The organism is Rhodovulum visakhapatnamense, assembly GCF_004365965.1.
Classification (GTDB): domain Bacteria; phylum Pseudomonadota; class Alphaproteobacteria; order Rhodobacterales; family Rhodobacteraceae; genus Rhodovulum; species Rhodovulum visakhapatnamense.
This window is the reverse complement of the sequence record NZ_SOEB01000019.1, coordinates 1-56,449: the sequence shown is the minus strand read 5'-3', so window position 1 is coordinate 56,449 and position 56,449 is coordinate 1. Positions and strand designations below refer to the sequence as shown.

53 protein-coding genes (1 of these 53 cut by a window edge) are annotated in these 56,449 nt (G+C 67.8%); 27 read left to right on the top strand and 26 right to left on the bottom strand.

Annotated features, from left to right (window positions below):
* The 5 genes from EV657_RS15610 to EV657_RS22550 form a co-directional block, all read left to right on the top strand.
* Positions 1–744, top strand: partial view of an ABC transporter permease gene (locus tag EV657_RS15610; RefSeq protein WP_113670702.1) — the 3' portion only. Its footprint begins 60 nt before the window's first position; 744 of the gene's 804 nt are visible here — the last part of the coding sequence; the start codon falls outside the window, past its left edge; it ends in the stop codon at positions 742–744.
* The gene (locus tag EV657_RS15605; RefSeq protein ID WP_134078767.1) at positions 741–1,658 is read left to right on the top strand and encodes a PHP domain-containing protein; all 918 of its coding nucleotides are present in this window, start codon (positions 741–743) and stop codon (positions 1,656–1,658) included. Before EV657_RS15610 ends, EV657_RS15605 begins: the two co-directional genes overlap by 4 nt.
* An 81-nt stretch (positions 1,659–1,739) precedes the next feature.
* Complete coding sequence (locus EV657_RS21645) at positions 1,740–1,916, top strand: hypothetical protein (protein ID WP_158272341.1); 177 nt, start codon at positions 1,740–1,742, stop codon at positions 1,914–1,916.
* Between the two features lie 73 nt (positions 1,917–1,989).
* Positions 1,990–3,132 carry an exonuclease SbcCD subunit D gene (locus tag EV657_RS15600; RefSeq protein WP_134078765.1) on the top strand — a complete coding sequence of 381 codons (1,143 nt, stop codon included), beginning with the start codon at positions 1,990–1,992 and terminating at the stop codon, positions 3,130–3,132.
* Entirely contained in the window at positions 3,129–6,206 is a 3,078-nt protein-coding gene (locus EV657_RS22550) for an AAA family ATPase (RefSeq protein ID WP_134078764.1), read from the top strand. The genes EV657_RS15600 and EV657_RS22550 overlap by 4 nt, the downstream gene beginning before the upstream one ends.
* A 25-nt stretch (positions 6,207–6,231) precedes the next feature.
* On the opposite strand, the gene EV657_RS15590 is transcribed toward EV657_RS22550, so the two are convergent.
* The 5 genes from EV657_RS15590 to mdh form a co-directional block, all read right to left on the bottom strand.
* On the bottom strand, positions 6,232–7,824 hold the full coding sequence (locus EV657_RS15590; protein ID WP_134078762.1) for a chemotaxis protein CheW: 1,593 nt from the start codon (positions 7,822–7,824) through the stop codon (positions 6,232–6,234).
* Positions 7,821–10,628: a methyl-accepting chemotaxis protein gene (locus EV657_RS15585; protein ID WP_134078760.1), complete on the bottom strand. Its 2,808-nt coding sequence runs from the start codon at positions 10,626–10,628 to the stop codon at positions 7,821–7,823. Before EV657_RS15585 ends, EV657_RS15590 begins: the two co-directional genes overlap by 4 nt.
* A gap of 149 nt (positions 10,629–10,777) precedes the next feature.
* Positions 10,778–11,485 carry a pirin family protein gene (locus EV657_RS15580; RefSeq protein WP_166673718.1) on the bottom strand — a complete coding sequence of 236 codons (708 nt, stop codon included), beginning with the start codon at positions 11,483–11,485 and terminating at the stop codon, positions 10,778–10,780.
* A gap of 308 nt (positions 11,486–11,793) precedes the next feature.
* The gene (locus EV657_RS15575) at positions 11,794–12,663 is read right to left on the bottom strand and encodes a putative nucleotide-diphospho-sugar transferase (protein ID WP_134078757.1); all 870 of its coding nucleotides are present in this window, start codon (positions 12,661–12,663) and stop codon (positions 11,794–11,796) included.
* Complete coding sequence (mdh, locus tag EV657_RS15570; protein WP_134078755.1) at positions 12,647–13,609, bottom strand: malate dehydrogenase; 963 nt, start codon at positions 13,607–13,609, stop codon at positions 12,647–12,649. The genes EV657_RS15575 and mdh overlap by 17 nt, the downstream gene beginning before the upstream one ends.
* A 189-nt stretch (positions 13,610–13,798) precedes the next feature.
* Here mdh and EV657_RS15565 point away from each other — a divergent pair, with 189 nt between their 5' ends.
* Positions 13,799–14,554, top strand: coding sequence for a sulfite exporter TauE/SafE family protein (locus tag EV657_RS15565; protein ID WP_243837662.1), 756 nt, complete (start codon positions 13,799–13,801; stop codon positions 14,552–14,554).
* A gap of 10 nt (positions 14,555–14,564) precedes the next feature.
* Here EV657_RS15565 and EV657_RS15560 read toward each other — a convergent pair whose 3' ends face one another.
* On the bottom strand, positions 14,565–14,930 hold the full coding sequence (locus EV657_RS15560; RefSeq protein ID WP_075786690.1) for a hypothetical protein: 366 nt from the start codon (positions 14,928–14,930) through the stop codon (positions 14,565–14,567).
* Positions 14,931–15,123: 193 nt separating this feature from the next.
* Here EV657_RS15560 and EV657_RS15555 point away from each other — a divergent pair, with 193 nt between their 5' ends.
* The 11 genes from EV657_RS15555 (at position 15,124) to EV657_RS15505 (ending at position 24,182) form a co-directional block, all read left to right on the top strand.
* Positions 15,124–15,981 (top strand): HpcH/HpaI aldolase/citrate lyase family protein, encoded by an 858-nt coding sequence (locus EV657_RS15555; RefSeq protein WP_075786689.1) that lies wholly within the window; start codon positions 15,124–15,126, stop codon positions 15,979–15,981.
* Positions 15,981–16,547, top strand: a complete 567-nt coding sequence (locus EV657_RS15550) for an NnrU family protein (RefSeq protein ID WP_113670420.1) — start codon at positions 15,981–15,983, stop codon at positions 16,545–16,547. Before EV657_RS15555 ends, EV657_RS15550 begins: the two co-directional genes overlap by 1 nt.
* A complete protein-coding gene (locus EV657_RS15545; protein WP_075786687.1) occupies positions 16,547–16,750 on the top strand; it encodes a DUF1737 domain-containing protein in 204 nt (67 codons plus the stop codon). Before EV657_RS15550 ends, EV657_RS15545 begins: the two co-directional genes overlap by 1 nt.
* A 3-nt stretch (positions 16,751–16,753) precedes the next feature.
* Positions 16,754–17,788, top strand: a complete 1,035-nt coding sequence (locus EV657_RS15540; RefSeq protein WP_134078752.1) for a MaoC family dehydratase — start codon at positions 16,754–16,756, stop codon at positions 17,786–17,788.
* 128 nt (positions 17,789–17,916) lie between these two features.
* Positions 17,917–18,390, top strand: a complete 474-nt coding sequence (locus EV657_RS15535; protein ID WP_134078750.1) for a hypothetical protein — start codon at positions 17,917–17,919, stop codon at positions 18,388–18,390.
* Between the two features lie 149 nt (positions 18,391–18,539).
* Entirely contained in the window at positions 18,540–18,932 is a 393-nt protein-coding gene (gene sdhC, locus EV657_RS15530; RefSeq protein ID WP_075786685.1) for a succinate dehydrogenase, cytochrome b556 subunit, read from the top strand.
* A gap of 14 nt (positions 18,933–18,946) precedes the next feature.
* A complete protein-coding gene (gene sdhD, locus EV657_RS15525) occupies positions 18,947–19,318 on the top strand; it encodes a succinate dehydrogenase, hydrophobic membrane anchor protein (protein ID WP_134078748.1) in 372 nt (123 codons plus the stop codon).
* A gap of 21 nt (positions 19,319–19,339) precedes the next feature.
* Positions 19,340–21,145, top strand: coding sequence for a succinate dehydrogenase flavoprotein subunit (gene sdhA / locus EV657_RS15520; protein WP_113670417.1), 1,806 nt, complete (start codon positions 19,340–19,342; stop codon positions 21,143–21,145).
* Between the two features lie 173 nt (positions 21,146–21,318).
* Positions 21,319–22,098: a succinate dehydrogenase iron-sulfur subunit gene (locus EV657_RS15515; protein WP_075786682.1), complete on the top strand. Its 780-nt coding sequence runs from the start codon at positions 21,319–21,321 to the stop codon at positions 22,096–22,098.
* Between the two features lie 10 nt (positions 22,099–22,108).
* A complete protein-coding gene (locus EV657_RS15510) occupies positions 22,109–23,302 on the top strand; it encodes a hypothetical protein (RefSeq protein ID WP_134078747.1) in 1,194 nt (397 codons plus the stop codon).
* A gap of 10 nt (positions 23,303–23,312) precedes the next feature.
* A complete protein-coding gene (locus EV657_RS15505; RefSeq protein ID WP_134078745.1) occupies positions 23,313–24,182 on the top strand; it encodes an urea carboxylase-associated family protein in 870 nt (289 codons plus the stop codon).
* Positions 24,183–24,240: 58 nt separating this feature from the next.
* Here the strand turns inward: EV657_RS15505 and deoD are convergent, their stop codons facing one another.
* Complete coding sequence (gene deoD / locus EV657_RS15500) at positions 24,241–24,945, bottom strand: purine-nucleoside phosphorylase (RefSeq protein WP_134078743.1); 705 nt, start codon at positions 24,943–24,945, stop codon at positions 24,241–24,243.
* 42 nt (positions 24,946–24,987) lie between these two features.
* Positions 24,988–26,967: a protein meaA gene (locus EV657_RS15495; RefSeq protein WP_113670413.1), complete on the bottom strand. Its 1,980-nt coding sequence runs from the start codon at positions 26,965–26,967 to the stop codon at positions 24,988–24,990.
* Between the two features lie 226 nt (positions 26,968–27,193).
* Between EV657_RS15495 and EV657_RS15490 the strand changes: the two genes are divergently transcribed.
* From EV657_RS15490 to EV657_RS15465, 6 genes are all read left to right on the top strand, one after another.
* Positions 27,194–27,526 (top strand): hypothetical protein, encoded by a 333-nt coding sequence (locus tag EV657_RS15490; RefSeq protein ID WP_075786677.1) that lies wholly within the window; start codon positions 27,194–27,196, stop codon positions 27,524–27,526.
* A 131-nt stretch (positions 27,527–27,657) separates the two neighbouring features.
* Positions 27,658–28,950 (top strand): crotonyl-CoA carboxylase/reductase, encoded by a 1,293-nt coding sequence (gene ccrA / locus EV657_RS15485; RefSeq protein WP_075786676.1) that lies wholly within the window; start codon positions 27,658–27,660, stop codon positions 28,948–28,950.
* 430 nt (positions 28,951–29,380) lie between these two features.
* On the top strand, positions 29,381–30,094 hold the full coding sequence (locus EV657_RS15480) for a helix-turn-helix transcriptional regulator (protein ID WP_075787644.1): 714 nt from the start codon (positions 29,381–29,383) through the stop codon (positions 30,092–30,094).
* Between the two features lie 127 nt (positions 30,095–30,221).
* Positions 30,222–30,863, top strand: coding sequence for an acyl-homoserine-lactone synthase (locus EV657_RS15475; RefSeq protein ID WP_113670412.1), 642 nt, complete (start codon positions 30,222–30,224; stop codon positions 30,861–30,863).
* Positions 30,864–30,904: 41 nt separating this feature from the next.
* Positions 30,905–32,437: an ATP-dependent DNA helicase gene (locus EV657_RS15470; protein WP_165828161.1), complete on the top strand. Its 1,533-nt coding sequence runs from the start codon at positions 30,905–30,907 to the stop codon at positions 32,435–32,437.
* Complete coding sequence (locus EV657_RS15465) at positions 32,434–33,168, top strand: SDR family oxidoreductase (protein ID WP_113670411.1); 735 nt, start codon at positions 32,434–32,436, stop codon at positions 33,166–33,168. Before EV657_RS15470 ends, EV657_RS15465 begins: the two co-directional genes overlap by 4 nt.
* Here the strand turns inward: EV657_RS15465 and EV657_RS15460 are convergent, their stop codons facing one another.
* The 12 genes from EV657_RS15460 to trpS form a co-directional block, all read right to left on the bottom strand.
* The gene (locus EV657_RS15460; RefSeq protein ID WP_075786672.1) at positions 33,169–33,927 is read right to left on the bottom strand and encodes a TIGR02186 family protein; all 759 of its coding nucleotides are present in this window, start codon (positions 33,925–33,927) and stop codon (positions 33,169–33,171) included.
* Positions 33,927–34,838: a sulfite exporter TauE/SafE family protein gene (locus EV657_RS15455; RefSeq protein WP_075786671.1), complete on the bottom strand. Its 912-nt coding sequence runs from the start codon at positions 34,836–34,838 to the stop codon at positions 33,927–33,929. Before EV657_RS15455 ends, EV657_RS15460 begins: the two co-directional genes overlap by 1 nt.
* A gap of 63 nt (positions 34,839–34,901) precedes the next feature.
* Positions 34,902–35,867 carry an ABC transporter permease gene (locus EV657_RS15450; protein WP_134078741.1) on the bottom strand — a complete coding sequence of 322 codons (966 nt, stop codon included), beginning with the start codon at positions 35,865–35,867 and terminating at the stop codon, positions 34,902–34,904.
* Positions 35,867–36,961 (bottom strand): ABC transporter permease, encoded by a 1,095-nt coding sequence (locus EV657_RS15445; RefSeq protein WP_134078739.1) that lies wholly within the window; start codon positions 36,959–36,961, stop codon positions 35,867–35,869. Before EV657_RS15445 ends, EV657_RS15450 begins: the two co-directional genes overlap by 1 nt.
* A gap of 1 nt (position 36,962) precedes the next feature.
* A complete protein-coding gene (locus EV657_RS15440) occupies positions 36,963–38,522 on the bottom strand; it encodes an ABC transporter ATP-binding protein (RefSeq protein ID WP_134078738.1) in 1,560 nt (519 codons plus the stop codon).
* 5 nt (positions 38,523–38,527) lie between these two features.
* Positions 38,528–39,517: a BMP family lipoprotein gene (locus tag EV657_RS15435; RefSeq protein WP_134078736.1), complete on the bottom strand. Its 990-nt coding sequence runs from the start codon at positions 39,515–39,517 to the stop codon at positions 38,528–38,530.
* 111 nt (positions 39,518–39,628) lie between these two features.
* Complete coding sequence (locus EV657_RS15430; protein WP_134078734.1) at positions 39,629–40,072, bottom strand: GNAT family N-acetyltransferase; 444 nt, start codon at positions 40,070–40,072, stop codon at positions 39,629–39,631.
* Positions 40,072–40,755: a tRNA (adenosine(37)-N6)-threonylcarbamoyltransferase complex dimerization subunit type 1 TsaB gene (gene tsaB, locus EV657_RS15425; protein ID WP_134078732.1), complete on the bottom strand. Its 684-nt coding sequence runs from the start codon at positions 40,753–40,755 to the stop codon at positions 40,072–40,074. Before tsaB ends, EV657_RS15430 begins: the two co-directional genes overlap by 1 nt.
* Entirely contained in the window at positions 40,755–41,321 is a 567-nt protein-coding gene (locus tag EV657_RS15420; RefSeq protein WP_075786664.1) for a NifU family protein, read from the bottom strand. Before EV657_RS15420 ends, tsaB begins: the two co-directional genes overlap by 1 nt.
* 111 nt (positions 41,322–41,432) lie before the next feature.
* A complete protein-coding gene (locus EV657_RS15415; RefSeq protein WP_075786663.1) occupies positions 41,433–41,888 on the bottom strand; it encodes a universal stress protein in 456 nt (151 codons plus the stop codon).
* A gap of 172 nt (positions 41,889–42,060) precedes the next feature.
* On the bottom strand, positions 42,061–42,924 hold the full coding sequence (locus tag EV657_RS15410; protein WP_134078730.1) for a branched-chain amino acid aminotransferase: 864 nt from the start codon (positions 42,922–42,924) through the stop codon (positions 42,061–42,063).
* Positions 42,925–43,670: 746 nt separating this feature from the next.
* Positions 43,671–44,693, bottom strand: coding sequence for a tryptophan--tRNA ligase (trpS, locus tag EV657_RS15405; protein ID WP_113670403.1), 1,023 nt, complete (start codon positions 44,691–44,693; stop codon positions 43,671–43,673).
* Between the two features lie 79 nt (positions 44,694–44,772).
* Between trpS and EV657_RS15400 the strand changes: the two genes are divergently transcribed.
* Positions 44,773–45,459 carry a rhomboid family intramembrane serine protease gene (locus EV657_RS15400; protein ID WP_134078728.1) on the top strand — a complete coding sequence of 229 codons (687 nt, stop codon included), beginning with the start codon at positions 44,773–44,775 and terminating at the stop codon, positions 45,457–45,459.
* Here EV657_RS15400 and murJ read toward each other — a convergent pair.
* From murJ to EV657_RS15385, 3 genes are read right to left on the bottom strand one after another with little or no spacing between them, the layout of a single operon-like run.
* The gene (gene murJ / locus EV657_RS15395; protein WP_113670401.1) at positions 45,450–46,994 is read right to left on the bottom strand and encodes a murein biosynthesis integral membrane protein MurJ; all 1,545 of its coding nucleotides are present in this window, start codon (positions 46,992–46,994) and stop codon (positions 45,450–45,452) included. The genes EV657_RS15400 and murJ overlap by 10 nt on opposite strands.
* Positions 46,994–49,810: a [protein-PII] uridylyltransferase gene (locus EV657_RS15390; protein WP_134078726.1), complete on the bottom strand. Its 2,817-nt coding sequence runs from the start codon at positions 49,808–49,810 to the stop codon at positions 46,994–46,996. Before EV657_RS15390 ends, murJ begins: the two co-directional genes overlap by 1 nt.
* The gene (locus EV657_RS15385) at positions 49,770–50,966 is read right to left on the bottom strand and encodes a penicillin-binding protein activator (protein ID WP_113670399.1); all 1,197 of its coding nucleotides are present in this window, start codon (positions 50,964–50,966) and stop codon (positions 49,770–49,772) included. The genes EV657_RS15390 and EV657_RS15385 overlap by 41 nt, the downstream gene beginning before the upstream one ends.
* A gap of 85 nt (positions 50,967–51,051) precedes the next feature.
* Between EV657_RS15385 and rsmI the strand changes: the two genes are divergently transcribed.
* The 3 genes from rsmI (at position 51,052) to gshB (ending at position 53,323) form a co-directional block, all read left to right on the top strand.
* Positions 51,052–51,912, top strand: a complete 861-nt coding sequence (gene rsmI / locus EV657_RS15380; RefSeq protein WP_243837657.1) for a 16S rRNA (cytidine(1402)-2'-O)-methyltransferase — start codon at positions 51,052–51,054, stop codon at positions 51,910–51,912.
* 16 nt (positions 51,913–51,928) lie between these two features.
* The gene (locus tag EV657_RS15375; RefSeq protein WP_075786654.1) at positions 51,929–52,282 is read left to right on the top strand and encodes a YraN family protein; all 354 of its coding nucleotides are present in this window, start codon (positions 51,929–51,931) and stop codon (positions 52,280–52,282) included.
* Positions 52,283–52,381: 99 nt separating this feature from the next.
* Positions 52,382–53,323, top strand: coding sequence for a glutathione synthase (gene gshB, locus EV657_RS15370; protein ID WP_075786653.1), 942 nt, complete (start codon positions 52,382–52,384; stop codon positions 53,321–53,323).
* 18 nt (positions 53,324–53,341) lie between these two features.
* On the opposite strand, the gene EV657_RS15365 is transcribed toward gshB, so the two are convergent.
* From EV657_RS15365 to EV657_RS15355, 3 genes are all read right to left on the bottom strand, one after another.
* Positions 53,342–53,794, bottom strand: coding sequence for a hypothetical protein (locus EV657_RS15365; RefSeq protein WP_134078723.1), 453 nt, complete (start codon positions 53,792–53,794; stop codon positions 53,342–53,344).
* 120 nt (positions 53,795–53,914) lie between these two features.
* Complete coding sequence (locus tag EV657_RS15360) at positions 53,915–55,426, bottom strand: YifB family Mg chelatase-like AAA ATPase (RefSeq protein ID WP_134078721.1); 1,512 nt, start codon at positions 55,424–55,426, stop codon at positions 53,915–53,917.
* 31 nt (positions 55,427–55,457) lie between these two features.
* Positions 55,458–56,345 (bottom strand): glutathione S-transferase, encoded by an 888-nt coding sequence (locus EV657_RS15355; protein ID WP_134078719.1) that lies wholly within the window; start codon positions 56,343–56,345, stop codon positions 55,458–55,460.
* Positions 56,346–56,449 lie beyond the last annotated feature (104 nt).

Below are 56,449 nucleotides of genomic sequence, written 5' to 3'. Positions count from 1 at the left end.
ATGTTCCTGCCGCTCGCGATCATGGTGGCGGCGGGCTTCAACGACTATTCGCCGCCCTCGGTCACGGTCTGGAAGGGCTTTACCCTGCACTGGTTCACCGAGCTCTGGCAGGACCGACGGATGTGGTCGGGTCTGGCCAATTCGGTGCTGATCGCCGGCGCGGTGATCGCGCTGGCTTTGCCGATGGGGCTGGCCGGGGCGCTGCTGCTGGGGCGGCTCGGCAGCCGGGCGGCGGGGGTGCTTTACACCGCTATGGTCTCGCCGCTCCTGACGCCCGGCATCATCCTGGGGATCTCGACCGTGATCTTCTGGCGCGGGCTCGACGTCTCGGCCGGGCTGTTCACCGCGATCCTTGCCCAGACCACCTTCATCGCCTCCTATACCATGCTGATGTTCATGGCCCGGCTGCAACGTCAGGACGGGGCGCTGGAAGAGGCGGCGCTTGATCTTGGGGCGACGCCCTTCCAGGCGTTTCGCCGGATCACCCTGCCGTTCCTGCGCCCGACGATCCTGACCGCCGCCGTCATCGCCTTCCTGCAGAGCTTCGAGAACTACAACACCACCATGTTCGCCATCGGCGGCGAACACACCCTGGTGACCGAGATCGGCTCGCGCATGCGCTTCGGGCTCTCGCCCGCGATCAATGCGCTGGGGATCCTGTTCATTCTGGCCACCGTCGCCTTCGCGCTGGCCTGGGCGGCGCTGAAGGCGCACGAGCGGCGCGCGGCGGAGCAAGCGACATGACCGATGCCTTCACCGCGCCCGGGCGGTTCTTTCGCGGCAACCTGCACACCCATTCCACGCTTTCGGACGGGGTGCTGCCGCCCGCCGAGGTCTGTCGCCGCTATGCCGCGCAAGGCTACGATTTCATTGCGCTGACCGATCATTTCATCGGGCTCTACGGATATCCGGTGGCCGACACCCGTCCGTTCCGGGGCGCAGGCTTCACCACCCTTCTGGGGGCCGAACTGCATTCGGGTGCGATGGCCAATGGCGAGCTCTGGCATATCCTGGCCGTGGGGCTGCCCGCCGATTTCGCGCCGGGCCACGCGCCCGATTTCGCCCCTGCCGAGGGTCAGGAAACCGGCGCCGCCATCGCCGCCCGGGCCGCCGCGGCCGGGGCATTCGTGGCCATCGCCCACCCGCAATGGTCGGGGCTGACGCTGGCCGATGCACGCGGGATCGAGGCCGCCCATGCGGTCGAGGTCTACAATCACGGCTGCGCCGTCGGCAGCGACCGGGCCGACGGCTTCGGCATCGCCGATCTGCTGCTGACCGAGGGCCGGCGGCTGAGCCTGATCGCCACCGACGACGCGCATTTCACCGAGCCCGACCATTTCGGCGGCTGGGTCATGGTCAAGGCCGAAGAGAACGCGCCCGAGCCGCTTCTGGCCGCGCTGAAGGCCGGGCGGTTCTATGCGACCCAGGGGCCCGAGCTGCGCGGGGTCGCGCTGGATGGCGCGGCGGTCGAGGTGGCATGCTCGGCGGTCTCGACGGTGATCGTCCAGGGCCGGGGCTCGGCTGCGGTGGCCTGCCACGGGGCCGCGATGACCCGGGCGCGGGTGCCGCTTGGGCGGTGCGCCGGTTCGCCCTGGCTGCGGGTGACGGCGATCGACGCGGCGGGGCGGCGGGCCTGGTCGAACCCGATCTGGCGCTGAACCCTTGCCTCCGGCCTTGCCTCGGACCGGGGTTCCGGTCCATCTCTGCCCTTCGGGACCGGAGACAAGACAGGAGCGGGCATGAAACCTGTGGCCAGCCGCGAGGCGATCGACGGGGTGCAACAGATGCACCGGGCGTTGCATATGGCGCTGGACGCGCTGGAAAACCGCAACGAGCCCGACCGCGCCGCCGAGATCCTGCGCCAGATCGACATGGCCATGGTCGACTGGATCGAGGCCGCGCGCTTCATGCGCTGAGCTGGCGCCCGCTTGACCGGCCTTCGCTTCTACACCTAGACTTCTGTCCCGATTGGCGGAACGGATTGCCGGCATGCGACTTCTCCACACCGCCGACCTGCATCTTGGACGCCAGTTCAACGGCATTTCGCTGGAGCCCGACCATGACGCCGTGCTGGACCAGATCGCGGCGGCGGTGGCGGCCCATGAGGTAGACGCGCTGGTGATCGCGGGCGATGTCTTCGACCGCGCGGCCCCGTCCGCCAGCGCGGTGCGCCAGTTCAACGCCTTCCTGGCCCGGATCCGGGCCGAAACCGGCGCGGCGGTGGTGATGATCGCGGGAAATCACGATTCCGGCGACCGGATCGAGGCGATGTCAGTGATGACCGACACCGCGCGCGCGCTGATCCGGGGCACGGTCGCGGCCGAGGAACCGCCGCTGATCCTCGAGGATGCGCATGGCGCTGTGGCGATCTCGGCGCTGCCCTTCGCCTGGGAATATGCCGCGCGCGAGGCTTTCGGCGACGAAAGCCTCGCCTCGCCCGAGGATGTGATGCGCGCCCAGATCGCCGCCGCCCGGGCTGCGCTGCCCGAGGGCGCGCGCTGGGTCATCGTCGCGCATGGCACCGTCGCCGGGGCTGCGGTCAGCGATGCGGAACGGCCGCTGGCACGGATCGGCGGTGTCGAGACGGTCGGGGCCGAGCTTTTCGATGGCGCCCAGTACGTGGCGCTGGGCCATCTTCACCGCCCGCAATCGGCGGGCCGCGCCGGGATCCGCTATGCCGGGGCGCCGCTGGCCTTCGGGTTCGACGAGGCGGGCGAAGAGAAATCCATGAGCCTGGTCGAGATCGGCGGCGCCGGAGAGGTCCGGATTGCGCCAATCCCGTTCCGGCCGATCCGGGGCGTCCGGGTGATCGAGGGGCGCCATGCCGATCTTTTGCACCTGCCGCCCACGGAGGATTTCCTGCGCGTCGTCCTGACCGACGAGGCGCCGGTGATCGACGCGATGCGGCGGCTGCGCGCGGTCTTTCCCAATGCCTGCGATCTGGCCTATGCCCGCGAGATGCAGGCGCCCGAGGTCAAGGCGCTGGGCGGGGCGCCCGTGGCGCTTGACGATCCGCTGGCGGTGATCGGCGATTTCCTGACCCAGCTGCGCGGCGAGGGGCCGGACGCGGCCGAACTGGCGGCCATCGTCGCGACGCTCGACGGGCTGCGTGGCCGCGAGGAGGGGGCATGAGGCCGGTTCGCCTGACCCTGCAGGCCTTCGGTCCGTTTCCCGGCCGCGAGGTGGTCGATTTCCGGGCCGCCGTGGCGGCGGGGCTGTTCGGGATCTACGGCCAGACCGGGTCGGGCAAGTCGACGATCTTCAGCGCGATGACCTTCGCGCTGTTCGGCGAGGCGGCGCGGGCCGAACAGGACGCGCCCTCGCTGAGGGCCGATCATGCCGATCCCGACATGCCGACCGAGGTCGAATTCGTCTTCGATCTGGGCGAGCGGCGCTATGTGCTCCTGCGCCGTCCCGACCAGGCGCGCCCCAAGACCCGCGGCAGCGGCGAAACCCGCGACCCGCACGAGGCCTATCTTTTCGACGCGACGGGGCTCGCGCTCGACCGGATCGGACCCGAGGGGCGCGGCAAGGTGCTGGCCGAAAAGAAGGTGGGCGCGGTCGCGGCGGCGGTGACCGGGCTTCTGGGCTATGGGCCCGGGCAGTTCCGCCAGATCGTGCTGCTGCCCCAGGGCCGGTTCGAGACCTTCCTTGCCGCGCGCACCCGCGAGCGGCTGGAGATCCTGCGCGAGCTTTTCGATGTGTCGCTCTACCGGCGGCTGGCGCAGGCGATGAAGGCCGAGGCCGAAATGCTGGAGCGCACCCTTCGCGAGGCGCGCGCGGTCTGCGAGGGACGGCTTGCGGCCGAGGGTTTCGACGGGATGCAGGCGCTCGAGACCGGTCTTGCCGCGGCCGAGGCGCGGCTGGCCGAGGCCCGGACCGCCGAGGCGGCGGCAGCGCGCGAGGCGGTGGCGGCACGTGCGGGGCTGAGCACGGCAGAACAGACCGAGGCGCGGTTTCTGGCGGCGGCGGCGGCAGACCAGGCTCTGGCCGGGATACGCGAGGCCGGGCCCGCGATGGCCGAGCTGGCCGCGCAGGTCCGCCGCGCCGACCGCGCGCGGCTGCTGGTCGATATCGAGGCGCGGGTGGCCGAGGCTGCGCGAGAGACGCAGGCGGCGGCCGCGCGGATGGATGCCGCAGAAGCGCGGCTTGAGGTTGCCGAAGCCGCCGCGAAGCGCGCCGCCGTTCGGGCCGAGGCCGAAGCCGCCCGGGCGCCCGAGACCGAGACGCTCCGCCGCGAGGTAGAAACGCTGGCCCGCCATGCCGAGACGCAGGCCGCTGCGGCCGGTCTGCAGCGCCGGGCGCAGGAGGCGCGCGCACTGGCCGAGGCGGCGCGGGGCGAGCTTGTCGCCGCGCAGGGCGCCCTGACCCAGCGCATGGCGCAACGCGGCAAGGCGGCCGAGGCGGTGCAGGCGGCGCGGCAGACATCGGCCAATCGCGAGCTTCTGACCGCCCGGTTGCAGGCGCTCGAGGCCGAGATGAAAGCCGCGCGTGCGGTCGAGGCGGCGCAGCGCGACGTGGCCGACTCGACCGAGGCCGTGGCCCGGCTGGCGGCGGCGCAGGAGGCGGCGGCGCGCCGGGCCCGGGCCGCGCGCGACGACCTGACCGGTGCCGAGCGCCGTCTGGCACAGGCTCAGGCGGTGCAGCTTGCGGCCGGCTTGCGGCCCGGCGCGCCCTGTCCGGTTTGCGGCGCGATCGACCATCCGGCGCCCGCTGCGGCCGGCGCGGGCGATCCGTCCGGACCCGAGGCGGTGCTGAAGGCCGTGCGCGCCGCCTGGGACGAGGCCGACCGGGTGCTGCGCGAGGCCGAGCGCACGCTGGCCTCGGAACGCGGTGTGCTGGCCGACCGGCAGGAACGGCTGGCGGGGCTCGACCGGCCCCGGACCGATGCGGCCACCCTGAAGGATCGGATCAGGGCGACCCATGAGGGACTTGCCGCGCTTGGGGCCGAGACCGAAATCGCCGTGGCCGAGGGCCTTCTGGCGCGGCTCGATGCGGCGGTGGCGGCGGCCGAAACCGCGCGCGACCGGTGCCGCGACGCCATCGCCGAGCGCGAGGCGGTGGCGCTGCGCGAATCCGCGCGGATCGAGGCGATGCTGGCGCCGGTCCCCCAGGCGCTTCGCAGCGAACCGGCGCTGAGCGCGGCGCTCGGGGCCCGGAAAGCGGCACTGGCGGCGCGCGAGGCGGCCCGCGCCTCGGCGGTTCAGGCGGCAGCCGACAGCCGCGAGGCGGTGTTGGCGGCGCGGGCTGCGCATGAAGCGGCGGTGCGCGCGATGGCCGAGGCGCGGGCCCGGCACGAGGCCGCGCGGCAGGCCTTTGCCGGGCGGCTGGCCGAAACCGGGTTGTCGGCGGCGGATCTGGCGGAGCTGAAGCCCGCCATCGCCCGGCTCGATGAAGACCGAGCGGCGGTCGAGGCCCATGGCCGCGCACTGGCGGTCGCAGAAGAACGGGCCCGCGCCACGGCAGAGGCGATCGCGGGCCGCGACCGGCCGGATCTGGAAGCGTTGCGCGCGGCGCTGGAGGCGGGCGAGGCGCGGCTGTCGGCGGCGACCGAGCGGCGGTCCGGGGCAGGACATGCCCGCGATCATCTGGCCGCGCTTCGGGGCGATCTGGCTGAAACGCTGCGACGGCTCGAGGCGGAAGAGACCGCTTCCGGGCCGCTTCGGTCGCTGGCCGCGCTGTTCGACGGGCGCAATCCGCAGGGGCTCGACCTCGAGACCCATGCCATCGGTGCGATGTTCGACCGTGTGCTGGCCGCGGCCAACCGGCGGCTGGTGCCGATGAGCGCCGGGCGCTACCGGCTGGAACGCGAGACCGAAGGCGGCGGGCGCGGGCGACGCGGTCTGGGGTTGCAGATCTTCGATCTCTTTACCGGCAAGGCGCGGCCGACCGCGACGCTCTCGGGCGGCGAGACCTTCATCGCTGCGCTGGCGCTGGCGCTGGGGCTGGCCGATGTGGTGGAAACCGCCAGCGGAAAAGTCCGGCTTGACACGATCTTCATCGACGAGGGCTTCGGCAGTCTCGATACCGAAAATGGTGCCGGAACGCTCGACCGGGTGCTGCAGGCCTTGGGCGCGCTGGTCGGGCGCACCCGCGCGGTCGGCCTGATCTCGCATGTGCCGCTGGTCCAGGAGGCGATCCCGAACGGGTTCTATGTGCGCAAGGACCCTGCCGGCAGCCGGATCGAGACGCGCGGACCGGTATGAACCCCGCCAGGCGGCCCCGTCCGCGTCAGGCGTAGACGTTGTGGTCGTGAAACCGTTCGGCGATGTCGACGGCCAGTCGGCAGATGTCGAGGCAGGGCAGGACCCGAAGATCGGCGCCCCGCCCGAGGCTGACCATCTGTTCGCGGAACGGGGCAGCGGCGGTGTTGAGCGCGCGCCAGGTCGCAGCCTCGATCCCCTCGACCGAGGGCACCAGAAAGCCGATGCGGCGGTCGCCCGATCCGACCAGCAGCACCCTTTGATGCTGTCCCTTGCGCGGTGCTCCTGCACCCAGAAAACGCGACAGGCAGACGAGGGTGGTGGTCGCCCCGTCGACCGGGAAGAAGCCGAGAACACCGGGGAACGGATGGGCGATCGGCGTGATCGTGGCTGGCGGCTCGATGATGCGTGCAATCGATTCGATCGGGGCGGCATGGGCGGTTCCGGCCTGGAAGATCAGATAGCGGCGCCGGTCGCGGAACAGGGCGTCGGGCGAGGGGAGCACGTCGGTTTCTGGCGCCGTTTCAGCCGCTATCCCGGTCTCGTCCAAGGGGCCGGTATCCGGCGCGGGTTCGAGGGTGTCATGTTGGTCCGACGGCGCCGTGTCGGCCGCGGACCCAGAGGCCGGCGGACCTGGCCGGGTGGCCTGCGGTGCCACCGGCGCCGACATCTCGGCGATGGCCTGCAGCCCCTTCATCTCGCGCAGGCGCTCGACCCTTATCACGTAGGTCTGCGCGCCGTCCGAGGCGACGGCAACGGCGCCGATACTGCCGGCACCGCCGCCCAGAAGCGCAGGTGCCGCGTGCAGATCCTTCTGGCGCAAGGTTGCGATGTTGCTGATGACATCGACCGCGAGGCCGATCAGCCGGTCGCCCGAAAAGCTGAAGACGACGATTTCGGGGTTGGGCCGCTCGCGCGCGGCGCCGAGCCCGAGGATGCCGGGGGCGTCCAGCACCGGGATGCGCAGCCCGTTCACGGTGACCGATCCAAGGCAGTCGCCGCCTGTCAGGGCGTTGCGTTCGATGTCCTGGCGCGGAAGCGTGCGATGCACCTCGACCGCCGGGGCGGCGAAGGTGGCGCCCCCCGCCCGGAAGGTCAGATAGGCGCGCCCCTCGCCGGTCGCGCCGCGGTCGCCTTCGTCGCGTCGGAACCGGGTGGCGGTGGGCAGGCCGCCCAGAGCGAAGATCGCTGCGGGGTCGACGACGTTCACCAGCTTGCCGCCATGAAAGAAGCCCCCCACGAAGAAGGGCGCCGCGGTATCGCCCGAGGCAAGCCCCTGCACGTCGTCGCGTCTGAGCCGGGCGAGGCCCGAAACCGCGTTCACCGCCAGCGCGACGACGCGGTCGCCCCGGGCCAGGATCGCGGCGATGCCGGGAGCGTCGCCCACCGGGCCGATCCCCGAGACCGCCCGCGGATCGACCAGCGGAATGATATGGCCGCGCAGGCGGATCGCGCCCATCAGCGCCGGATGCGCCACCAGAAGCGGCGAAAGCGCGTCGATCGGATAGACCTCGGACAGATGCGCTATGTCGATGCCGATCACCCCGCCGCCCACCTCCATCAGCGCATAGGTCGCCTCGCGGTCGGGGGCGCTGTCGGGGACGGGCGCGGTCTCGGTCATTCTGCGGCGGCCTGGCCGAGTTCTCCGGCCAGACGCGACAGGGAGGCGGCGGCGGATTCGCCTGCCCCGGCATGGGCCGCCATCTGGGTGAGCCCGCCGATGGCCTCTTGGGCCATGCTGCCGATGGCGCGGATCCGTTCCAGTGTCTGTTCGGTGCCTGAGGCCGAGCGCAGGATGCTTTCATTGGCGCGTTCGATATGCCGGGAAATCTCGCGTGCGGCTTCGCCATTGCGCTCGGCGAGCTTGCGCACCTCGTCAGCCACGATCGAGAACCCCGCCCCGTGTTCCCCGGCCCGCGCCGCCTCGATGGCCGCGTTGAAGGCCAGCAGGTTCGTCTGGACCGCGATGTCGCCCACCAGATCGACAATCCCGGTGACCTTGTCGGCGGCTTCGCGGGCGGTGCGCATCTCGGTAAGCGCGCCGTCGAGCAGACGGTCCCCGTTCTGGGCGCTGTCTTGCAGCTTTTCGTTGGTGCGGGTCAGCAGGTCGGCATCGTCGCGCAGGGTGTCGTTGACCTTGCGCAGGCTTTCGATTTCTTCGGCCAGAGCACGGGCCTGGGCGGCGGTGGCGGTTTCCAGCGCGACCTGAGCCGAGATGTCGTAGCCGCACATGACCACCCGCTCGACCTCGCCGCGGCAGTTCTTCAGTGGCGTGTAGTGGGCCAGCAGGAAGAGGTCGCGGTCGAAGCGGGCGATATGGTGATAGCGGCCCGATTGCGGCTCGTCCTTGCGCAGCGCCATCCAGAAATCGGTATAGGCGGTCGAGCGGATGTAGTCGCCCGCACAGAACGAACTGTGCGACTGGCCTGCCACTTCGCGGAGCGAATGCCCGACCAGCCGCAGGAACCCCTCGTTGGCCTGAAGGATCTTGCCCTCGGGGTCGAATTCGACCACCGCCTGATGGTTCAGCGCGGCCTGCCATCTGCCCTCGAGATCAAGCGTCCGGCGTTTCGCCGCGGTGATGTCGACGGCGATCTGGACCACCCGCCCGGGGCGACCGTCGGGGTCGGCGACCGGATGGAAAACGGTCTGAAGCCAGACCTCGCGCCCGTCGGCATCGACCCAGAGAACCTCGCCCTTGAACCCGTCGCGTTCGCGCAGATCCTCCCAGAACCGGCTGTCCGCGCCGTCTTTCACGCGGTCCTGGTCGAGGAAAAGACCAAGGCCACGACCGCGGATATCCTCGATCCGGTGGCCCAAAGTGTCGAGGAAAGTGCCGTTGGCGGAAAGGATGCGGCCGGTCAGATCGTATTCGACAACCATCATCGCGCGGTCGAGCGCGTGCAGCTTGCCCTCGGCTTCGGCCTCGGCCTGACGGGCTTCGGTCACGTCATGGCCGATGAAGAGCACCGACCGCACCTCGCCGTCATCGGCGTCGGTCAGCGGCAGATAGCAAGACGACAGCCAGACTGCGCGTCCGTCGGGGCCGTGCCGCCGGACGGTGCCGGAAACCGGCTCGCCGCGCAGGATACGGTCCCAGAAGTCGTCATGGCGGCGCGAGTCGGCACAGTCGGACGGCACAAAGCTTTTGTGGCTGCGCGAGTCGAGATCGGAGGCTGCAATCCCCAGCAGCTTGCAGAACCCGGTGCTGGCCTCGATCAGCGTGCCGTCGGGGCGGAATTCGGCCATGGCGATGCGGCTGTCGAGCGCAGCCTGACGGGCGCCGAGCCGGTCGAGATCCTGCTTTTCATGGGTGATGTCGACTGCGATCTCGAAGGCTCCGGCGAATCCGCCCTCGGAATCGGTCAGGGGCAGCAGCTGCGACCGCGTCCAGGCCGTGTCCTGGCCGCGGACGGTGTGCGGGATGTCGAGTGCCACGCGCTCGCCCCGGCCGAGCGCGGCCCAGGCTTCGGCAAAGGGCTTGCCACGCGAGAAGCCGTTTGAGACCAGACGGCGCATGTGCTTGCCGACAAGGCCTTCGGCCTCCTGCCCCAGAAGCGCGCACATCGGGGCCGAGGCCTGGGTCAGATGCCCCTCGGCATCGTAGCGCGCGGTGGCGAGCCCGGTTTCGCACAGCGTCGCGATTTCACGTTCTGCCCGGGCGGTCCGGGCATCGGCATCGACGTCCAGCAGGCATTGCAGCACCCGGTCGACCGCGCCATTGGCGGCGCGGACCGGAACATAGGCCGAGCGCAGCCAGACGGTGCCGCCCGTTCCGGTGCGGTGGGGATGGCGCCCCTCGACGATCTGACCCTGGCGCAGCCGGGCCCAGAAACCGTCATAGCCGGGGGCGTCCGTTGCGGCGTCGGGCCAGAGGTCGCGATGCGGCCGCCCGGCCAGCGCGGCGCCGGTCTGGCCCAGAAGCGCCGCAGCGCGGTCGTTGACCTCGATCACGGTGCCGCCGGCATCGAAGGCGATCAGGCCAACGGCGGCCTCGAGCGGCGACCAGCGCCCGGCCTGGTCCGCCGCCGATTCGGGCGCGGGATGGCCGATGACCGAAAGCCGGAGGCTGCCATCGGCGCAGACCACGACCACGCTGCGCATCTGCATCGCATGGGTGCTGCCCGACCGGCAGCCGATGAAGCGGCCGGACCAGACCGGCTCGGTCCCGGCGACGGCGCGGTCCCAGAGATCATCCGAGGTCTGGCCGGGGACGGCGACGAGGCTGGCGAAATCGTTCACCTCCAGCGCGTCCTCGGACAGGTCCAGAAGGAACACCGTGGCGTCGCTGGCCGCGACCAGGCACCGCGTCTCCATGTCGAAGCTCAGCACATAGGCATCGTTGAGGATCTGCGCGCCAAGGGCCTGGGCCAGGGCGGTGGCGAAATCAGGGGCGTCTTGCGCGGCTTCGGCGTTCGAGGTCATTTCCGGTCCTTCGCGGTGCGAGGCGCTCGCGGCGTTTCTGCCGCGGTGCTGTCGGCGACCGTCTTAGCCTGCGACACTTAAGACGAGGTTTCCGAAACTCCGAGCGATCTCGGGTCGCCCAGAGAGGCGCGGCCTGGACCTGCCCCCTTTCAGGGGGCCATGTCGAAGATCAGGATCGCGCCGTCTGTCCGCCAGGTCAGCGGCGGCGGCGTATCCGCAAGCTGCAGCCCGTCGCCTGCCACGAGCCGTTCGTCCTCGATGGCGGCGAGCCCCTCCACCAGGTGCACGAAGACCTTGCGACCGGGGGCGACTTCGAGCCGGGTCCCGGTCCCGGCCGCGGGGCGGGCGAACAGCACCCGGCTGTCGGCCCCCAGGTCCAGCGGCGCCCCGCCATGGCTGCCTGCGGCCAGCAGGACCGGCTCGGTCCGGGCCTCGGGCCGGGCGATGCGCCGGTAGGAGGGCGTGCCGCCGGTGCGGTCAGGGATCAGCCAGATCTGCAGCAGATGGACAGGATCGTCGGGCGAGGGGTTCGGGTCGGAATGCGTGACGCCCCGGCCCGCGCGCATCAGCTGCAGTTCGCCCGGTCCGATCTCGAAACGGTTGCCAAGGCTGTCGGCATGGCGGACCCGGCCCGACAGCACCAGCACCAGCACCAGCGTCAGGATGTCGATATCGGCATGGTCATGGGTGGGGAAGCCCGCGCCGGGGACGATCCGGTCCTCGTTCAACACGCGGAGCCGACCGAAGCCCATCCGGGCCGGGTCGTGGAACCCGCCGAAGGAAAAGCTGTGAAAGGCGTCGAGCCAGCCCGTCCGGGTGCGGCCGCGGCTCATGTTCTCATGGATCAGGATCGGCATCTGGGGGCTCCTTTCCGCTTGTAGGACAAGGGCTTGGCGGACATGGAGCCGAGGCGCAGGCGGAATGCCCTCTGGCACCTGGCCAAGGGGGGGGCGGAGGGTTGGGCGGTGCATGACAGATATGCCGGACTGTCCGGGCGAAGGGACGTTCGGTTGGCAACCCGAGCACGCTTGCCGGGCCGGGGCGCGTGTGTGCGCGCCCCGGCCCGGCGTCTTGCGGAAAAATGGGGGCCGGGGCGGCGGACGCGACTGGCCAGCAGCTCACAGGGGCTGTGCGCAGATTGGCCGACCGGTGGGCCGGGATCAGGTCAGGAGGACAGGCCCGACCGGCCGCCGAAAAGGCGTCGACGAAGGACTGCCCCGAGGCTGCCTGCGGTGCGCTGACTGTCCGAGGTCAGCTGCTTGTCGCCGCGGATCTGGTTGCGCAGCAGCGCCATGAGCGGCCAGCCATAGACGCCGCGCGGAGAGATGTCCTTGCCCGCCTTGGCGTTGCGCACGAAGCGCTGGCTGTGCAGGATGCGCGGCGCGGGGACCGTCCAGTTGCTGGTGTAAAGCCGCTCGTGCTTGCGGAGGTTGTATTCCTCGGGCAGCACATGCACCGCCAGATCGCTTTCCCACAGCAGTTCGCGCAGCACCGGCTGATCGGCGCCGCCCTTGCGGACCTCGGCCACCAGATATTGCCAATCCTCGAAGAAGCGCGTCGTCTTCTCGTTGCGGCGGAAGGCGATGACGCCGCTATTGATCTGCGGGAAGGCATTGGGAAAGTTGCGCCGCCAGAACCGGTTGGCAAAGCGCTGGTTGCGGTTCTGCACCTGGCAGGCGGCCAGGTCGTACTTGTTCAGCACCCAGAACATGTCGCTGACATCGGCGGTCAGCACCAGGTCGACGTCGATCAGCAGCGTCCGCTGGAACCGCGACCTGAGCGCTGCCTCGAATTTCGGCCGGTAAAATGACCGCGAGAGCACATGCACTTCGTCGAAGACGCCGGGCGTGGCCTCGCCGTCGCAGAAAAGATCGACCCTCAGGCCGGGATTGGTGGCCCGGACCGAGGCCGCCGCCTGTTCGGCGAGCCGGATATAGACATCGCCCGAAGCGGAAAGAACTACGCCGCAGTCATCTGCGGCGTAGTCGATCTCGGTGCGCCAGTCGGCGGCGAGAGGCTCAGGCGAGGCTGTCATCGATGGCCTTGCAGGCCTCGACCAGGCCGCGCACGGCGTCGACCGACTTGTCGAACATCTCCTGCTCCGGCTTGTCGAGCTTGATGTCGACCACGCGCTCGATGCCGCCGGCACCGATCACGGTGGGAACGCCCACGTAAAGGCCCTTGAGCCCGAGCGCGCCGTCCACCCAGGCCGCGCAGGGCAGCAGGCGTTTCTGATCCTTCAGATAGGCCTCGGCCATCTCGATCGCCGAGGTGGCGGGGGCGTAGAAGGCCGAACCGGTCTTCAGCAGGCCGACGATCTCGGCGCCGCCGTCGCGGGTGCGCTGCACGATGGCGTCAAGCTTGTCCTGGGTGGTCCAGCCCATCTGCACCAGGTCGGGAAGCGGGATGCCGCCGACGGTCGAATAGCGGGTCAGGGGCACCATGGTGTCGCCATGGCCGCCCAGCACGAAGGCGCTCACGTCCTTCATCGAGACATTGAACTCGAGGCTCAGGAAGTGGCGGAAGCGCGCGCTGTCCAGCACACCGGCCATGCCGACGACCTTCTCGGCGGGCAGGCCCGAATATTGCTGCAGCGCCCAGACCATCGCGTCGAGCGGGTTGGTGATGCAGATCACGAAGGCGTTCGGGGCGTTGTCGCGGATGCCTTCGCCGACCGATTTCATGACCTTGAGGTTGATGCCCAGCAGGTCGTCGCGGCTCATGCCGGGCTTGCGCGGCACGCCGGCCGTCACGATGCAGACATCGGCGCCCGCGATGTCGGCGTAATCGGTGGTGCCCTTCAGCGCCGCATCGAAGCCTTCGGAGGGGCCGGACTCGGCGATGTCGAGCGCCTTGCCCTGGGGCACCCCATCGGCGATGTCGAAAAGAACGACGTCGCCCAGTTCCTTGATCGCGGCGAGATGGGCGAGCGTGCCGCCGATCTGCCCCGCGCCGATGAGAGCGATCTTGGGTCTGGCCATGTCTGATTGTTCCCCGATTGGTTGGTTCCGGCGCGATGCCTAGTCCTTTGGCGCCTTCGGCGCAAGGCTGCCGCAATGCAGCAGACCTGTCCAGACGGTTCCGCCGGGCGCGCCGATGGGCTAGACCGGCGGGCAAGACGGGCGGACAAGACCCGTTCGTGCCTGTTCCGACGCCCGGAGGTCCCTGAAGTGATCGACTTCGATCCGTTCTTCTTTGCCGTCACGATCCCGGCCATCCTGTTCGCGGGCCTCTCGAAAGGCGGCTTCGGCGGCGGGGTGGCCTTCGCCGGTTCGGCGGTGATGGTCGTGATTCTGGGCCCGGCGGTGGCGCTGGGGGTGACGCTGCCGCTTCTGATGCTGATGGACGTGACCGCGCTCCGGCCCTACTGGCGGCGCTGGGGCGGGGGGGCGGCGCGGGTGCTGATCCTGGGGGCGGTGCCGGGCATTGCGCTGGCGGCGGCGGTGTTCCATCTGACCGACCCGGATGTCTTCCGGGTGCTGATCGGGCTGGTGGCGCTTGGCTTCGTGGGCTTTCAGCTGGCGGTCAGGATGAAGCTGATCCCGGCGCGGGAAAAGCCCTTCGGGCGGCCTGCCGGGGCGATTTCAGGTGCCGTGGCCGGGTTCACCAGCTTCGTCAGCCATGCCGGAGGGCCGCCGGTCGCCGTCTATCTGCTGTCGCAGCGGCTGGACAAGACCACGTTTCAGGCGACCACGGTGCTGGTCTTCTGGGCGATCAACCTGCTTAAATTCGGCCCCTATGCCTTTCTCGGCATCTTCACTCCCGACACTTGGTTGGCGGTGCTGCTGCTGGCGCCGGTCGCTATCCTGGGCGTCTGGCTGGGGGTGCGGGCGCACCGGCTGGTGCCGGAGCGCTGGTTCTTCGGCATCACCTATGTCGCGCTGACGCTGACCGGGGCGAAGCTTCTGTGGGACGGGCTGACCTGAGGCGCCGCGCCTAAAGCCCCTGGCCCGACGGCTCGTCCAGCGTCTCGAAGGACCCGCCGCTGGCGATCAGGCAGGTCAGGCCGTTGGCAAAGGTGCCGGTGACGGTCCAGGTGCCGGTCTGGGTATTGGCGAAGACCTCGACCACCGCATTGTTGGCGGCCAGCCCCATCGCCTGACGCGACTCGCCATAGCGGTCGCGCAGCTGGGACAGGATGCCCTCGCGCGGGCCGCACTGGCGCTGGGCCTGGGACTGAACTTGGGTTTGCGCCCCGGCCGGTACGGGCAGGGCAAGCACGGGCCAGACGACCAGTGCCGCCGCCAGTGCAAGTGCGGGGCGGCCGGACAGGGGACGGCAAAGGGGCAGGGGGGCGCGCATGGCGGGCTCCTTTCGCGGAAGCTGGGGCTGGGACGGACGGAAACACTAGCTTGCGCACAGGATTGCGTGAGCTTCGCCAAGGCCGCCCTAGCGGGGCGCGCGTTGCATTTTCTGCGGCGCGGCGCAAAAAGGGTTGCGCCTTCTGACTCTGCCGTGTTGGTTTGCGCAACAAAATGACTCCGGAGGAGAATCAATGGACCCGCGCGCCCGCCCCTTCCGTTCGGTGCTGTACATTCCCGGTTCCAAGGACCGCGCGCTTGACAAGGCGCGGGGCCTGCCGGTCGACGCGATCATCTTCGATCTCGAGGACGCCGTCGCGGTCGAGGAGAAGCCCGCGGCGCGGACGCTGCTGGCCGAGACGCTAAGGGCGGGCGGTTATGGCGGCCGGTTCAAGATCGTGCGGGTGAACGGCTTCGACACGCCCTGGGGCCGGGACGACGTCGCGGCCATTGCCGGAGCGGGGGCCGATGCGGTGCTGCTGCCGAAGGTCGAGACCACGGCCCAACTGGACGATCTGGCGGCCGCGATCCCGGATGTGCCGCTTTGGGCGATGATGGAGACGCCCAGGGGCATCCTGAACGCCGCCGCGCTGGCCGCGCATCCGCGGCTTGAAGGCTTCGTGATGGGCACCAACGACCTGGCCAAGGAGCTGGGCTGCCGGTTCCGGCCCGACCGGCTGGCGCTGACCGCGAGCCTGACCCATTGCCTGCTGGCCGCGCGCGCCCATGGCATCGTCGCGGTCGACGGGGTCTACAACGCCTTCAAGGACGAGGCCGGGCTGAAGGCCGAATGCGATCAGGGCCGCGATCTGGGCTTTGACGGCAAGACCCTGATCCATCCGGCGCAGGTGGCCATCGCCAATGCCGCCTTCGCGCCCACCGAGTCCGAGATCGACCTGGCCCGCCGCCAGATCGCCGCCTTCGAGGAGGCCGAGCGCGCCGGGCAGGGTGTCGCCGTGGTGGATGGCCGCATTGTCGAGAACCTGCATATCGTTACGGCCAGAGAGACGCTGGCCAAGGCGGCCGCGATTGCAGAACTGGAGGCGGTCTGATGTTTCTTCTTATCCTCGGCGTGGCTCTCTGGAGCTTTGCGCATCTCTTCAAGCGGCTCTTCCCGGGCGTCCGCGCGATGCTGGACGACAAGCTGGGCATGGCGTCGAAGGCGCTGTTCGCGGTGCCGCTGGTGGTGTCGGTCGTGCTGATGGTGATCGGCTACCAGTCCGCCGGGCTGCCGCAGCGCTTTGCCGGGCCGTCCTGGCTGATCCACGTGAACAACACGCTGATGCTGGGCGCGGTCGCGCTCTTCGGGGTCGGCAGCTCGAAAAGCCATGCGCGGCAATGGTTCCGCCACCCGATGCTGTACGGCTTCATCACCTGGGCGGTGGCGCATCTGCTGGTGAACTGGGACCTTGCCTCGATCGTCCTGTTCGGCGGGCTCTGCGCCTGGGCTGTGGCCGAGATCGTGCTGATCAACAAGACCGAGAAGGGTGTCACCCGCTATACCGGCGGCTCGCTGAAAGGCGACCTGCGGCTCGCGGGGATCGCGGTCGCGCTTTATGTCGTCATCATCCTTCTGCACATCTGGGCGGGCGTGATGCCGCTGCCGATGGCGTCGTGATGCAAGCCTACCGCCTGCTGACCGAGGAGGATACCCCGGCCTTCTGCCACAAGGTGACGGCGGCTCTGGCGCAGGGCTGGGCGCTTTACGGCTCGCCCGCCTATGCGCATGACCCTGCGACCGGCAAGATGCGCTGTGCCCAGGCGGTTGTGAAGGATGTCGAGGGCGAGTGCGCCCCCGACCTGAAACTGGGAGAACTCTGAGCCATGGCCAAGACCAATCCGGGCCGTTTCTTCGAGGATTACGCGGTGGGGCAGGTGATCGCCCATGCCGTGCCGCGCACCCTGTCGGGGGGCGAGCGCGCGCTGTATCACGCGCTGTATCCGGCGCGGCATGCGCTTTGTTCCTCGGATGCCTTCGCGGCCGCCTGCGGTCTGGGCGCGGCCCCGCTGGACGATCTGATCGCGTTCCATACGGTCTTCGGCAAGACGGTGCCCGATATCTCGCTGAACGCGGTGGCCAATCTGGGCTATGCCGAGGGGCGCTGGCACCGTCCCGTGCGGGCGGGCGATACGCTTCGGTCGCAATCCGAGGTGATCGGGCTCAAGCAGAACTCGAACGGCAAGTCGGGCGTGGTCTGGGTGCGGACCCGGGGGCTGAACCAGCGCGACGAGCTGGTGCTCGACTATGTGCGCTGGGTGATGGTGCGCAAGCGCGACCAGGGGGCCCCCGCGCCCGAAACGGTCGTGCCCGACCTCGCCAAGGCCGTGGCGGCAAGCGATCTGGTGGTGCCCGAGGGGCTCGATTTCACCGGCTACGATTTCATCCTGGCGGGCGAGCCGCACCGGATGGCCGATTACGAGATCGGCGAGGTGATCGACCATGTCGACGGCGTGACCGTCGAGGAGGCCGAGCACATGCAGGCCACCCGGCTCTGGCAGAACACCGCCAAGGTGCATTTCGACGCCACTTTCCGCGAAGATGGCCGGCGGCTGATCTATGGCGGTCATATCATCAGCCTGGCCCGCGCGCTGTCCTTCAACGGACTGGCCAATGCGCAGATGATCGTCGGGCTGAACGGCGGTGCCCATGCCAACCCGTGTTTCGCGGGCGATACGGTCCGCGCCTGGTCCGAGGTGCTGGACAAGGCCGAGACGTCGGCACCGGGCGTCGGCGCGATCCGGCTGCGGCTGGTGGCGGTCAAGGCGGGCGGCGTGCCCGGCGCGCTGCGCGGCGAGGAGGGCAAGTACCGGCCCGAGGTGCTGCTGGATCTCGATTACTGGGCGCTGATGCCGGTCTAGGGAAGAGGGCCGGTTCGTGCCAGGATGCGAGGGTCTTCGGGCCCTCGTTTTCATTTGCGCGGATGTTGCACAGGCTTGTTTCGATCGGAACCTCTGTCGGCAGCGCCGCGACGGCGGGCCTTGCGGCCTTGGGCTTCTCCACCGTCCTGAACGACCCGCTGCCCCGGGCGACCGAAGGGGCCTTGGCCCGACTGACCCGGATCGCCGACGGCATGGACCGGATCGTCGGCGATACGACCGACGCTGCGGCACGCGCGGCCATTGTGACCGAGGCGGCGCGGGTGGCGGCGCGGCCGCCGGACGACGCGACCGCCGTGGTCGCCCACGGAAGCTTCGGCATCTTCGATCTGCCCGTGCTCGAGACCCGGCAGGTCGAGGCCAGCGACAGCCGCGTCATCCTGCTGGCGGTTCTGCGGGGGGCTTGGGGGATGCCGATCCGGCCTTCGATGGAAAGGTTTTGCGGCTGGGGGCGGCAAGCTCCTCGGCTACGAAAGCGGGACCGACATCTGTCGGCTGCTGCTGGTGCGGCAGGTGCCAAGCGTCGGGTACCGCTTTCGCTGGCTTTGCCTGCCGGATCACAAGGAATAGATCTGAAACCGTGATCACGACCTGTCAAGCCGTGATCACAAACATCATTTTTTTCGCGGGTGCAGCGGAAAAACGTGCGCAATTCAGTGTTCACACCGTGACTCCGCCTCAAATTCCGGTATCACATCGCCCCACAGCAGACCCCCAGCACGAGAGGGACCCCATGGCTGACATCGAACGGGGAAACCGCCCGCTTTCCCCCCATCTTCAGATCTACCGCCCGCAGATCACGTCGGTGACGTCGATCTTTACCCGCGTGACCGGCAATGCGCTTATCGTCGGCGCGGTGCTGATCGTGTGGTGGCTGATCGCCGCCGGTGCCGGACCCGAAGCCTTCGCCCGCGCGGACTGGGTGCTGACCTCGTGGCTGGGCAATCTGGTGATGTTCGGCTCGCTCTGGGCGCTCTGGTATCATACGCTGGCAGGGATCCGTCACGTCATCTGGGACAACGGCTACGGGCTTGAACTCGAGACCGCCGAAAAGCTGGGCTGGATCGTCATTTTCGGGTCCGGTGTGCTGACCGTCCTGACCGTCCTCACCCTGTGGATCTTCTGAAGGAGGCCCGCGACATGCGCTATCTCACCGACCGAAAGCGTGCCGAAGGGCTAGGCGCGTCGAAGGCAGGCACCGAACACCACTGGTACATGAATGTCAGCGGCGTCGGTCTGACCCTTCTGATCCCGTTCTTCGTCTTCATCCTCGGGACCTCGCTGGGCGCGCCCTATGAAGAGGTCGTCGCCACCCTGTCGCAGCCGTTCCCTGCGGTGATCGTTGGTCTGACCATCGCGGCCGGCATGCTGCATTTCCGCCGCGGCGCGCAGATGATGATCGAGGACTACTGGGGCGGCATGACCCGCAAGGTCATGCTGTGGACCGTGATCTGCCTGAGCTACCTGGTGATAGCGGCGGGCCTTTACGCGATCGTCCGGATCGCGATCTGAAGCTAACGGAGAGCAGGGTTCATGGCCGCTTACGAATACGAGACGCATGACTATGACGTGGTGGTTGTGGGGGCTGGCGGCGCCGGTCTGCGCGCCACGCTGGGCATGGCCGAACAGGGCCTCCGCACCGCCTGCGTGACCAAGGTCTTCCCGACCCGGTCGCATACGGTGGCAGCCCAGGGCGGCATCGCCGCAAGCCTGGGCAACATGGGGCCCGACAACTGGCAATGGCACATGTACGACACCGTGAAGGGGTCGGACTGGCTGGGCGATACCGACGCGATGGAATACCTCGTCCGCGAGGCGCCCAAGGCGGTCTATGAACTGGAACATTACGGCGTGCCCTTCTCGCGCACCGAGGCGGGCAAGATCTATCAGCGTCCCTTCGGCGGCCATACGACCGAATTCGGCGAAGGCCCGCCGGTGCAGCGCACCTGTGCCGCGGCCGACCGCACCGGCCATGCGATCCTGCACACGCTGTACGGCCAGAGCCTCAAGGAAAAGGCCGAGTTCTTCATCGAATACTTCGCCATCGACCTTCTGATGTCCGAGGACGGGCAGTGCCAGGGGGTGCTGGCCTGGAAGCTCGATGACGGCACGCTGCATGTCTTTGCCGCCAAGATGGTGGTGCTGGCGACCGGCGGCTACGGGCGCGCCTATTTCTCGGCCACCTCGGCGCATACCTGCACCGGCGATGGCGGCGGCATGGTCGCGCGGGCCGGTCTGCCTTTGCAGGACATGGAGTTCGTGCAGTTCCACCCGACCGGCATCTACGGATCGGGCTGCCTGATCACCGAGGGCGCGCGCGGCGAGGGCGGCTATCTGACCAACGCGGAAGGCGAGCGGTTCATGGAACGCTACGCGCCGACCTACAAGGATCTGGCCTCGCGCGATGTCGTGTCGCGCTGCATGACCATCGAGATCCGCGAGGGCCGGGGTGTGGGCGCGAACAAGGACCATATCCACCTGAACCTCAGCCACCTGCCGCCCGAGACGCTCGCCGAGCGCCTGCCGGGCATTTCCGAAAGCGCCAAGATCTTCGCGGGCGTCGATGTCACCAAGGAGCCGATCCCGGTTCTGCCGACCGTGCATTACAACATGGGCGGCATTCCCACGAACTACTGGGGCGAGGTGCTGAACCCGGCCGAGGGAGATCCCGACCGCGTGGCGCCGGGCCTGATGGCGGTGGGCGAGGCGGGTTGCGCCTCGGTCCATGGCGCGAACCGGCTCGGGTCGAACTCGCTGATCGACCTCGTGGTCTTCGGCCGGGCGGCCGCGATCCGCGCGGGGCAGATCGTCGATCCCTCGACCGCGGTGCCGCTGCCGTCGAAGGCCGCGATCGACAAGGCGCTGGGCCGGATGGACGGGCTGCGTCACGCGAACGGCACGGTCACGACGGCCGAATTGCGGCTGGAAATGCAGAAGACGATGCAGGCCGATGCGGCCGTCTTCCGGACCGACAAGTCGCTGGCCGACGGTGTCGAGAAGATGACCGCGGTCGCGGGCAAGCTGGGCGACATCAAGGTGTCGGACCGGTCGATGATCTGGAACTCGGACCTGATGGAAACGCTGGAGCTGACCAACCTGATGCCGAACGCTCTCGCGACCGTCGTCGCGGCCGAGGCGCGCAAGGAAAGCCGCGGCGCCCATGCCCATGAGGACTATCCCGACCGCGACGATGCCAACTGGCGCAAGCACTCGCTGTCGCGCGTCGAGGGCGCGTCGGTCGATCTGACCTACCGGCCGGTGCATCTGGACCCGCTGACCCGCACCGAGGATGGCGGCATCGACCTGAAGAAGATCGCGCCCAAGGCGCGCGTCTACTGAGCCGGGGAATGGTCGGGCCGAGCCTTCCGCCGACGGTGCGGCCCGACGCGATCCGGCGTTCGGGGGCCAAGGCTCGGGCCCCCATGCCCCGTGTTGGCCGCCCTGCGCCCGTTGCCCGGCGCGGCGGTCCCCAGACCGAACGCCTGTGCGTCTAGCCAAGAAAGGTTGAACCCATGGTTGAACTCACGCTTCCCAAGAATTCGGTCGTGAAGACCGGCAAGACCTGGCCGAAGCCGCAGGGTGCCACCAATATCCGCACCTTCCGGATCTACCGCTGGGACCCGGATACCGGCGAGAACCCGCGGGTCGACACCTATTTCGTCGATCTCGACACCTGCGGCCCGATGATTCTCGACGCGCTGATCAAGATCAAGAACGAGATCGACCCGACCCTGACCTTCCGCCGGTCCTGCCGCGAAGGCATCTGCGGGTCCTGCGCGATGAATATCGACGGGGTCAACACGCTGGCCTGCACCCGTGGCATGGACGAGATCAAGGGCGACGTGAAGATCTACCCGCTGCCGCACATGCCTGTGGTCAAGGATCTGGTGCCGGACCTCACCCATTTCTATGCCCAGCACGCCAGCGTCATGCCCTGGCTCGAAACCAAGTCGAACACGCCTGCCAAGGAATGGCGGCAGTCGATCGAGGACCGCAAGAAGCTCGACGGGCTGTACGAGTGCATCATGTGCGCCAGCTGTTCGACCTCCTGCCCGTCCTACTGGTGGAACGGCGACAAGTATCTGGGCCCGGCAGCCCTTCTGCATGCCTATCGCTGGATCATCGACAGCCGCGACGAGGCCACTGGCGAGCGGCTGGATTCGCTGGAAGATCCGTTCAAGCTTTACCGCTGCCACACCATCATGAACTGCACCAAGACCTGTCCCAAGGGGCTGAACCCGGCCAAGGCCATCGCCTCGATCAAGAAGATGATGGTCGAGCGGACGGTCTGACGCGCGCCCGGTGCTGCGCGATGTCCTGATCTTCGGCACGGCGGCGGCAGGACTTCTTCTGATCCTGTCGCCGCCGATGCGGCGCTGGCGGTTCTGGCGGGCGATGGTGACGCCGCTTGCCTCGATCATCGGCTCGGGCTTTCTGGTGCTGGGGCCGATCCTGAACCAGAGCCTCGGCATCTGGTCCCCCGCCGCGATGGCGCTTCTGGCCCTGATCGCCTTCGGCTTCGGCGGCGCGATCCGCTACAGCATCGCCGCGGGCGCGCATGGCAGCCCGCCGGGTCGCCTCGGCGCCCTGGCCGAAACGGCGGCAGGCTGGACGCTGGCCTTTTCCTACGTCATCTCGGTCGCCTATTACCTGAATCTTCTGGGCGCCTTCGCGGTCCGCCTGACCCCCTTCGATACGCCGCTGGCCGCGCGGGCGGTGACCACGACGGTGTTCCTGCTGATCCTCACGACCGGCCTCACCAAAGGGTTCAAGGCGCTGGAGGGGCTTGAGAAATACGCGGTCAGCCTGAACCTCGCGGCGATCTGCGGGCTTCTGGTCGGGCTCGGGCTTTTCTTCGGCGAGACGGCCGCCACGACCGGCCCGGTGCTGACGCCCGCCAGCGTGAGCCCCTGGGCCGCGCTGACGCTGTTCTTCGGGCTGATCGTGACGGTTCAGGGCTTCGAGACCTCGCGCTATCTTGGCGCCGAATATGACGCCGATCTCAGGATCCGCTCGATGCGGGGCGCGCAATATGTCTCGACCGCGATCTATCTCGTCTATGTCACGCTCCTGGTGCTGTGCTTTGCGCCGGGCAAGGGCGCGCTCGACGACACCGCGATCATCGACATGACGTCGGCGGTTTCGCCGCTTCTGCCGCTGGTGCTGACGGTGGCGGCGCTGGCCGCGCAGTTCAGCGCCTCGGTCGCCGACACGACCGGCGCGGGCGGGCTGGTCGCGGAACGCTCGAAGGGCCTTATCGGCAACCGCGCGGCCTATGCGGTTCTGGTTGCGGCGGGCATCGGGCTGACCTGGACGGCGGATGTCTTCGCGATCATCTCCTATGCCTCGCGGGCCTTCGCGCTCTACTATGCGCTGGAAGCCGCGATCGCGGCGCTGGCCGCGCGCTCGGCGGGGCAGGGCGGCCGCGCTGTTGGCTTTGCCGCCCTGGGCGGGCTGGGGCTTGTCATCGCGGTGCTCGGCCGCCCGGTTGAATAAGGAGCCCCCGATGCCGACCGATCCTCTTCCCGAGCCCGCCGATGCCGCCGAGCGCCGGTCCGCCGCCCCTGTCGTCTGTTACCCGCCCGAAAGCCTGCCCGCGCCGCCCATGGCGCTATATGCGGCGCTAAGGGCCGGCATGACTCCGGTCGAACGGCTCGAGATCCCCGCCCGCGACGCCCGGGCCTTCCGCGTTCCGGCAGGCCATGTGCTGCGGATTTCCTGCATCGAGGGGCCTCAGGTCGGCGATCTGAACCTCTGGAACGCCCATGACCTGTCCGAGCGGTTCTATTCCGGCAAGACGCGCGCGCTGCACGGCACGCATGTCGGCACCGGGGACCGGCTCTGGTCGAGCTTCCCGCATCTGCGCCCGATGGCGACCGTCATCGCCGACAGCCTCGGCTGGTACGGTTTTGACGCAGATGGCGCGGGGGTCCATGACGTGATCGGCACCCGCTGCGATCCCTATACCAATGCCCGGCTTGGCGGCGCCCCCTTCCACCGTTGCTGCCATTCGAACCTGATCCGGGCGCTCGTCGCCGAAACCGGCCTCGCCCCGGCCGCGGCCGAACCCCTTGTCCATGACGTGCTGAACGTCTTCATGTGCACGGGCTTCACCCGCGACACCCACCGCTATTTCACCAAGGCCAGCCCGGTCCGCCCGGGCGACCATCTCGACCTCTTCGCCGAGATCGACCTGCTTTGTGCGCTCAGCGCCTGTCCCTGGGGCGATTGCACCGGCAACTCGACGGACCAAGCGCGCTGCCATCCGCTGGGCGCCGAGATCTTCGCCCCGGCCGCGGCTGTGCTTGATGGGGGCGCGCTCGGCGGCTGGACCCCGCCCACGCCTGCGCCCTACGACCGCTCGCATGGGCTCTGATCTTCTTCTTGGCCCAAATACCCAAGCCGCAACGCCCGCCGGTTGCCCCGACTCCGGGTCAGGAAAACGCGGCCTCCAGCGCGATCTCGACCATCTCGGCGAACCCTGTCTGGCGTTCCTCGGGCGAAAGCGCCGCCCCGGTCAGCAGATGGTCCGACACCGTCAACACCGCCAGCGCCCGCGCCCCGTGCCGTGCGGCCAGGATGTACAGCTCGGCCGCTTCCATCTCGACCGCCAGAACGCCGTGCCGGGTCAGCTCGGCGTTCAGGTCGGGACGCTCGTCATAGAAGACATCGGCCGAATAGATGCCGCCGACATGGGTCCGGGCGCCCTTGGCCAGCGCCGCCCCGTGCGCCGCCGCCAGCAGCCCGAAATCGGCGCAAGGGGCGAAATTCAGCTCGCGGAAAGTGCCGCGCGAGGGCGTCGAGAGGGTCGAGCTGGTCATCGCCAGCACGATGTCGCGCAGCGCGACCTGCTCCTGCATCGCGCCGGCCGATCCGATCCGGATCAGCGTCTTTGCGCCATGCTCGCGGATCAGCTCGTTGGCATAGATCGACAGCGAGGGCATCCCCATGCCGCTGCCATGGATCGTGACCCGGTGGCCGCGCCAGAACCCGGTAAAGCCCAGCATGCCGCGCACCCGGTTGATGCAGACCGGATCGTCCAGAAATGTCTTGGCCGCCCATTCCGCCCGCAGCGGGTCGCCGGGCAGCAGGACAGTCTCGGCGATCTCGCCGGGTTGCGCGCCGATATGAAGGCTCATGGGGGTCTCCTCAACCGCTGAGACCCCCGTTATAGCCGCTGGCTATTCGGCCGCCACCCGTTCGGGCGAGATCAGCCCGACCACGTCGAACATGATCCGGTTCAGTTCGAAATCCTTCGGCGTGTAGACCTTGGCCACGCCCATCGCGCGCAGTCGCCTTGCGTCCTCCTCGGGGATGATGCCGCCCACCACCACCGGAATATGGGTCAGATCGTGCTCTTTCATCAGCCGCATCAGGCTTTCCATCAGCGGAATATGGCTGCCCGACAGGATCGAGAGCCCGACGATGTCGACCCGCTCGGCCTTGGCCGCTTCCACGATTTCCGAAGGCGTGAGCCGGATGCCCTCGTAAGAGATGTCCATGCCGCAATCGCGGGCGCGCGCCGCGATCTGTTCGGCGCCGTTCGAATGGCCGTCGAGACCGGGCTTGCCGACCAGAAACTTCGGCCGCCGCCCGAGCCGTCCGGCCAGCGCATCGACCTCGGCCCGGATCTCGTCGAGCCCCTCGGTGCGGTTCGAGGGGCTTTTCGAGACGCCCGTGGGGCCGCGATACTGGCCGAAGACCGCGCGCATCACGTCGCCCCATTCGCCGGTCGTGGCCCCCGCCCTGGCTGCGGCAATCGACGGCGGCATGATGTTCCGGCCCGTCGCAGCCGCCTCGCGGAGCGCGGCCAGCGCTGCCTCGACCGCCGCGCTGTCGCGGCTGTCGCGCCAGGCGGCCAGCCGGGCGATCTGGTCGGCCTCGACGCTGGGATCGACCACCATGATCGCATCCTCGCCCGAGGTCAGAGGCGAAGGCTCGCCCTCGGTCCAGCGGTTCACGCCGACCACCACCGTTGCGCCGGTCTCGACCCGGCCGATGCGGTCGGAATTGCTTTCGACGAGCCGCGATTTCATGTGCTCGATCGCGGCGACCGCGCCGCCCATCGCGTCGATCTGCGCCAGTTCCGCCCGGGCATTCCGCTTCAGCTCTTCCACTTTCGCGGTGACGGCGGGGTTGCCCTCGAAGAGGTCCTCGTATTCCAGAAGGTCCGTCTCGTAGGCCAGGATCTGTTGCATCCGGATCGACCATTGCTGGTCGAAGGGGCGCGGCAGACCCAGCGCCTCGTTCCAGGCCGGAAGCTGCACGGCGCGGGCGCGGGCGGTCTTCGACAGCGTCACCGCCAGCATCTCGATCAGGATGCGGTAGACGTTGTTTTCGGGCTGCTGCTCGGTCAGGCCGAGGCTGTTGACCTGCACCCCGTAGCGGAAGCGCCGGTGCTTGGGGTCCTCGACGCCGTATCGGTCCTGGCAGATCTCGTCCCAGAGCTCGACGAAGGCGCGCATCTTGCACATCTCGGTGACGAAGCGGATGCCCGCATTCACGAAGAACGAGATCCGTCCGACCATGCCCGGGAAGTCCTCGGGCGCCACCTTCCCGCGCAGATCGTCGAGCACCGCGGTCGCGGTCGCCAGCGCATAGGACAGCTCCTGTTCCGGCGTCGCGCCCGCTTCCTGCAGATGGTAGGAACAGACGTTCATCGGGTTCCATTTCGGCAGATGCTCAAGCGTATAGGCCGCGACATCGGTGATCATCCGAAGGCTGGGCTTCGGCGGGCAGATATAGGTGCCGCGGCTCAGATATTCCTTGATCAGGTCGTTCTGCACCGTGCCCTGCAGCTTGGACACATCGGCGCCCTGTTCCTCGGCCACGGCGATATAAAGCGCCAGCAGCCAGGGCGCGGGCGCGTTGATGGTCATCGAGGTGTTCATCTGTTCCAGCGGGATGCGGTCGAACAGCGTCCGCATGTCGCCCAGATGGTCGATCGGCACGCCGACCTTGCCGACCTCGCCGCGCGCCAGTTCGTGATCGCTGTCATAGCCGGTCTGGGTCGGCAGGTCGAAGGCCACGGACAGCCCGGTCTGTCCCTTGGCGAGGTTGGCGCGGTAAAGCGCGTTCGAGGCCGCGGCGGTCGAATGGCCCGCATAGGTGCGGAAGAGCCAGGGCCGATCGCGGACCGGAGTTTGAGTGTCGTTGGGCATACGGACCTCCCTGGGCTGGTGACTGACTGCCGTGACCGTAACAATGTTGCGATACAAATGCAGATAGAAGAAAGAATCTGTCGCTGTCAATTCGCCGCGGCGCGGCATCGACGTCAATCGCGGCTTTTGCCCCGTTTTCTCCCTTCAATGGCCCAGAATCGCGGCGACGGTGTGGCACACGTTGCGATGGTATGCGGCGTGATCCTGTATCCTTGCGGAGGCGCCAATGTCAGTTCGCAGCCCTTTCTCTCCTGTGCTTGCCGTGGCCGTCGCCGCATCTGTCGCGAGTCCCGCCTTCGCGCTCGACCGCCACGTCAGGATCGTCAACAACACCGGCTTCGCGCTGGTGGAATTCTACGGATCGAACACGGGCGCCAGTAGCTGGGAAGAGGATATCCTTGGGCCGGATATCCTCTATTCGGGCCAGTCGGTGATGATCAATTTCCATGACGGGTCCGGCTATTGCCTGTTCGACTTCCGCGCCGTCTTTGAGGATGGCGACGAACTGGTCGAACCGCGCGTGAATGTCTGCGAGATCGGCACCTTCACCTACAACTAGGCCGCCGCCCCCTTTCTCTTGGACATAAAGTTTCAAGATTGGCTCACCTCGGGTTGCAATGTTTCGCGGCGGACCGTATTTCCTCGGGAATAGCGCGACTCTGCGGCGCAGCATTTCTTGAGGAGGCAGCCATGGCCCTTGATCAGAATCCCGGGATCGCGCCCTATGAGGCGCCCGAGAAGGAACTTTACGAAATCGGCGAGATGCCCCCGCTGGGCTACGTTCCGCCGAAGATGTACGCTTGGGCGATCCGGCGCGACCGCCATGGCGAGCCCGACAAGTCGTTCCAGGTCGAGGTGGTCGAAACGCCCGCCATCGACAGCCACGAGGTGCTGGTCCTGGTGATGGCGGCGGGCGTCAACTACAACGGCATCTGGGCGGGCCTCGGCATCCCCGTCTCGCCCTTCGATGGCCACAAGGCGCCCTATCACATCGCGGGTTCGGACGCCTCGGGCATCGTCTGGGCGGTCGGCTCGGCGGTGAAGACCTGGAAAGTGGGCGACGAGGTCGTGATCCACTGCAACCAGGACGACGGCGACGACGAGGAATGCAATGGCGGCGATCCGATGTTCTCGCCCAGCCAGCGGATCTGGGGCTACGAGACCCCGGACGGGTCCTTTGCCCAGTTCACCCGTGTGCAGGCGCAGCAATTGCTGGAACGGCCGCGGCACCTGACCTGGGAGGAGTCGGCCTGTTACACGCTGACCCTGGCGACCGCCTACCGGATGCTGTTCGGTCACCATCCGCATGAACTGAAACCCGGCCAGAACGTGCTGGTCTGGGGCGCCTCGGGGGGGCTCGGGTCCTTCGCGATCCAGCTGATCAACACCGCGGGCGCCAATGCCATCGGCGTGATCTCGGAGGAGTCCAAGCGCGACTTCGTCATGGATCTGGGTGCCAAGGGCGTGATCAACCGCAAGGACTTCAAGTGCTGGGGCCAGCTGCCCAAGGTCAACACGCCCGAATACAAGGAGTGGTTCGGCGAGGTCCGCAAGTTCGGCAAGGCGATCTGGGACATCACCGGCAAGGGCGTCAATGTCGACATGGTGTTCGAGCATCCCGGCGAGGCGACCTTCCCGGTCTCGACCTTCGTGGTCAAGCGCGGCGGCATGGTGGTGATCTGCGCGGGCACCAGCGGCTTCAACCTGACCATGGATGCCCGCTATGTCTGGATGCACCAGAAGCGCATCCAGGGCAGCCACTTCGCCCATCTCAAGCAGGCGGCCGCGGCGAACCGGCTGATGGTGCAGCGCCGGATCGACCCCTGCATGTCCGAGGTCTTCCCTTGGAACGAGATCCCGCAGGCGCATCTGAAGATGCTCCGTAACGAGCACAAGCCGGGCAACATGGCGGTTCTGGTGCAGGCCCCCCGCACCGGTCTGCGGACTTTCGCCGACGTTCTGGACGCGGGTCCCGCCGCTTGATTCTACCCTAAGGGTGTGGTTTATTGGAGGACACACGCATAGCGTGTGTCCTTCGCGAATCCGCCGTCTGGATGCGAATCGCTTCTCCTCCGACTGGAAATCAAGAGCTTGCATTTTCGCCCCCTCCCCATTTCTGGGGAGGGAGAATTCGCGAATTTCGGCGTTTTTTGTCCTGTGCTAGACTTATGTTAACGTTTCATTAACCACTAGGACGGGACAACGATCATGAAGCACGAGTGGCTGATCGACATTCTTGGCGACCTCAAGAACTATGCGAGAAAGAATGGGTTGACCGCTCTGTCCGAGGAGCTCCTCACCTGCCAGGCTCTGGCAGCTGTCGAGATCTCGTCCCTCGAGGCAGGCCGTGCGCGGGCTCAGGTTGGGGAAAGAGCGTCGTCTGTGACGACGTGGGGCGATGCAGATTCATGTGATGCAAGGCGGCTTAGAATCGTTCCTCGACCGGCTGCAACGGGCAACGACGCTTGAGGACCTGTATCGTGCCACCGAAGACCTGCGCGACCGCTACGGCGTCTTCCACGTCGTCTACCACTGGGTAAACAGCGTCGGCGAACGCTACGGCGCCGGCACCTACTCGACCGAATGGGTCGACCGCTATCTCGACCGCGACTACCTGATGATCGATCCGGTGATCTTCGGCTGCTACAGCCGCTTCCATCCGGTCGACTGGAAAGAGCTCGACTGGTCCACCAAAGCCTCACGAGCCTTCCTCGAAGACGCCATCGCCCACGGACTTGGCAATCAGGGAGTGTCGATCCCGTTGCATGGACCCAAGGGGCAGTTCGCGCTCTTCACCGTGAACGACAGTTGTTCAGATGTATCCTGGGACATGTTCAAGCAACTCAATCTTCGCGACCTGATCCTGATCGCCCATGACTTCAACAAGAAGGCGCTGGAATTAGAACAAGCGGCCGATCCTGCCCCGCGGGCTGCCCTGTCCCCGCGCGAACTCAGCGCCATGACCCTTCTGGCCAAGGGCATGAGCCGGGCCCAGGCCGCGCAGGAACTGTCGATCTCCGAACACACGCTGCGGGTCTATGTCGAGACCGCCCGCCACAAGCTCGGAGCCCTGAACACGACCCATGCGGTGGCCCGCGCGCTGAGTGCCGGCCTGATCGTAGTCTAGGCTTAACTATCTGTTAGGAAAAGAAATATCCCCATGACGTGGCGTTAGAGGGCGCTTGGTTAGCGCGCTGGTAACCAAGCTCTCCGTAGCCTGAGCCCATCAAGTGATCGGCAGAGGGCTACCAAACATGCTGCGTTACATCTACGGTGTCGACCTTCACAAGTTCCCGCTTCTGCGCGACACCATGTTCAGGGACCGCGCGCTTCAGTTCCACGACCGTCTCGGCTGGGCTGTCAGCGTCAATGACAGGGGCGAAGAGCGCGACCAGTATGACGCTCTGAACCCGCTTTACGTGATCTGGGAGCAACCCGACGGACGCCATGGCGGATCGATGCGGTTCCTTCCCACGACCGGGCGGACGATGGTGAACGAACACTTCCTGCATGCGACCGGCGGCGCGCGCATCGAAAGCCCGCTGATCTGGGAATGCACGCGCTTCTGTCTGGCCCCCGATGCCGACCGCGAGGTTTCGGCCGGGCTGGTGCTGGGCGCGGGCGAGGTGATGGCCCAGTTCGCGGTCGAGCATTTCGTCGCTGTCTTCGACCCGCGGATGGAACGGATCTACCGGCTGATGGGCGTCGAACCCAACGTGATCGGCACTTCGGGCCAGGGGCGCGACCGCATCGGCGTGGGCCTGTGGGAAATGCAGGAGGCCGCCTGGCCCCGCACCCTGGCGCGCCTCGGCATCGGGCGCGAGACCTCGCTGGACTGGTTCCGCGCCTCGTTCTCGGCGCCGACCCCGGTGCAACGGGAACTCGCCGTCGCCTGAACGCGCTGGCACCGGACGGGCGCGGCCTGTAGGCTGCGCCCATGACCGTGCCCGCGCTGCGCTTTTCCGAGGACCAGGCCGAAGCCCATGACCGCGTGGCAGGGATGCTGCGCGGCTTTGGCGTCGATCTCGATGACGCAACCCTCTGCGCCCGGAGCGAGGGCAAGACCGGCGTTCTGGCGGTCACCGGCAAGGCCGGATCGGGCAAGACGCTGCTGCTGGCGGAACTGGTGCGCGCCGCGGTCGAGGCGGGGGTCGAGATCGTCTCGGGCGATTATGAGGGCAAGCGCCGCAAGGACCGCCGGACGCTGGCGGTTCTGGCGCCGACCAACAAGGCCGCCAGCGTGCTGCGCCAGCGCGGCGTACCCGCGACCACGATCCACCGCATCATTTATACGCCCGTCTACGACCCCGAATACGAGAAGATCGCCGAATGGCTGACCGGCGAGGGCGACCGCCCCGAGATCGAGGGGCTGACCGAAGCCGCGCTCGACCGGGCGCAGGCCTTCTATGCCGCGGTGCCCTCGGTGCCGGGGGCGCTGGCGGCGGCGGGGCTCAAGGGCAGCGATTTCATCAAGGGCTGGAAGCGGCGCGAAGACCCGCTTGACATCGGGTTCGTCGACGAGGCCTCGATGCTCGACGAACGCCAGTTCGACGACCTGCGCGAACTTTTCCCCGCGCTCGTCCTCTTCGGTGATCCGGCGCAGCTTGCGCCGGTCAACCAGTCGGGCAAGATGGTGTTCGACCGTCTGGCCGGGCCGCAGACGCTGGAACTGCAGCGCATCCACCGCCAGCAGGACGACAACCCGATCCTCGATCTGGCCCATGCGCTGGCCGACCCCGAGGTCGATTTCGAGCGGTTCGAGCGGATGGTCGAACAGGCCGCCGCCCGTGACCCCCGGGTCGAGCTGGCGCCCCGCGTCGATTCCGACCTGATGGCGCGCTCGCCGGTGCTGGTCTGGCGCAATGCCACCCGCATCCGGCTGATCAACGCCTTCCGCCAGGCTCAGGGCGCGCCCGAGGACGCGCTTTTGCCGGGCGAGCCGCTGATCTGCGACGGGATCGAACTGCCGCTGAAGCACCGCAAGAAACGGATCGACCTCGAGGCGCGCGGGCTGATCAAGGGCGCGCAGGTGATCTATGTGGGGCCGGGGCGAAAGCCGGGCTTTTCGATCATGCATGTGGTCGGCGCCGAGGACCCGCGGCTGTCGGTGGCCTCGATCGTCAAGATCGAGCTGCCGGACGAGGAGGAACCCTTCATCCCCTATGCCGCCACCATGGGCGCGGCCTTCCTGCACGGGGCGGCGGTGACGATCCACAAGGCGCAGGGCTCGCAATGGCCCGCGGTGCAGGTCTTTGCCCCCGATCTTTACGCGGCCGCCCGGGCGGGTCGGGTCGAGGCGGGCCAGCCGCTCTGGAAGCGGCTGGCCTATGTCGCGATCACCCGCGCCGAAGAGCGCCTGCTTTGGGTCACGCGCTACCGGCTTGCGCGGCCGACCCGGGCGCTGACCGCCGACGATCTGGTGGCCGCGCCCGCCCCCCTGACCCTGACCGCCGAGGAGGCGCGCCCATGACCGCAAGGACGATCCTGATCACCGGCGCCAGCAGCGGCATCGGCCGCGCCACGGCCGAGCTGTTTCTGGACCATGGCTGGCGGGTCGGGCTGCTGGCCCGCCGCGCCGATCTGCTGGATCAGATCGCGGCGGGACACGAGGGTGCGCTGGCGTTGCCTGCCGACGTGACCGATGCCGGGGAGGTCGAGACCGCCTTCGACGCCTTCATGGTCTGGGCCGGGCGGCTGGACGTGCTGTTCAACAATGCCGGCACCTTCGGCCCCTCGGGTTCGATCGACGACATCGATCCGGCTGCCTGGGCGCAGGTGCTGGCCGTCAATGTCGGCGGCATGTTCCTGGCCGCGCGCGCGGCCTTCGCGCGGATGCGGGCGCAGGACCCGCAGGGCGGGCGGATCGTCAATAACGGCTCGCTCTCGGCCCATGTCCCGCGCGAGGGCTCGGTCTGCTACACCACCACCAAACATGCGGTGACCGGGCTGACCAAGACGCTCAGCCTCGACGGGCGGCCTTTCGGGATCGCCTGCGGGCAGATCGACATCGGCAATGCCCGCACCGCGCTGGTCGAGGATCTGACCGACCGCGCGCGGGCCGAAGGACGGCCGGTGCAGCCCACGATGGATGTCGCCCATGCCGCGCGCTCGGTCCTGCACATGGCCGACCTGCCGCCCGAGGCCAATGTTCAGTTCATGACGGTGATGGCGACGACGATGCCCTATATCGGGCGCGGCTGATCAGCTTTTCATCATCCGGAACGCGGCCGAGGCGCCCCAGCCCGCGGCGATGGCGATGCCGAGCGACAGGATCGCATAGGCCAGCGGATGCTCGTGGGCCAGCAGGTAAGTCCAGCGTTCCAGCCCGACCTTGTGCACGCCGATGGTGGTCTCGAAGGCGTCCACCACGTCACCGCCCCGGGTCAGGAAGATCCGGGTGGCATAGTCGCCCTCGGTCAGGTTCGAGGGCAGCGCGATCGAGGTGCGGAACAGGGTCTGTTCGTCCAGCTCGACCGCGCCGGGCAGTTCCTGATAAAGCCCGGTCTCGGACCGGATGCGGATCAGCGCGTCGATGAAGCTTTGCGCCTCGGGGGCCTCTTCGGTGACACCCACCGACCGGATCGCGCGCGGGATCGACACCTTGTGGCGCAGGTCCTCGGTCTGGGACAGCGCCTGATCCAGCGGCGCGGTCGTCGCCACTGCATAGAAGCTGGGTGCTGCCGCGATCCGGACGGATTCGGTATTGACCCAGATCCCGACGCGACGGTCCTTCTTGCGCACGGTGGCGGGGGCCGAGGGCCCGGCGACGGTGACCACCACCTCGAGCGGGGGGCCTGCGGGGGCGGGGGCGTCGCGCTTGACCGCGCCGAAGATCAGGATCTCGGAGCCCGCGAAATTGGTGGTGATCGACACCCGGGTCTGGCTGAGACCGGCCACCACCTGCTCGGCCCGGGCGGGCAGGGCGGCCAGCAACAGCACGACGATCAGACGCCAGGCCATCAGCGCACCCTTTCGGCAATCGAATAAAGCTCGGCCGGTTCGATCAGCAGATCGAGCGCCAGCTTGCCGCAGACCGCGAGCACCAGGATCGCGAGCCAGATGCGCAACTGTTCGGCCTTCATCCTCAGCCCGATTCCGGTGCCGATCTGGGCCCCGACGACGCCCCCGATCAGCAACAGCAGCGCCAGCCCCAGATCGACGGTGTGGTTGGTTGTGGCATGCAGGATCGTCGTAAAACCGCTGACGAAGATGATCTGGAACAGCGAGGTGCCGATCACCACCTTGGTCGGCATGCCCAGCAGGTAGATCATCGCAGGCACCATGATGAACCCGCCGCCGACCCCCATGATCGCGGACAGCACACCCACGAAGGCGCCCGCGATCAGCGGCGGGATCGCCGAGAGATACAGCCCCGAGGTGCGGAACTTCATCTTGAAGGGCAGGGCGTCGAACCAGGTCCGCTGCTTGCGCTTGCGCACGACGCCCTTGCGGGTGCGGTTGATGGCGGCCAGGCTTTCGACGAACATCAAGGCGCCGATCACGCCCAGAAAGACCACGTAGCACAGCTTGACCAGCAGATCGACCTGGCCGATGCCGCGCATCAGGTTAAAGATCCAGACCCCCAGCACCGCGCCGCACATGCCGCCCGCCAGCAGCACCGTTCCCATGCGCAGATCGACGGTCTTGCGCCGGAAATGCGCCAGCACGCCCGAGATCGACGAGGCGACGATCTGCGCCGCCTGGGTCGCAACCGCGACCGCCGGGGGGATGCCGATGAAGAACAGCAGCGGCGTCAGCAGGAACCCCCCGCCGACGCCGAACATCCCCGACAGGATGCCGACGATCCCGCCCAGGCCCAGAAGGACGAAGGCGTTCACGGAAACCTCGGCGATGGGTAGGTAGATCTGCATGACCGGTCCCTAAAGCGCCTCTCCCGGTCCTGGCAAGGATGCGCAGCCCGGCGGGGTCAGATTTTACCGCTCTTTCACATAGGGCTCGCCCCCGGCACGGGGAGGGATCGCCCGCCCGACAAAGCCCGCAAGGATCACCACGGTCAGGATATAGGGCAGCGCATCCATCACCTGCACCGGCAGGCCGACCCCGCCAAGCTCGATATTCTGATAGCGCAGGGCCACGGCCTGCAGCAGCCCGAAAAGAAGCGTCGCGCCCAGTGCCTGCCACGGCCGCCATTTCGCAAAGATCAGGGCTGCCAGCGCGATATAACCCCGCCCGGCGGTCATGTCCCTGGAAAAGCCCGCCTGCAGCGCGGTCGCCAGATAGGCCCCCGCCAGCCCGCAGAGAAGCCCGCAGATCGCCACCGCCGCATAGCGCGTGGCCTGGACCGAGACGCCTGCCGTATCGACCGCCTCGGGGTTTTCGCCGACCGCGCGCAGCCGCAGCCCGAAGCGCGTCCGGTACAGCACCCACCAGCTGGCCGGAACCAGCAGGGCTGCGACATAGACCAGCAGCGTATGGCCCGAGATCAGCTCGGCATAGACCGGGCCCAGCACCGGAACCGGGCGCAGCGTCTCGGCGAAGGGCAGGGCAATGGCCTCGAACCGCGCGCCGCCCAGCAGCGAGGGCGTGCGCCCGCCCTGATGAAACCAGTCCTGGGCCAGCACCACCGTCAGCCCCGCCGCCAGAAAGTTGATGGCGACCCCCGAAATCAGCTGATTGCCCCGGAAGGTGATGGCCGAAAGCCCGTGCAGCCCGGCCAGAGCCATGGACCCGCCGATCCCGGCCAGCAAGCCCAGCCAGACCGAGCCGGTCACCGCCGCGGTCGCGGCCGAACAGAAGGCCGCGGCCAGCATCTTGCCCTCGAGCCCGATGTCGTAGATGCCCGAGCGTTCGGAAAAGAGCCCTGCGAGGCAGGCCAGCAACAGCGGCGTGGCCAGCCGGACGGTGGAATCGAGCACCTGCAGCAGCGTCGGAAAATCCATCACGCGCGCCCTTTCCGGAGCGAAAGGAACAGCCGCTCCAGCGGCATCCGCACCATGTTGTCGAGCGCGCCGGTAAACAGGATCACCAGTGCCTGGATCACCACGATCAGCTCGCGCGGGATGTCGGTCCAAAGCGCCAGTTCGGCCCCGCCCTGGTAAAGAAAGCCGAAGAGGATGGCGGCGAGAAAGACGCCCGCGGGGTGGTTGCGCCCCATCAGCGCGACGGCGATGCCGATGAAGCCCGCCCCCTCGACCGAGTTCAGCACCAGCCGCTCGGCCTCGCCCATCACGGTATTGACGGCCATCAGCCCGGCCAGCGCGCCCGAGATCAGCATCGCCCACATCACCGTGCGCACGGGCCGGATACCGGCATAGATCGCGGCCGGTTCGGAATGGCCGAGCGCGCGGATTTCATAGCCAAGGCGGCTTCGCCAGATCAGCATCCAGACCGCGACACAGGCCGCCAGCGCCAGCAGAAAGCTGATATTGGCGGGCACGGCTTTCGAGAAGGCGATGCCAAGGGGGGCCAGCAGGTCATGCAGCGTGGGCAGATGGGTGCCGTCTGCGAACCGCGCGGTCGAGGGGTCCATCGATCCCGTCGGGCGCAGCACGTTGACCAGCAGATAGTTCAGCAGCGAGGCCGCGATGAAGTTGAACATGATCGTGGTGATGACGATATGGCTGCCGCGCCTGGCCTGGAGCCAGGCCGGAATGGCGGCCCAGGCGGCGCCGAACAGTGCTGCGCCAAGGGCGGCCACCGGCAGTGCCAGCGCCCAATGCGGCCAGGGCAGCGCAAGGCAGACCAGCGCCACGCCCAGCCCGCCCAGCGTCGCCTGCCCCTCGCCGCCGATATTGAACAGCCGCGCATGGAAGGCCACCGCGACCGCAAGCCCGGTGAAGATGAAATTGGTCGCGTAGTAAAGCGTGTAGCCCCAGGCATAGGTCGAGCCGAGCGCGCCGGTGACCATCATCTTGACGGCCGCGACGGGGTCCTCGCCTATCCCGAGGATCACCAGCGCCGACAGCAGCGCCGCCACGATGAGGCTGATCAGCGGAATGAGGACCAGATCGGCCCATTTCGGCATCTGGCTCATCTCAGGCGGCCTTTCCCTTCATTCCGGCCATCATCAGGCCCAGTTCGGTCTCGTCGGTGTCCGAGGCCAGCCGCTCGCCCATGATCCGCCCGCCGCACATGACCGCGATCCGGTCCGAAAGGCCCAGGATCTCGTCCAGCTCGACGCTGACCAGCAGCACCGCCTTGCCCGCGTCGCGCAACTCGAGGATGCGGCGGTGGATGAACTCGATGGCGCCGATATCGACGCCGCGGGTCGGCTGACCGACCAGCAACAGATCGGGATTGCGTTCGATTTCGCGCGCTAGCACCAGCTTTTGCTGGTTCCCGCCGGAAAAGCTTTGTGCTGCCAGATCGGGATTGGGCGGGCGCACGTCGAACCGCGCCATCTGGTCCCCGGCACGGCTGCGGATGCGGGCATTGTCCATCAGGCCCGGCGCGCTCTGCAGAGCGGGGTCGGAGTGATAGCCGAAGACCGAATCCTCCCAGGCATGGAAGGGCATGATCAGCCCCTCGCGCTGCCGGTCCTCGGGCACATGGGCGATGCCTGCCGCGCGGCGCGACCGCCCGTCGCAGCCTGGCCCCGACAGGTCAAGCTCCTTGCCGTCGATCCGGACATGGCCGGTCGCGGGCCGCATGCCGCCCAGCACCTCCAGAAGATGCGACTGGCCGTTTCCGGCCACCCCGGCAATACCGAGGATCTCGCCTGCCCGGACGCTCAGCGACACGTCGGACAGCCGGGCGATGCCCTGCGCATCGGTGACGCAGAGCTTTTCGATCTCCAGCACCCTGCGGCCCGGCCGTGCCGGAGACTTGTCTATTCGCAACAAGACCTTTCGCCCGACCATCAGCTCGGCCAGCTCGGCGGGGCTGGTGTCGGCGGTCCGCAAGGTGGCGGTCATCTCCCCGCGCCGCATGACAGAAACCGTATCGGTCGCGGCCATGATCTCGCGCAGCTTGTGGGTGATGAGGATGATTGTCTTGCCCTGAGACTTGAGGTTTTCCAATATCCGGAACAGGTGATCGGCCTCGGCGGGCGTCAGCACTCCGGTCGGTTCGTCGAGGATCAGGATATCCGCCTGCCGATACAGCGCCTTCAGGATCTCGACCCGCTGGCGCATGCCGACCCCCAGATCCTCGATCCGCGCGTCGGGGTCGACCTCAAGCTCGTAGTCGGCCGCCAGCTGGCGCAGTGTGCCGCGCGCCTTGGCCAGCGAGGGTTTCAGAAGTGCCCCGTCCTCGGTGCCCAGGATCACGTTTTCCAGCACGGTGAAGGGCTCGACCAGCTTGAAATGCTGGAACACCATGCCGATGCCCGCGCGGATCGCGTCCTGGCTGTCGCCGATCTGGACCGGGCGCCCGCCGATCAGGATCTCGCCGGCATCGGCCTTGTAGAAGCCGTAAAGGATCGACATCAGCGTCGACTTACCCGCGCCGTTCTCGCCGACGATGCCGTGGATCGTGCCGCGCCGCACCACAAGCGAAATGTCGCGGTTCGCCCGGACCGGCCCGAACGCCTTGGAAATGCACCGCAATTCTATGGCCGGGGCCGATGATGTGCCGGTCCCGGCGTCCGCCGCCATGCCGGTCACTTCACCGGGCAGGTATTGTCGGACATGTAGTCATGCACCTCGATCTCGCCCGAAATGATCCTGGCCTTGGCGGCTTCGACCGCGTCGATCATGTCCGGCGTCACCAGATCCTTGTTGTTGTCGTCCATCGCATAGCCGACGCCGTCCTCGGCCAGCCCCAGCCGGAACATGCCGGTTTCCAGCGCGTCGCCCGCCTTGAACGCGCTGTAGACGGCGACATCGACGCCCTTGACCATCGAGGTCAGAACCTGCCCCGGATGCAGGTGGTTCTGGTTGCTGTCGACCCCGATCGACAGGATCCCCTCATCGGCCGCGGCCTGCAGCACCCCAAGCCCGGTGGTGCCCGCAGCGGCAAAGATCACGTCGGCCCCCTGGCCGATCTGGGCCCGGGCCAGTTCGCTGCCCTTGACCGGATCGGCCCAGGCCTCGGCGGTGGTGCCGGTCATGTTCTGCAGAACCGTCGTCTCGGGGTCGACCGCCTTCGCGCCCTGGGCATAGCCGCAGGCGAATTTCCGAATCAGCGGGATGTCCATGCCGCCGACGAACCCCACGGTGTTCGATTTTGACGCCATGGCGGCCATCATTCCAACGAGATAGCTGCCCTCATGTTCGGAAAAGACAATCGAGCGCACGTTGGGCGCATCGACCAGATCGTCGATGATCTCGAATTTCGTGTCGGGATAATCGGCCGCGACCTCTTCCAGAACCGACTTGAAGGCAAAGCCGGTCATCGCGATCGGGTTCAGCCCGGCCTCGGCAAAGCGGCGCAGCGCCTGTTCGCGCTGGGCTTCGGATTGCAGTTCGATCTCGCGATAGGTGCCGCCGGTTTCCGCCTTCCAGCGTTCCGCGCCGGTAAACGCCGCCTCGTTGAAGGATTTGTCGTACTTGCCGCCAAGATCGTAGATCAGGGCCGGGTCGGCCAGCGCGGTGCCTCCGGCCAGCGCCAGAACGGCCGCGGCGCCCAGAACCTTCTGCGTGTTCGTCATCCAGATTTCTCCCGGTTGGTTGGCCGGCCTCGGGGGCGATCCTGCGCGCCCGGGGAGGCCGTTTGCCCGCCCCGATTAAGGCCGTCCGCCGGGGCGAGCGTCAACCGGATTTTAGGACTTGGCCGACAGGGCCTTGCGCATCACCAAAGCGTCGATGCGGCGGCCGTCGGGCGTACCGTAATAGCGCGGCCGCCGCCCGGCCAGCACAAACCCCGCGCCCGTGTAAAGCGCGCAGGCCGCCGCATTGTCGACCGCGACCTCCAGAAAGGCTTCCTGCGCGCCGCGGGCGCGCGCTTCGGCCTCGAACGCGTCCAGCCTAGCGCGGCCGAGGCCCGTCCGTCGGCATTCGGGGGCGACCGCAATGGTCAGAAGCTCGGCCTCGCCGACAGCGACGCGGCCCATGGAGAACCCTCGCGCGTCGCCGCAGAGAAAGGTCCCCGGCGTGGCCAGCAGGTCGTCGAACTCGGACGCGTTCCAGGGACGGGGCGTCGTGAAGCACCGCGCATGCAGATCGGCAAGCGCTCCGGAACTCAGGGCCCGGCTTGCATCGGGCATCACGGCAGGATCAACGGCGGCGGATCGGCGGGCGGCGCGGCATCGGCGGGACGGACGTAAAGCGGCGCCGGACGCATCGGCAGCGCACCGGTCGCGAGAATTTCGGCGGCCGCGCGGGCGATCCGGGGGGCGATCTCGGCGGGCGCGGCCTCGGTCCAGCCGATGCCGAGTGCGGTGCCGATCTGCCGGGCGGCAAAGCCCGTGACATGACGGGCGCCCGCGGCGTCCAGCGTCGCCGCCTCGCCGGGGGTGTCGGGCGCGATCATCCGGGCCGCACCCGGCACGCCGCCGGATCGCGGCTGAACATAGGCCAATCCGCGCGGCGCCTCGAGGCTCAGCAGATCGGGGGCCGGGTCGGGTTGGGTGCGGCGCAGCACCTCGAACATCGAGACGCCCACGGCCGGTACGCCCGAGGCCAGCGCCAGCCCCCGCGCTGCGGCGACCGATACGCGGATGCCGGTGAAATTGCCCGGGCCGACACCGACGCCGATGCCGCCCAGATCGGACCAGCCCAGCCCGGCCTCGGCCAGCATCTCGCCCAGAAGCGGCATCAGCGCCTCAGCCTGACCGCGCGCCATGTCCCGGTGCCGGGACAGCACGACACCACCGTCCCGCAGCAGCGCTGCGGCACAATAGGGACCTGAGGTGTCGAACCCGAGGATCGGTGCGAGGGCGCGGCCCATCACATCGCGTCGGCGACCGGACGGACCTCGGTGACCTCGGGGATGTAGTGCCGCAGCAGGTTCTCGATGCCCATCTTGAGGGTCAGGGTCGAGGACGGGCAGCCCGCGCAAGCGCCCTGCATGTGCAGATAGACAACGCCCCGGTCGAAGCCGTGGAAGGTGATGTCGCCGCCATCCTGGGCCACGGCCGGACGTACGCGCGTATCGAGCAACTGCTTGATCTGCCGCACGATATCGCCATCGGGGCCGTCATGTTCGGCGTGACCCGCCTCGGCGTTCTCGCCGGTCATGACCGGCTGGCCGGACTGGAAATGTTCCATGATCGCGCCGAGGATCGCGGGCTTGATATGATCCCAGTCAACCGTCTCGGCCTTGGTCACGGTCACGAAATCGGTGCCGAAAAAGACCCCGCGCACGCCCTCGACGCCGAAGATCCGTGCCGCAAGCGGCGAGGTTCCGGAGGTCTCGGCCGAGGGAAAGTCCGCCGTTCCCGCCTCCAGCACCGCCTGGCCGGGCAGGAACTTCAGCGTGGCGGGGTTCGGAGTGGATTCGGTCTGGATAAACATGTGCCTATTCCTTAGCTTTGCGCTCGGATATGCGCTCGACAGGCCGATTTGTCAACTTTTGCGGAACTTCGGGCCGCTTCGCGCGGCCTCTGGAGCGCCTCGGAGGGGGGCCTAGCACACCGCTTCCAGCCGTTCCTTCGACAGCCCGCCGGGCACGATCGTCACCGGGATCGGCAGGCTTCCCGCCCCGCGGGTCAGCTGGGTGACAAGCGGCCCCGGCCCCTTGCTGTCGGTGCCCGCGCCCAGGACCAGAACGCCGATCTCGGAATCCTCCCGGATCTGCGCCAGGATCTCGGGCACTGCCTCGCCCTCGCGGATCACCAGTTCGGGGTCGATCCCCTGCCGGTCGCGCATCCATTTGGCGAAGACCTCGAAATGCGCCTCGATCCGTTCGCGGGCCTCTTCGCGCATCAGATCGCCGACGCCGATCCAGTGGTTGAACTCCTCGGGCGCGATCACCGACAGGATCTGAACCCCGCCGCCCGTCTTCGCGGCCCGGAGCGCGGCAAAGCGCATCGCGTTCAGACATTCGCGGCTGTCGTCCAGCACCACCAGAAACTTGCGCATCGGGGCCTCCTCCGGGAACCGCGCCTCAGCATGACCGACCGGCCGCGCGCTGGCAACTCCCCCCTCCTGCCGCAGGCCCGTCCACGGAGGGCGGGCCTGACCTGCTGATTTCTTCTTGGCTCAAATACCCATAGCGAAACCGCGCAGATGCGCGCTCCCACAGGGGCAGGGCTCAGGCGGCCGAATGCGCCCAGTCCCAATACAACTCGCGCACCTTCGCGGTCAGAGGCCCGTGCTCGTACTGCACATCATCGAAGGCCTTGACCGGCGTCACCTTCATCATGTTGCCCGACAGGAACACCTCGTCCGCCTGGCGCACATCCTCGAAGCTCAGCACCGTTTCATGCACGGTGTAGCCCGCCGCCGTCAGGTTCGAGATATGCCGCTTGCGGGTCAGCCCGGCGAGGAAGGTGCCGTTGGCGATGGGCGTGAAGAATTCGCCATCCTTGACGATGAAGACATTCGCGGTGGCGGTCTCGGCGACATTGCCCAGCGCATCCGCGACCAGCGCATTGCCAAACCCCTTGGCCCGCGCCTCGGCCAGCATCCGCGCGTTGTTGGGATACAGGCAGCCCGCCTTGGCATTGACCACGGCACAATCCAGCGTCGGGCGGCGGAAGCGCGTCGTCGTCATCGTCGTGGCGCTGCCCGGTGCGGCCATCGGGATTTCCTCGAGGCAGATCGCAAAGCCGGTGGCGCCTGGCTTCGGCGCGACCCCCAGCGAGTCGCCCTCAAGCGCCCAGTACATCGGCCGGATATAGACGGCGGCATCGGCAGGGTAGGTCTTCAGTCCTTCCCAAACGATCTCGGCCATCTCGCCGCCGCCGATGGTGGGGGTGATCATCAGCGCTTCGGCCGACCGGTTGATCCGGTCGCAATGGGCCTGAAGATCGGGGGCGATGCCCTCGAAATAGCGGGCTCCGTCGAAGACCGTGGTGCCCAGCCAGGACCCGTGATCGGCGGCGCACATCACCGGAATGTCGCCCCGGTGCCAGGTCCCTTTGTAATACGTGCGAATATTCGTGCCTGTGGCCATGGCGTACCTCTTCGGAAATTCGTCGCGCACCCTAGACCCGGGCTGCCGGAGCGTCCAGACCGCAGAGCATCGCCACCATCCGGCCAGGCGCGCGCCGGCCATAAAAAGACGCGCCCCCGGCGGGGCGGCCGGGGGCGGATCGGGTCTCGCAGTCCGCGGGCACTGGCGCAACGGGCGGATGCGCCGGACTTGGGGATGACGAGGCGGCCCCCGGATAAACGGTACCGTAGCGGAACCCGACCGCCCAACCCTGTGCGGCGAGCGATTCCATTTTGTGTCAGGCCCGTTTCCGTTTTGTGAATTCGCCTATGGGGACCGGATCGGCCAGGCAGGTGGCCTCGCTGACCCGGTGACCGGCCGCGCCGTCGATCGGGAGGCCGACGGCCAGCACCCGGGCCGGCGTGACGCTAAGGCCCTTGCTGCCGGGATAGAGGGGCGTGGTGTGAAGAAAGCCCGGTATTGCCCGGCGTCAGGGGCGCGCCAAGCCTGGCCCCGGCGTTCAGGCCGATATGGTGGTGATCGCCGCGAGCGGAACCAAACGCAGAGCCGGACCCGTAGCGCTCTTGCAGCTCGAACCTAGGCAGGCCCGAACAGAAGGTAATGCCAAGGTCCAGATCGGCCACCTTCAAATGGACATGGCCGATGCGAGCTTCTGCGACATGGGGCACCTTCGATAGAGAAGACAACACCCCGTCAGTCGCACATGCCGCGTGGAAACCCGCGCGGCATTGCGTTTTTGCAGTGTCTCAGGCGCCGACCATGCCGACGATCTGATAGGCGCGCCGCACGATGGGCTCGGCGATGGCGTTGGCCTGCTCGGCGCCATGGGCGAGGATGCGGTCGATTTCGGCCGGGTCCTGCATCAACCGGCTCATCTCGGTCGAGATCGGCGACAGCCGGTCCACCGCCAGATCGGCCAGCGCGGGCTTGAAGGTGCCGAACGGCTGTCCGGCATACTCGGCCACGACCTCGGCCGCAGTCTTGCCGGAAAGGGCTGCATAGATGTTGACGAGGTTGCGGGCCTCGGGCCGGCCGTCCAGCCCTTCGAGGGTTTCGGGCAGGGGTTCGGGGTCGGTCTTGGCCTTCTTGATCTTCTTGGCGATGGCATCGGCATCGTCGGTCAGGTTGATCCGGCTCATGTCCGAGGGGTCGGATTTCGACATCTTCTTGGTGCCGTCGCGCAGCGACATCACCCGGGTGGCGGCCCCCTCGATCACCGGCTCCGGCACCGGGAAGAAGTCGACGCCATAGTCGTTGTTGAACTTGATCGCGATGTCGCGGGTCAGTTCCACATGCTGTTTCTGGTCCTCGCCGACCGGCACATGGGTCGCATGATAGACGAGGATGTCGGCCGCCATCAGCGCGGGATAGGCAAAGAGGCCCAGCGAGACGTTCTCTGAATTCTTGCCCGCCTTGTCCTTGAACTGGGTCATGCGCTGCATCCAGCCCAGCCGGGCGACGCAGTTGAAGATCCAGCCCAGCTGGGCATGTCCGGGCACTGCCGACTGGTTGAACAGGATCGACTTGGTCGGGTCGATGCCGCTGGCGATGAAGCCCGCGGTCAGCTCGCGCGTGGCGCGGTTCAGTTTCTCGGGGTCTTGCCAGACGGTGATCGCATGCATGTCGACGATGCAATAGATCGTGGGCATGTCGCCCCGGTCCTGAGTCTCGCCAAAGCGCTTGAGCGCGCCCAGGTAGTTGCCCAGCGTCAGCCCGCCCGAGGGCTGGATGCCGGAAAAGACTCGCGGTGTGTGGACCACCTCGGCCATCGGTTCATCTCCGTCTGGAATTTCACGCCTCGCTCGCTTACCGATGCGGGGGAACAGCGTCAACCGAGGCCCGTGTCGCATGCAGTCCGATCCGAACGCTCCGCCGATCAACCCGTTGCCCGCGGTGGTCTGGCTTCTGACCCTGCCGGTGATCGCGATGGAGGCGGTGCTGAGCCTGGGAGAGAGCGGGCTGGCGGGCGGGCCGGGCGCGGTCGGCTGGCGGATGGAGGCGATCCGCGATTACGGCTTCTCGGGGCAGGTCTTCGACTGGATGCTGAAGACCGGCCAGTTTCCGCCCGACCAGATGATGCGCTTTGTGACCTATCCCTTCATCCATGGCAGCGTGACCCATGCGGTCTTCGTCGTGGTCTTCATCCTCGCGCTGGGCAAGATGGTGGGCGAGGTGTTCCGCGCCTGGGCCGTGCTTTTGGTCTTTTTCGGCGCGGCCATCGTCGGGGCGGCGACCTATGGGCTTCTGATCGACAGCCCGGTGCCGCTGATCGGCGGCTATCCGGGCGTCTACGGGCTGATCGGCGCCTTCACTTTCCTGATGTGGGTGCGGCTGGCGGGGACAGGGGCCACGCAATACCGGGCCTTCACCCTGATCGGGGTGCTGCTGGGCATCCAGCTTCTGTTCAGCCTGCTTTTCGGCGGGTCGATGGACTGGGTTGCCGATCTGGCCGGATTCTGCACCGGGTTCGTGCTGTCCTTCCTGGTCAGCCCCGGCGGCTGGTCCCGGGTCCGGGCGAAGATCCGTCACCGCTGACGGCGCATCGCCCGGCGGAATTCGGACAGGCGGAACGCGCCCAAAGCGTGACCCAGCCCGAAATACGAAACGATCCCCAGCGCCACCAGACCGGCCAGCGCCGGATAGCGCAGCCCGTCCTCGGCCAGCCAGGGCTGGGCGGCGCGGGCCGCGCCCCACAGCAGCGCCCCCATCAGCCCCGAAGCCAGCACGATCCGCCCGGCCCGGCGCCTGAGGCGCGCGTCGATCGCGGCCGCCGCGCCATAGCGGCGCGACCCGTGCCAAAGCAGCGCGACCATCGCCCAGCCCGCCAGCGTCGTGCCCCAGGCCGCCGCGATATAGCCGAAGACCGGAGCAAGCCCGATCGCGACGCCCGCATTCACCGCCAGCGCCCCCAGCGCGTAATAGAACGGCCGCCGGGTATCCTCGCGCGCGAAGAAGAGCGGTTGCAGCACCTTCTGGATCACGAAAGCCGGCAGCCCCGCGCCATAGACCGCGACCGCCAGGGCGGTGGCCGCGACATCCGCCTGATCGAAGGCGCCGCGCCTGAACAGCACGCCCACGATGGGGCCGGGGATCGTGGCCAGCGCGACGGCGGCGGGCACGGTCAGGGCCAGCGCGAATTCGCCCGCGCGGTTGAAGGCGTCGCGCCCGCCCGTCGTGTCGCCCGCGCCCAGACGGCGCGAGAGATCCGGCAGCAGCACGACGCCGATGGCTATGCCGACCACGCCCAGCGGCAACTGGTACAGACGGTCGGCATAGGACAGCCAGGCCACCGCGCCCTCGAAGAAGCTGGCGACCTGCCGTCCGATCAGCAGGTTGACCTGCACCACGCCCCCCGCCAGCGCCGCCGGGGCCGCGATGATGGCCAACCGCTTCAACTCGGGCGTGAGGCGCGGGCGGCGAAGGGTCAGCCGGAACCCGGCCTTCGCGGCGGCGGTCCAGACAAGGGCCATCTGCGCGATCCCGGCCAGCGGCACCGTCCAGACCAGCGCGTCGCCGACCGGCCAGCCCATCGTGGCGGCCAGCAGCATGGCGCCGACCAGCAGCACGTTCAGAAGGACCGGTGCCGCGGCCGCGGCGACGAAGCGGCCGGTCGCGTTCAGCACGCCCGACAAAAGTGCCGCGAGCGAAATGAAGAGGATATAGGGAAAGGCGATGCGGCCAAAGACCACCGCCAGATCGAACCGCTCATCGGCTGCGAACCCGCCCGCCATGGCCAGCACCAGCGCGGGCATCGCCAGTTGCGCCAGCAGGGTAAAGCCGATCAGGATCGTCGCGAGCCCGGTGAAAGCGTCCCGGGCGAAGTCGAGCGCGCCCTCGTCCCGTTCCAGCTTTTTCGAGAAGAGCGGCACGAAGGCCATGTTGAACGCGCCTTCGGCGAAGAAGCGGCGGAACATGTTTGGCAGCGAGAAGGCCACCAGAAACGCCTCGGCCACCGGCCCGGTGCCCAGATAGGCCGCAATGAGGATGTCGCGGGCAAAACCGAGGATGCGGCTTGCCAGGGTCCAGACGCCGACGGTCAGAAAGCCCGACACCAGCCGGATCGGCCGCATCAGTTATAGGCCCTCTCGGTGCCCTTCTCGATGGCCTCGCGCAGCTTGCGTTCCAGCGAGTCCTGCCGGGATTTCGAATAGAGCTTCAGCCCGAAACTGTCCTTCACATAGAAGCTGTCGACCACCTGCGCGCCATAGGTCGCGATCATCGCCGAGGCGATGTAGATGTTGGAGGTCGCGAAGATCCGGGTCAGGTCGTACAGCAGCCCCGGCCGGTCGCGGGTGTCGACCTCGATGATGGTGTAGATCTCGGACCCGTCATTGTCGAAGGTGATCGAGGTCGGGAACTTGAACCCGCGCTCGCGTTTCTTGACCTTGTCGCGGTCGGCCAGCTTTTCGCGCGGGCGCACCTCGCCCATCAGGGTCTTTTCGATCATCTGGCTGAGCCGGGACAGCCGCGAGGAGTCGTAGGGCGACCCGTCCGCATCCTGGACCCAGAAGGCGGCGGTGGCGTAGCCGTCCTTGGTTGTATAGGTGCGCGCGTCGACGACATTGGCGCCGACCAGTGCCAGCGCCCCCGCCAGCCGCGAAAAGATCCCCGGATGGTCCGAAAGCGCAAAGCAGACGCGGGTGGCGTCGCGGTCGGCATCCTCGGCCAGGTCGATCCGGATCTCGTCATTGCTGATGCCGCGCAAGAGGTTGGCCATCACCACATGGGTGCCGCTTGGCAGGCCCTGCCAGTAGGGCCCGTAATGGCGCCCGGTCTCAAGCCGAAGCTCCTTGGCGTCCCAGCCCGCCAGCGCCTCGCGCAGCGCGCGTTTCGATTCCGCCTCGCGGCGTTCGCGGTTGATGTCCTCCAGCCCGCCTTCCAGCGCGGTCACGGTTTCGCGGTAAAGGCTGCGGATCAGCTGGGCCTTCCAGTTGTTCCAGGTGCCCGGGCCCACCCCGATGATGTCGCAGACCGTCAGAACCGTCAGCAGATCGAGCCGCTTGCGGGTCTTCACCGCCTTGGCGAAGTCGCGCACCGTCCGAGGATCGGACAGGTCGCGCTTTTGCGCCATGTCCGACATCAGCAGGTGATAGCGCACCAGCCATTCGACGGTCTCGCACTCTTCGGCCTTCAGCCCCAGCCGCGGCGCCACCTTGCGCGCGATCTGCGCCCCCAGCACCGAATGATCCTCGGGCCGGCCCTTGCCGATATCGTGCAGCAGCAGCGCGACATACAGGATGCGCCGGTTCACGCCGTCCTTCAGGATGCGGCTGGCGATGGGCAGTTCCTCGACCAGTTCGCCGCGCTCGATCTGGGCCAGCGTCGAGATGCACTGAATGGTATGCTCGTCCACCGTGTAGCTGTGATAGACGTTGAACTGCATCATCGCCACGATGGGTTCGAATTCCGGGATCAGGGCGGACAGCACGCCCAGCTCGTTCATCCGCCGCAGCGAGCGTTCGGGGTTGCCGTGCTTGAGCAGCAGGTCAAGGAAGATCCGCTGGGCCTCGGGGTCGGCGCGCACCTCGTCGTCGATCAGCCGCAGGTTGGCCTGGATCAGCCGCATCGCGTCGGGATGCAGCAGCGTGCCGGTCCGCAGCGCCTCTTCGAAGATCTTCAGAAGGTTCAGCTTGTCGGCCAGAAACGCCTTGGGGTCCGAGACGTTCATGCGGTTCTGCACGATCTCGTAGCCCTTCGGCACCTTGCGGCGGCGGCGGAACAGCCCGATCAGCGCGGGTTCCTTCTTGACATGGGCCGCCTCGAGCTTGGTCAGGAAGATCCGGGTCAGGTCGCCGACCGTGGTGGCGTGCCGGAAATAATCCTGCATGAAATGTTCGACCGCGCGGCGCCCGCCATGGTCGGCATAGCCCATCCGCGCCGCCACCTCGACCTGCATGTCGAAGGTCAGCTGGTCGATCGCCCGGTCGGCGATCAGATGCAGATGGCAGCGGACGGCCCAGAGAAACCGCTCGGCCTCGACGAAACCGGTGAACTCGTCGCTGGTGAAAAAGCCAAGCTTGACCAGTTGCGAGGCGCGGTCGACGCGATAGACGTATTTCGCGATCCAGTACAGCGATTGCAGATCGCGCAGCCCGCCCTTGCCCTCTTTCACATTGGGTTCCAGCACGTAGCGCTGACCGCCCTGCTTGCGCAGCCGTTCGGACCGTTCGGCCAGCTTGGCCTCGATGAATTCGGCGGCGGTGCCCTTGAAGAGATCGTCCCAGAGCGCGGTGTTCAGGGCCTTGTCCAGCGGCTGGTGCCCGCCGAGGAAGCGGTTTTCCAGCAAGGCCGTGCGGATCGTGTAATCCTCGCGGCCCAGCCGGACGCAATCCTTCACCGTGCGCGAGGCATGGCCGACCTTCAGCCGCAGGTCCCACAGCATGTAGAGCATGGATTCGATCACGCTCTCGGCCCAGGCGGTCAGCTTGTAGGGGGTGAGGAACAGCAGATCGACATCGGAATGCGGCGCCATCTCTCCCCGGCCATAGCCGCCGACCGAAAAGACGGCGAGACGTTCGCCCTCGGTCGGGTTGGGGCGCGGATGCAGGATCTCGCAGGAGACTCTCATCGTCGCGCGCAGCAGGCAGTCGGTCAGCCAGGTATAGGCGCGCACGGTCGGACCCGCGTCGAAGGGCCGTTCGGCGAAGCCTGCGGCGATGACCTCGCGGCCTTTCTGCCGGGCTTCGGTCAGATACTGCACCACGGCGCCGCGCAGCGCCTTGGGGTCGATCCCCTCGGCGGTCAGACGGGTCAGTTCGGCCTCGAAGGCGGCCATGTCGAAAATGTCGGACGCCGGACAGATCAGGCTGTCCGGCGCCGGGTCTGCGCGGCGGGATCTGGACGGGCTAGAAGCCTGCGCCGCCGAAACTTCTTGGAGCGGGGTCAATCACGGTCACCTGGTTGTCGCGGATCTCGGCCACGGCCAAGGCCCGCTCGTTCGTGCCGTCGGAGCGCAGTCGGAACACGCCGTTCACACCGACGAAGCCGGAAGGCTGGGTCAGCCCGGACACCGTCAGCGCATCGCTGCGGCCCTGGCTGGCAAGGGCGCCGATCGCGGCGATGCCGTCATAGGCAAGGCCGGCGGCGGGATGGGCGGGCTCGCCATAGGCGGCCATGTAGCGCCGTTCGAACCGGTCCGAAACGCCCGGATCGGGCAGGGCGAACCAGCCGCCCTGAAGGCCCGGCAGCGCCAGTGTCGAGGGCGGAATATCCCAGCGCGTCAGCCCGATGAACTTGATCTGGGCCGGATCGACGCGGTTTTCCGGCAGGAGCTGCGCCAGAAGGGGCAGCGCGCCTGCGGTGCTGGCGGTGAAGAAGACCGCCGAGGCGCCCGAGTCGCGGGCCTTGCGCGCCAGACCGGGCACGGCCTGAACCACACCGTTCTGCGACAGCTCGTAGCTGCCGGTCGCGGCGACCGTGCCGCCGCTTCGCGCGACGGCCGAGGCGATGGCCGCCCGCCCGGCCTCGCCCGCTACGTCGGGGTCGTGCACGATCATGACCGGGCTTCGGCCCTGGGCCACGGCATAGCGCGCCAGCCGGTCGGCGGTATTCTCGAAGGTGGGTCCCAGCACAAAGACGTTGCCGCCGGCGATCTGGGTATTGTTGGAAAAGCTCAGCACGTTGATTCCGCGCCGGGCGACGGCCAGGCCCGCGGCATTGGCCGACTGGGCATAAAGCGGCCCGAGGATGATCTTGGCCCCGTCCGAGGCGGCCTCTGCCGCGACCTTCGCGGCGATGTCGGGATTGCCACCGGTATTGTAGACGCGAAGGTCGATCTGCACGCCCTTGAGGTCGGAAATCGCAAGCCGCGCCGCATTCTCGAGGCTGCGCGCGACCACCTCATCGCCCGGCGTTCCCGACCCGTGGGGCACCAGAAGCGCCACCGGAACCGGTTTCGATGAGTTAATCGAGGGGCCGCCTCCCAGTCCTGACGGCTGGCAGGCCGCGACCAGAGCAAGGGCGGCCAGGCCCAGGACCGGCGCCAGGGCCGACGTCAAGGCGGGAGCCGACCGCTTGCGGCAGGCGCGAAAAACGGCGATCATGACGCTCTCCTTCACTGGGGCGGTCTCGGCGGCGAACCTATGCGTATCGGCGGGGCAAGTAAACGTCAGACAGGTAAAAGAATCCTTGGAAATCCTGCGTGATCCGCTGCCTGCGGGGCTTTATTTCGTCGCGACGCCCATTGGTGCCGCGCGCGACATCACACTGAAGGCGCTGGATATTCTGGCCTCGGCAGACGTGCTCGCGGCGGAAGACACGCGCACGGCGCGGCATCTGATGCAGATCCACGGGATCGCGCTGGGCGACCGGCCACTGATCGCCTATCACGACCATTCCGCGCCCTCGGTTCGGGATGGCCTGGTCGGAATGGCGGCCTCGGGCAAGTCGGTCGCCTGTGTCAGCGAGGCGGGCACGCCGATGGTGTCGGACCCGGGCTTTCCTCTGGCGCGCGCCGCCATCGCGGCCGGGGTTGCCGTGCATGCCGCGCCCGGACCCTCGGCGATGCTGGCGGCACTGGTGGTTGCGGGGCTGCCGAGCGATCGGGTGCTCTTTGCCGGGTTTCCCCCAGCCCAGGCCGGAGCACGGGCCCGGATGCTGGAAGACCTCGCTTTGGTGCCGGCGACGCTGGTGTTCTACGAATCGCCCAGGCGCATTAGCCGACTGTTAGAGGAAATGGTGGTATCCCTCGGCCCGGATCGCGAGGCTGCGGTCTGCCGGGAACTGACCAAGCGCTTCGAAGAGATTTCGCGCGGCACGCTTGCCGACCTTGCCCAGACCTTTGCCGAACGTGAGGTCAAGGGAGAGATCGTGTTGCTGGTCGGGCGAGCCGCGCCGCGCCAGGCAAAGGCTGAAGATCTTGAGGCCGCGCTTGACGAAGCTCTGGCGCGGCTGTCGGTCAAGGATGCGGTGGCCGAGGTTGCCTCGGCGCTGGACCTGCCACGGCGGCAGGTCTATCGCGCCGCCCTCGCACGGGAGGGCAAGGCGTAGCTCTGGAGGGCGGATTGTGAGCGGAACTGTGTCGTATCATTCGGGATATTCGGCCGAAGACTGTGTCGCCCGTGGTTACGAACGGCGTGGCATGGCGATTGCGGCGCGTCGCTGGCGCGGCGGCGCCGGTGAGATCGATCTGATCGCGCGGGATGGCGACGGTCTCGTCTTCGTCGAGGTCAAGGCCAGCCGAAGCTTCGCCCGCGCGGCCGAACGGGTCACGCGGCGGCAGATGGTTCGGGTGATGACCGCAGCACAGGAATTTCTGGCTGGCGAGCCGAAGGGGCAACTCACCGATATCCGCTTCGATGTCGCATTGGTGAACGGGATCGGAGAAGTCGATATTCTCGAGAACGCATTCTGCGCCTGAGCGCGGTTGCAAATCCCCGGCGGCTCGGCCATCCAGAGCGGGCGCCGTGGCGCCCGGGCGAGGGGCAGCGGCGGGGAAGGCCGGGCGAGGGAGCACCAGATGCCGTTCAAGGTTGCCATTCAGATGGACCCGATCGGGGCCGTCAATATCGACGCGGACAGCACGTTCAGGATCGCCGAAGAGGCGCAGGCGCGCGGACACAGCCTGTTCTACTATACCCCAGACCGGCTTTTCTGGAACGATGGGCGGGTCATGGCGCGGGGCTGGCCGCTGGAGGTCCGCCGGGTGCGCGGCGATCATTTCACTCTGGGGCCCGAGCAGGAGGTTGATCTTGGCGCCTACGATGTCGTCTGGCTGCGGCAGGACCCGCCCTTCGACATGGGCTACATCACCACCACGCATCTGCTGGAGCATCTGACGCCTGCTACCCTCGTCGTGAACGACCCGTTCTGGGTGCGTAATTTCCCGGAAAAGCTATTGGTCCTTCGTTTTCCGGAACTCATTCCGCCGACTGTGATTGCCCGCGATCTGACAACTCTGCGTGCCTTCAAGGACCTGCATGGGGACATCATTCTCAAGCCGCTTTACGGGAATGGCGGGGCGGGGATCTTCCGGCTCGACCCCGACGATCGCAACCTGGCCTCGCTGCACGAGCTTTTTTCGGGCATGAGCCGCGAGCCGCTGATCGCGCAGAAATTCCTGCCTGCGGTTCGCAAGGGCGACAAGCGCGTCATTTTGGTCGACGGCGCGCCGGTCGGAGCCATCAACCGGGTTCCGGCCGAGGGCGAAACCCGGTCGAACATGCATGTGGGGGGCCGTGCCGAACGGGCGGATCTTACGCCCCGCGATCTGGAGATCTGTGCCGCCATCGGCCCGACGCTGAAGGAGGCCGGTCAGGTTTTCGTGGGGATCGACGTGATCGGCGATCATCTGACCGAGATCAACGTGACCTCGCCCACCGGCATCCAGGAACTGGAGCGCTTCGACAAGGTGAACATCGCCGCCCGGATCTGGGACGCCATCGAGTCGAAGCGGGCCTGAGCCCGCTTCGACCGCCAGTCATTTCTGCACTTCGCCGGTGATGATCTGCCGGATGAATTTCGCGACCGGTCCGTCCGAACCGGAGCCTTGGCCCGTGCGCCAGGACATGTTGCGGGCCTCGCCGGTCTTGGGGGCGGCACCGGTATCGGTCTCGCTCGCACTGAGAAGCGGCAGCCCCAGGGCGGCCGAGAACGGCGTCGGATTGTCGGTCATCAGCTCGAGGTCGGAGCGGCGCCCGCTGAGCAGCGGCCAGCCGAACCGGCTTGAAAACGGGGTCGGCATGTCGGTCATCAGCTCGGTCGACGACCCCTGGCTCTCGCTCAGCAATGGCAGGTTCAGCGCGTCTGACAGTGGGTGATCGCGGACCTTGCCCAACTCGACATCGGGTTTGCGATTGCTCAGCAGCGGCCAGCCGAACCGGCTCGACAGCGGAGTGGGGGTATCGGTCATGAGGCCATGTCTGTCGGTCATCGTGGCATCCTTCCTTCGATGTTTGCAGGTTCGACCTGGTCAACAACCCGGGTGCCGCAGGGTTCCTGCAAATGCCACGATCGTGGGATCGTGAGGTTCGGCGCGATCATTGACAGCCTTCTAGCTATCGCCGACGGCCAAGCGGAAGCCGACGGCCTCGGCGACATGGGGCCGCGCAACCTGCTGGGCGCCGTCGAGATCGGCGATGGTCCGGGCGACGCGCAAAACGCGGTGATAGCCGCGCGCGGTCAGCCGGAACCGCTCTGCCGCCCGTAAAAGCAGCGCGCGTCCTTCGGCGTCGGGCGTCGCGATCTGGTCGAGCAGCGCGCCCTCGGCCTCGGCATTCACGCGCACCCGGGGATGCGCCTCGAAACGCGCGGTTTGCCGGGCGCGGGCGGCGGCGACCCGGGCGGCCACGGCGGCAGAGCTTTCGCCCGAGGCGGGCAGGTCCAGGTCGCGGAACGCGACCGGCGGCACTTCGACGCGCAGGTCGAACCGGTCCATCAACGGACCCGAGATCCGGCCAAGATAGTCCGCGCCGCATTGCGGCACCCGGGCGCAGGCCCGGGAAGGGTCGGCGAGATAGCCGCATTTGCAGGGATTGGCCGCCGCGACCAGCAAAAAACGGCAGGGATAGCGGGTATGGGCATTGGCGCGGGCGATCACGACTTCACCGGTCTCGATCGGCTGGCGCAGCGTGTCCAGCACCTGACGCGGAAATTCGGGAAACTCGTCCATGAACAGCACGCCGTTATGGGCCAGGCTGATCTCGCCCGGTCCGGCGCCGCGCCCGCCGCCGACGATGGCGGCCACCGAGGCGGTGTGATGCGGGTCGCGAAACGGGCGCTGGCGCGAGATGCCGCCCTCGTCCAGCAGCCCCGCCAGCGAGTGGATCATCGAGGTTTCAAGGGCCTCTGTCGGCGACAGCGGCGGCAGAAGGCTGGGGATCCGCGCCGCCAGCATCGACTTGCCCGAGCCGGGCTCGCCGACCAGAAGCAGGTGATGCCGGCCCGCCGCGGCGATCTCGAGCGCGCGCTTGGCCCGTTCCTGGCCCTTGACCTCGGCCAGATCGGGTGTCGGCGCGTCCGGCTGGACCTCGCCCGGCTCGGCCGGGGCCAGCGGGGCCTGGCCGGTGAAATGGCGCACCACCGCGGCGAGGTCGGGCGCGGCCAGCACCTGGGTCGCGCCGACCCAGGCCGCCTCGGCACCGCAGGCGCGCGGACATAGAAGCGCCCGGTCGGCTTCGGCGGCGGCCATCGCCGCGGGCAGCGCCCCGATCACCGGCACCAGCCGCCCGTCGAGCGACAGCTCGCCCAGGGCCACCACGCCTTCCGCCATGTCGCGGGGGATGACCTCGAGCGCGGCCAGCAGCGCCACCGCGATGGGCAGGTCGAAATGCGAGCCCACCTTGGGCAGATCGGCGGGCGAAAGATTGACCGTGATCCGCTTTGAGGGCAGCGCCACGCCCATCGCCGCCAGCGCCGCGCGCAGCCGGTCGCGGGCTTCGCTGACCGCCTTGTCGGGAAGGCCCACCACTGAAAAGGCGGGAAGCCCGGGGGCGACCGCGCATTGCACCTCGACGATCTGTGCCTCGATGCCGTCGAAGGCCACCGTATAGGCCCGGGCCACCATTTCGCGCTCTCCGGTCTGAATCGGAAAACGGCTACGCCTGCTTGGTTACCGAATGGTAAATGGCGCTGACTTCGGGGAAGGCTTCGGGGTCGTTCGCGGCCTTGTCGCGGCAGCGCGCGTTGCAAAAGCCGATCACCACACCTTGCGTCTTGAGGAAATGGGTCGTCGGCTGGCCCGAGAACGGGCAGGCCGCGTTGACCGAAGGGCCGGACGCGACGGCGCGGGCGGCGACCGGTTCGGGGCCGGGCCAGGGCAGGCGCGGCAGATCCATCGCATAGGGCTCGGGCTCGTAGCCCACGGTCAGCCCCTCGGCGCGCCAGCGGCGGAAGGCCGGGTCCGCCAGATGCTGCGCCACGTAATTGGCGGCGGCATCGCCCACCGGCAGCCCATAGGCCGCGATCCTTGCCGCGACCGGGGCGTAGAAGGCATCGGCCAGCGAATAGCGCCCGAAAAGCCAGGGCCCGCTGGCGCCGAACCGGGCATGTGCCTCGGCCCAGATCGCCTGCAGGCGGTCGAGTTCGGCCAGCACCTCGGGCGGCGGCAGGAAGCCGTCATAGGAATGGGACAGCACCATCGGACAGCGCGACCGCAGCGCGGCAAAGCCCGAATGCATCTCGGCCGCCAGCCAGCGCGCGCGCATCCGCGCGGCCGCGTCCTCGGGCCAGAGCCCGGCCCCGCGATGGCGTTCGGCCAGGGTCTCGGCGATGGCCATCGTGTCGCCCAGCGGCTCGCCCTCGGGGGTCAGAAGCGCGGGCACCAGATGCGCGGGCGCCGCCGGGGCCAGGTCTCGGCGCATGGTGCCGGTGTAAAGCCCTACCTCGACGATCCGGTGGGGCAGGCCGAATTTTTCCAGCATCAGCCAACCGCGCAGGGACCAGCTGGAATAGGTCCGGTCGCCGATGAAAAGCGTATATGTCATGGAATGAGGCTAGGTCGTGTTGACAAAAGGGATTCCGCTCGTGCGTAGGGCATGATTCAAGCTGGCATCTGCGATGGAGACCAGCTTGGCACGAGATCTTATGT

Coding starts and splice junctions, on each gene's coding strand:
- EV657_RS15605 (WP_134078767.1), top strand. CDS start 741: ATGACCGATGCCTTCACCGCGCCCGGGCGGTTCTTTCGCGGCAACCTG.
- EV657_RS21645 (WP_158272341.1), top strand. CDS start 1,740: ATGAAACCTGTGGCCAGCCGCGAGGCGATCGACGGGGTGCAACAGATG.
- EV657_RS15600 (WP_134078765.1), top strand. CDS start 1,990: ATGCGACTTCTCCACACCGCCGACCTGCATCTTGGACGCCAGTTCAAC.
- EV657_RS22550 (WP_134078764.1), top strand. CDS start 3,129: ATGAGGCCGGTTCGCCTGACCCTGCAGGCCTTCGGTCCGTTTCCCGGC.
- EV657_RS15590 (WP_134078762.1), bottom strand. CDS start 7,824: ATGACCGAGACCGCGCCCGTCCCCGACAGCGCCCCCGACCGCGAGGCG.
- EV657_RS15585 (WP_134078760.1), bottom strand. CDS start 10,628: ATGACCTCGAACGCCGAAGCCGCGCAAGACGCCCCTGATTTCGCCACC.
- EV657_RS15580 (WP_166673718.1), bottom strand. CDS start 11,485: ATGCCGATCCTGATCCATGAGAACATGAGCCGCGGCCGCACCCGGACG.
- EV657_RS15575 (WP_134078757.1), bottom strand. CDS start 12,663: ATGACAGCCTCGCCTGAGCCTCTCGCCGCCGACTGGCGCACCGAGATC.
- mdh (WP_134078755.1), bottom strand. CDS start 13,609: ATGGCCAGACCCAAGATCGCTCTCATCGGCGCGGGGCAGATCGGCGGC.
- EV657_RS15560 (WP_075786690.1), bottom strand. CDS start 14,930: ATGCGCGCCCCCCTGCCCCTTTGCCGTCCCCTGTCCGGCCGCCCCGCA.
- EV657_RS15555 (WP_075786689.1), top strand. CDS start 15,124: ATGGACCCGCGCGCCCGCCCCTTCCGTTCGGTGCTGTACATTCCCGGT.
- EV657_RS15550 (WP_113670420.1), top strand. CDS start 15,981: ATGTTTCTTCTTATCCTCGGCGTGGCTCTCTGGAGCTTTGCGCATCTC.
- EV657_RS15545 (WP_075786687.1), top strand. CDS start 16,547: ATGCAAGCCTACCGCCTGCTGACCGAGGAGGATACCCCGGCCTTCTGC.
- EV657_RS15540 (WP_134078752.1), top strand. CDS start 16,754: ATGGCCAAGACCAATCCGGGCCGTTTCTTCGAGGATTACGCGGTGGGG.
- sdhC (WP_075786685.1), top strand. CDS start 18,540: ATGGCTGACATCGAACGGGGAAACCGCCCGCTTTCCCCCCATCTTCAG.
- sdhD (WP_134078748.1), top strand. CDS start 18,947: ATGCGCTATCTCACCGACCGAAAGCGTGCCGAAGGGCTAGGCGCGTCG.
- sdhA (WP_113670417.1), top strand. CDS start 19,340: ATGGCCGCTTACGAATACGAGACGCATGACTATGACGTGGTGGTTGTG.
- EV657_RS15515 (WP_075786682.1), top strand. CDS start 21,319: ATGGTTGAACTCACGCTTCCCAAGAATTCGGTCGTGAAGACCGGCAAG.
- EV657_RS15505 (WP_134078745.1), top strand. CDS start 23,313: ATGCCGACCGATCCTCTTCCCGAGCCCGCCGATGCCGCCGAGCGCCGG.
- deoD (WP_134078743.1), bottom strand. CDS start 24,945: ATGAGCCTTCATATCGGCGCGCAACCCGGCGAGATCGCCGAGACTGTC.
- EV657_RS15495 (WP_113670413.1), bottom strand. CDS start 26,967: ATGCCCAACGACACTCAAACTCCGGTCCGCGATCGGCCCTGGCTCTTC.
- EV657_RS15490 (WP_075786677.1), top strand. CDS start 27,194: ATGTCAGTTCGCAGCCCTTTCTCTCCTGTGCTTGCCGTGGCCGTCGCC.
- ccrA (WP_075786676.1), top strand. CDS start 27,658: ATGGCCCTTGATCAGAATCCCGGGATCGCGCCCTATGAGGCGCCCGAG.
- EV657_RS15480 (WP_075787644.1), top strand. CDS start 29,381: ATGCAAGGCGGCTTAGAATCGTTCCTCGACCGGCTGCAACGGGCAACG.
- EV657_RS15475 (WP_113670412.1), top strand. CDS start 30,222: ATGCTGCGTTACATCTACGGTGTCGACCTTCACAAGTTCCCGCTTCTG.
- EV657_RS15470 (WP_165828161.1), top strand. CDS start 30,905: ATGACCGTGCCCGCGCTGCGCTTTTCCGAGGACCAGGCCGAAGCCCAT.
- EV657_RS15465 (WP_113670411.1), top strand. CDS start 32,434: ATGACCGCAAGGACGATCCTGATCACCGGCGCCAGCAGCGGCATCGGC.
- EV657_RS15460 (WP_075786672.1), bottom strand. CDS start 33,927: ATGGCCTGGCGTCTGATCGTCGTGCTGTTGCTGGCCGCCCTGCCCGCC.
- EV657_RS15455 (WP_075786671.1), bottom strand. CDS start 34,838: ATGCAGATCTACCTACCCATCGCCGAGGTTTCCGTGAACGCCTTCGTC.
- EV657_RS15450 (WP_134078741.1), bottom strand. CDS start 35,867: ATGGATTTTCCGACGCTGCTGCAGGTGCTCGATTCCACCGTCCGGCTG.
- EV657_RS15445 (WP_134078739.1), bottom strand. CDS start 36,961: ATGAGCCAGATGCCGAAATGGGCCGATCTGGTCCTCATTCCGCTGATC.
- EV657_RS15440 (WP_134078738.1), bottom strand. CDS start 38,522: ATGGCGGCGGACGCCGGGACCGGCACATCATCGGCCCCGGCCATAGAA.
- EV657_RS15435 (WP_134078736.1), bottom strand. CDS start 39,517: ATGACGAACACGCAGAAGGTTCTGGGCGCCGCGGCCGTTCTGGCGCTG.
- EV657_RS15430 (WP_134078734.1), bottom strand. CDS start 40,072: ATGCCCGATGCAAGCCGGGCCCTGAGTTCCGGAGCGCTTGCCGATCTG.
- tsaB (WP_134078732.1), bottom strand. CDS start 40,755: ATGGGCCGCGCCCTCGCACCGATCCTCGGGTTCGACACCTCAGGTCCC.
- EV657_RS15420 (WP_075786664.1), bottom strand. CDS start 41,321: ATGTTTATCCAGACCGAATCCACTCCGAACCCCGCCACGCTGAAGTTC.
- EV657_RS15415 (WP_075786663.1), bottom strand. CDS start 41,888: ATGCGCAAGTTTCTGGTGGTGCTGGACGACAGCCGCGAATGTCTGAAC.
- EV657_RS15410 (WP_134078730.1), bottom strand. CDS start 42,924: ATGGCCACAGGCACGAATATTCGCACGTATTACAAAGGGACCTGGCAC.
- trpS (WP_113670403.1), bottom strand. CDS start 44,693: ATGGCCGAGGTGGTCCACACACCGCGAGTCTTTTCCGGCATCCAGCCC.
- EV657_RS15400 (WP_134078728.1), top strand. CDS start 44,773: ATGCAGTCCGATCCGAACGCTCCGCCGATCAACCCGTTGCCCGCGGTG.
- murJ (WP_113670401.1), bottom strand. CDS start 46,994: ATGCGGCCGATCCGGCTGGTGTCGGGCTTTCTGACCGTCGGCGTCTGG.
- EV657_RS15385 (WP_113670399.1), bottom strand. CDS start 50,966: ATGATCGCCGTTTTTCGCGCCTGCCGCAAGCGGTCGGCTCCCGCCTTG.
- gshB (WP_075786653.1), top strand. CDS start 52,382: ATGCCGTTCAAGGTTGCCATTCAGATGGACCCGATCGGGGCCGTCAAT.
- EV657_RS15365 (WP_134078723.1), bottom strand. CDS start 53,794: ATGACCGACAGACATGGCCTCATGACCGATACCCCCACTCCGCTGTCG.
- EV657_RS15360 (WP_134078721.1), bottom strand. CDS start 55,426: ATGGTGGCCCGGGCCTATACGGTGGCCTTCGACGGCATCGAGGCACAG.
- EV657_RS15355 (WP_134078719.1), bottom strand. CDS start 56,345: ATGACATATACGCTTTTCATCGGCGACCGGACCTATTCCAGCTGGTCC.